Source organism: Rhizobium sp. Rhizsp42 (assembly GCF_047304155.1).
Classification (GTDB): domain Bacteria; phylum Pseudomonadota; class Alphaproteobacteria; order Rhizobiales; family Rhizobiaceae; genus Rhizobium.
Window position 1 is genome coordinate 115,344 of record NZ_JBGLYS010000011.1, and the last position, 51,827, is coordinate 167,170.

The 51,827-nt window shown below is 60.8% G+C and carries 53 protein-coding genes (1 of these 53 only partly in view); 11 read left to right on the forward strand and 42 right to left on the reverse strand.

Annotated features, from left to right (window positions below; genetic code table 11):
* The 15 genes from flbT to ACCD05_RS13260 form a co-directional block, all read right to left on the reverse strand.
* Positions 1-239, reverse strand: partial view of a flagellar biosynthesis repressor FlbT gene (gene flbT / locus ACCD05_RS13190; protein WP_018898450.1) — the 5' portion only. The gene continues 211 nt to the left of window position 1, outside the view; 239 of the gene's 450 nt are visible here — the first part of the coding sequence; its start codon is at positions 237-239; its stop codon lies off the left edge, out of view.
* Positions 236-583 (reverse strand): flagellar biosynthesis regulator FlaF, encoded by a 348-nt coding sequence (gene flaF / locus ACCD05_RS13195; RefSeq protein WP_047507449.1) that lies wholly within the window; start codon positions 581-583, stop codon positions 236-238. The genes flbT and flaF overlap by 4 nt, the downstream gene beginning before the upstream one ends.
* 41 nt (positions 584-624) lie before the next feature.
* Positions 625-1,746, reverse strand: a complete 1,122-nt coding sequence (locus ACCD05_RS13200) for a flagellar hook-associated family protein (protein WP_081992980.1) — start codon at positions 1,744-1,746, stop codon at positions 625-627.
* Positions 1,747-1,750: 4 nt separating this feature from the next.
* Complete coding sequence (gene flgK, locus ACCD05_RS13205; protein WP_047507446.1) at positions 1,751-3,211, reverse strand: flagellar hook-associated protein FlgK; 1,461 nt, start codon at positions 3,209-3,211, stop codon at positions 1,751-1,753.
* A gap of 19 nt (positions 3,212-3,230) precedes the next feature.
* Positions 3,231-4,517: a flagellar hook protein FlgE gene (locus ACCD05_RS13210; RefSeq protein ID WP_047507444.1), complete on the reverse strand. Its 1,287-nt coding sequence runs from the start codon at positions 4,515-4,517 to the stop codon at positions 3,231-3,233.
* Between the two features lie 128 nt (positions 4,518-4,645).
* Positions 4,646-5,317: a transcriptional activator Rem gene (gene rem, locus ACCD05_RS13215; protein ID WP_018898445.1), complete on the reverse strand. Its 672-nt coding sequence runs from the start codon at positions 5,315-5,317 to the stop codon at positions 4,646-4,648.
* A gap of 282 nt (positions 5,318-5,599) precedes the next feature.
* Positions 5,600-6,184: a lytic transglycosylase domain-containing protein gene (locus tag ACCD05_RS13220; protein ID WP_047507442.1), complete on the reverse strand. Its 585-nt coding sequence runs from the start codon at positions 6,182-6,184 to the stop codon at positions 5,600-5,602.
* Complete coding sequence (locus ACCD05_RS13225) at positions 6,105-7,523, reverse strand: flagellar hook-length control protein FliK (protein WP_413393221.1); 1,419 nt, start codon at positions 7,521-7,523, stop codon at positions 6,105-6,107. Before ACCD05_RS13225 ends, ACCD05_RS13220 begins: the two co-directional genes overlap by 80 nt.
* A 1-nt stretch (position 7,524) precedes the next feature.
* Positions 7,525-8,970: a chemotaxis protein MotC gene (gene motC / locus ACCD05_RS13230; RefSeq protein WP_413393223.1), complete on the reverse strand. Its 1,446-nt coding sequence runs from the start codon at positions 8,968-8,970 to the stop codon at positions 7,525-7,527.
* 3 nt (positions 8,971-8,973) lie between these two features.
* A complete protein-coding gene (locus ACCD05_RS13235) occupies positions 8,974-10,233 on the reverse strand; it encodes a MotB family protein (RefSeq protein ID WP_209232714.1) in 1,260 nt (419 codons plus the stop codon).
* A complete protein-coding gene (locus ACCD05_RS13240) occupies positions 10,230-10,871 on the reverse strand; it encodes a hypothetical protein (protein ID WP_413393225.1) in 642 nt (213 codons plus the stop codon). Before ACCD05_RS13240 ends, ACCD05_RS13235 begins: the two co-directional genes overlap by 4 nt.
* 167 nt (positions 10,872-11,038) lie before the next feature.
* Positions 11,039-12,004 (reverse strand): flagellin, encoded by a 966-nt coding sequence (locus tag ACCD05_RS13245; RefSeq protein ID WP_413393227.1) that lies wholly within the window; start codon positions 12,002-12,004, stop codon positions 11,039-11,041.
* 288 nt (positions 12,005-12,292) lie between these two features.
* The gene (locus ACCD05_RS13250) at positions 12,293-13,201 is read right to left on the reverse strand and encodes a flagellin (protein WP_047507430.1); all 909 of its coding nucleotides are present in this window, start codon (positions 13,199-13,201) and stop codon (positions 12,293-12,295) included.
* 257 nt (positions 13,202-13,458) lie between these two features.
* Positions 13,459-14,349, reverse strand: a complete 891-nt coding sequence (locus tag ACCD05_RS13255) for a flagellin (protein ID WP_047507428.1) — start codon at positions 14,347-14,349, stop codon at positions 13,459-13,461.
* Positions 14,350-14,628: 279 nt separating this feature from the next.
* Positions 14,629-15,516, reverse strand: coding sequence for a flagellin (locus ACCD05_RS13260; RefSeq protein WP_047507425.1), 888 nt, complete (start codon positions 15,514-15,516; stop codon positions 14,629-14,631).
* Positions 15,517-15,895: 379 nt separating this feature from the next.
* On the opposite strand from ACCD05_RS13260, the gene ACCD05_RS13265 reads away from it, so the two are divergent.
* Complete coding sequence (locus ACCD05_RS13265) at positions 15,896-17,803, forward strand: glycosyl transferase (protein WP_112979994.1); 1,908 nt, start codon at positions 15,896-15,898, stop codon at positions 17,801-17,803.
* Between the two features lie 112 nt (positions 17,804-17,915).
* Here ACCD05_RS13265 and fliP read toward each other — a convergent pair whose 3' ends face one another.
* The 13 genes from fliP to flgF form a co-directional block, all read right to left on the reverse strand.
* Positions 17,916-18,653 carry a flagellar type III secretion system pore protein FliP gene (fliP, locus tag ACCD05_RS13270; protein ID WP_047507422.1) on the reverse strand — a complete coding sequence of 246 codons (738 nt, stop codon included), beginning with the start codon at positions 18,651-18,653 and terminating at the stop codon, positions 17,916-17,918.
* Complete coding sequence (locus tag ACCD05_RS13275) at positions 18,650-19,159, reverse strand: flagellar basal body-associated FliL family protein (RefSeq protein ID WP_047507419.1); 510 nt, start codon at positions 19,157-19,159, stop codon at positions 18,650-18,652. The genes fliP and ACCD05_RS13275 overlap by 4 nt, the downstream gene beginning before the upstream one ends.
* 11 nt (positions 19,160-19,170) lie before the next feature.
* Positions 19,171-19,887 (reverse strand): flagellar basal body L-ring protein FlgH, encoded by a 717-nt coding sequence (gene flgH, locus ACCD05_RS13280; protein WP_047507417.1) that lies wholly within the window; start codon positions 19,885-19,887, stop codon positions 19,171-19,173.
* Complete coding sequence (locus ACCD05_RS13285; RefSeq protein ID WP_047507413.1) at positions 19,884-20,432, reverse strand: MotE family protein; 549 nt, start codon at positions 20,430-20,432, stop codon at positions 19,884-19,886. The genes flgH and ACCD05_RS13285 overlap by 4 nt, the downstream gene beginning before the upstream one ends.
* Entirely contained in the window at positions 20,429-21,550 is a 1,122-nt protein-coding gene (locus ACCD05_RS13290; RefSeq protein ID WP_112979858.1) for a flagellar basal body P-ring protein FlgI, read from the reverse strand. The genes ACCD05_RS13285 and ACCD05_RS13290 overlap by 4 nt, the downstream gene beginning before the upstream one ends.
* A complete protein-coding gene (flgA, locus tag ACCD05_RS13295; RefSeq protein ID WP_047507408.1) occupies positions 21,547-22,032 on the reverse strand; it encodes a flagellar basal body P-ring formation chaperone FlgA in 486 nt (161 codons plus the stop codon). Before flgA ends, ACCD05_RS13290 begins: the two co-directional genes overlap by 4 nt.
* A 17-nt stretch (positions 22,033-22,049) precedes the next feature.
* A complete protein-coding gene (gene flgG, locus ACCD05_RS13300) occupies positions 22,050-22,838 on the reverse strand; it encodes a flagellar basal-body rod protein FlgG (RefSeq protein ID WP_047507406.1) in 789 nt (262 codons plus the stop codon).
* Positions 22,839-22,858: 20 nt separating this feature from the next.
* Positions 22,859-23,185, reverse strand: coding sequence for a flagellar hook-basal body complex protein FliE (locus ACCD05_RS13305; protein ID WP_047507403.1), 327 nt, complete (start codon positions 23,183-23,185; stop codon positions 22,859-22,861).
* Positions 23,185-23,601, reverse strand: a complete 417-nt coding sequence (gene flgC, locus ACCD05_RS13310; RefSeq protein WP_047507401.1) for a flagellar basal body rod protein FlgC — start codon at positions 23,599-23,601, stop codon at positions 23,185-23,187. The genes ACCD05_RS13305 and flgC overlap by 1 nt, the downstream gene beginning before the upstream one ends.
* Positions 23,602-23,605: 4 nt before the next feature.
* Positions 23,606-23,998 carry a flagellar basal body rod protein FlgB gene (gene flgB / locus ACCD05_RS13315; RefSeq protein WP_047507399.1) on the reverse strand — a complete coding sequence of 131 codons (393 nt, stop codon included), beginning with the start codon at positions 23,996-23,998 and terminating at the stop codon, positions 23,606-23,608.
* 168 nt (positions 23,999-24,166) lie between these two features.
* The gene (locus ACCD05_RS13320; protein WP_413393234.1) at positions 24,167-24,712 is read right to left on the reverse strand and encodes a flagellar protein; all 546 of its coding nucleotides are present in this window, start codon (positions 24,710-24,712) and stop codon (positions 24,167-24,169) included.
* 43 nt (positions 24,713-24,755) lie between these two features.
* Positions 24,756-26,144: a flagellar protein export ATPase FliI gene (gene fliI, locus ACCD05_RS13325; RefSeq protein WP_112979856.1), complete on the reverse strand. Its 1,389-nt coding sequence runs from the start codon at positions 26,142-26,144 to the stop codon at positions 24,756-24,758.
* A 16-nt stretch (positions 26,145-26,160) separates the two neighbouring features.
* Positions 26,161-26,895 carry a flagellar basal-body rod protein FlgF gene (flgF, locus tag ACCD05_RS13330; protein WP_047507394.1) on the reverse strand — a complete coding sequence of 245 codons (735 nt, stop codon included), beginning with the start codon at positions 26,893-26,895 and terminating at the stop codon, positions 26,161-26,163.
* Positions 26,896-27,169: 274 nt separating this feature from the next.
* Between flgF and motA the strand changes: the two genes are divergently transcribed.
* The 6 genes from motA (at position 27,170) to ACCD05_RS13360 (ending at position 32,339) form a co-directional block, all read left to right on the forward strand.
* Positions 27,170-28,042, forward strand: coding sequence for a flagellar motor stator protein MotA (gene motA, locus ACCD05_RS13335; protein ID WP_018898423.1), 873 nt, complete (start codon positions 27,170-27,172; stop codon positions 28,040-28,042).
* Positions 28,043-28,048: 6 nt separating this feature from the next.
* Positions 28,049-28,987, forward strand: coding sequence for a FliM/FliN family flagellar motor switch protein (locus ACCD05_RS13340; protein ID WP_047507392.1), 939 nt, complete (start codon positions 28,049-28,051; stop codon positions 28,985-28,987).
* 62 nt (positions 28,988-29,049) lie between these two features.
* The gene (gene fliN / locus ACCD05_RS13345; protein ID WP_413393237.1) at positions 29,050-29,619 is read left to right on the forward strand and encodes a flagellar motor switch protein FliN; all 570 of its coding nucleotides are present in this window, start codon (positions 29,050-29,052) and stop codon (positions 29,617-29,619) included.
* 29 nt (positions 29,620-29,648) lie between these two features.
* A complete protein-coding gene (fliG, locus tag ACCD05_RS13350) occupies positions 29,649-30,689 on the forward strand; it encodes a flagellar motor switch protein FliG (protein ID WP_018898420.1) in 1,041 nt (346 codons plus the stop codon).
* Between the two features lie 125 nt (positions 30,690-30,814).
* On the forward strand, positions 30,815-31,894 hold the full coding sequence (gene flhB / locus ACCD05_RS13355) for a flagellar biosynthesis protein FlhB (protein ID WP_047507385.1): 1,080 nt from the start codon (positions 30,815-30,817) through the stop codon (positions 31,892-31,894).
* Positions 31,895-31,898: 4 nt separating this feature from the next.
* Positions 31,899-32,339, forward strand: coding sequence for a hypothetical protein (locus ACCD05_RS13360; RefSeq protein WP_047507383.1), 441 nt, complete (start codon positions 31,899-31,901; stop codon positions 32,337-32,339).
* 21 nt (positions 32,340-32,360) lie between these two features.
* Here ACCD05_RS13360 and visR read toward each other — a convergent pair whose 3' ends face one another.
* The 13 genes from visR to ACCD05_RS13425 form a co-directional block, all read right to left on the reverse strand.
* Positions 32,361-33,110 (reverse strand): transcriptional regulator VisR, encoded by a 750-nt coding sequence (gene visR, locus ACCD05_RS13365; protein WP_047507381.1) that lies wholly within the window; start codon positions 33,108-33,110, stop codon positions 32,361-32,363.
* A 13-nt stretch (positions 33,111-33,123) separates the two neighbouring features.
* A complete protein-coding gene (gene visN / locus ACCD05_RS13370) occupies positions 33,124-33,870 on the reverse strand; it encodes a transcriptional regulator VisN (RefSeq protein ID WP_413393240.1) in 747 nt (248 codons plus the stop codon).
* A 313-nt stretch (positions 33,871-34,183) separates the two neighbouring features.
* A complete protein-coding gene (fliF, locus tag ACCD05_RS13375; protein ID WP_047507377.1) occupies positions 34,184-35,872 on the reverse strand; it encodes a flagellar basal-body MS-ring/collar protein FliF in 1,689 nt (562 codons plus the stop codon).
* A 152-nt stretch (positions 35,873-36,024) separates the two neighbouring features.
* The gene (gene cheT / locus ACCD05_RS13380) at positions 36,025-36,417 is read right to left on the reverse strand and encodes a chemotaxis protein CheT (protein ID WP_047507374.1); all 393 of its coding nucleotides are present in this window, start codon (positions 36,415-36,417) and stop codon (positions 36,025-36,027) included.
* A 12-nt stretch (positions 36,418-36,429) separates the two neighbouring features.
* Complete coding sequence (gene cheD / locus ACCD05_RS13385; protein ID WP_047507372.1) at positions 36,430-36,984, reverse strand: chemoreceptor glutamine deamidase CheD; 555 nt, start codon at positions 36,982-36,984, stop codon at positions 36,430-36,432.
* Positions 36,981-37,370, reverse strand: coding sequence for a response regulator (locus ACCD05_RS13390; protein ID WP_018898412.1), 390 nt, complete (start codon positions 37,368-37,370; stop codon positions 36,981-36,983). The genes cheD and ACCD05_RS13390 overlap by 4 nt, the downstream gene beginning before the upstream one ends.
* Entirely contained in the window at positions 37,370-38,410 is a 1,041-nt protein-coding gene (cheB, locus tag ACCD05_RS13395) for a protein-glutamate O-methylesterase CheB (protein ID WP_047507370.1), read from the reverse strand. Before cheB ends, ACCD05_RS13390 begins: the two co-directional genes overlap by 1 nt.
* Entirely contained in the window at positions 38,407-39,318 is a 912-nt protein-coding gene (gene cheR, locus ACCD05_RS13400; protein ID WP_018898410.1) for a protein-glutamate O-methyltransferase CheR, read from the reverse strand. The genes cheB and cheR overlap by 4 nt, the downstream gene beginning before the upstream one ends.
* Positions 39,315-39,782 carry a chemotaxis protein CheW gene (locus ACCD05_RS13405; protein ID WP_018898409.1) on the reverse strand — a complete coding sequence of 156 codons (468 nt, stop codon included), beginning with the start codon at positions 39,780-39,782 and terminating at the stop codon, positions 39,315-39,317. Before ACCD05_RS13405 ends, cheR begins: the two co-directional genes overlap by 4 nt.
* A gap of 3 nt (positions 39,783-39,785) precedes the next feature.
* Positions 39,786-42,032, reverse strand: a complete 2,247-nt coding sequence (locus ACCD05_RS13410; RefSeq protein ID WP_209232708.1) for a chemotaxis protein CheA — start codon at positions 42,030-42,032, stop codon at positions 39,786-39,788.
* A 17-nt stretch (positions 42,033-42,049) separates the two neighbouring features.
* A complete protein-coding gene (gene cheY1 / locus ACCD05_RS13415) occupies positions 42,050-42,415 on the reverse strand; it encodes a chemotaxis response regulator CheY1 (RefSeq protein ID WP_018898407.1) in 366 nt (121 codons plus the stop codon).
* A 2-nt stretch (positions 42,416-42,417) separates the two neighbouring features.
* Positions 42,418-42,708: an STAS domain-containing protein gene (locus ACCD05_RS13420; protein ID WP_047507366.1), complete on the reverse strand. Its 291-nt coding sequence runs from the start codon at positions 42,706-42,708 to the stop codon at positions 42,418-42,420.
* Between the two features lie 63 nt (positions 42,709-42,771).
* Positions 42,772-44,385 carry a globin-coupled sensor protein gene (locus ACCD05_RS13425; RefSeq protein WP_413393245.1) on the reverse strand — a complete coding sequence of 538 codons (1,614 nt, stop codon included), beginning with the start codon at positions 44,383-44,385 and terminating at the stop codon, positions 42,772-42,774.
* A gap of 645 nt (positions 44,386-45,030) precedes the next feature.
* Between ACCD05_RS13425 and ACCD05_RS13430 the strand changes: the two genes are divergently transcribed.
* Positions 45,031-46,455 (forward strand): ArnT family glycosyltransferase, encoded by a 1,425-nt coding sequence (locus ACCD05_RS13430; protein ID WP_413393247.1) that lies wholly within the window; start codon positions 45,031-45,033, stop codon positions 46,453-46,455.
* Between the two features lie 4 nt (positions 46,456-46,459).
* Here the strand turns inward: ACCD05_RS13430 and ACCD05_RS13435 are convergent, their stop codons facing one another.
* Complete coding sequence (locus ACCD05_RS13435) at positions 46,460-46,765, reverse strand: transcriptional regulator (RefSeq protein ID WP_113009902.1); 306 nt, start codon at positions 46,763-46,765, stop codon at positions 46,460-46,462.
* A gap of 35 nt (positions 46,766-46,800) precedes the next feature.
* On the opposite strand from ACCD05_RS13435, the gene ybaL reads away from it, so the two are divergent.
* From ybaL to secD, 3 genes are all read left to right on the forward strand, one after another.
* A complete protein-coding gene (gene ybaL, locus ACCD05_RS13440) occupies positions 46,801-48,612 on the forward strand; it encodes a YbaL family putative K(+) efflux transporter (RefSeq protein ID WP_413393249.1) in 1,812 nt (603 codons plus the stop codon).
* A 54-nt stretch (positions 48,613-48,666) separates the two neighbouring features.
* Complete coding sequence (locus tag ACCD05_RS13445) at positions 48,667-49,053, forward strand: hypothetical protein (protein ID WP_413393251.1); 387 nt, start codon at positions 48,667-48,669, stop codon at positions 49,051-49,053.
* A 92-nt stretch (positions 49,054-49,145) separates the two neighbouring features.
* Entirely contained in the window at positions 49,146-51,686 is a 2,541-nt protein-coding gene (gene secD / locus ACCD05_RS13450) for a protein translocase subunit SecD (protein WP_047507354.1), read from the forward strand.
* Positions 51,687-51,827: the final 141 nt, after the last annotated feature.

Below are 51,827 nucleotides of genomic sequence, written 5' to 3' on the forward strand. Positions count from 1 at the left end.
TTGCGGAACATCGCCGTCGACTGATCCTTGCCCTCCGGGTTGATCAGGATCATCTGCGCGATGAAGTAGAGCTGGCGCAGAGGCGTTGTCGCGTCTTCCGGCTGGAGAACGTGGTTTTCCAGAAGGAACGTTACATCATTCAGGAATTCCAGCGCGACCTTGCGATCGACGCGCAAAACCGCACCGTTGATGAAGATCTTTTCCCCGGCTTTTAGCGAGATACGAAGCGTGCTTTTCATTTAAGTCCATCCCTGATGATGGTGGTAACGTCAATAATGCCTTGAAAGTTGGTCGACTGCCGTTTCCGGATTCGGTCGCTTTCTTTCAAGATCCAAATAGCGATCGAGATCAGATTGGCGCGCAACTGAACTTCGAGCTGATTGTCCGGATGCTTGAGGTCTTCGATAAAGCTCACCCAAACGCGTCGGGTGTAAAACAATGCATCGATAGCCTCACGGCCATACTTCTCTTTGTCGCGTGCAAGCGCGAGTAGCTCGATGGACCGGTCGAGAACTTGACGTTCCCGCTCCTTGGCATCGGCCACCGAGTCTTGCATGACCTCGGCGTAAGAGAACTGATACATTCATGCATCCTTCTTTGTACTTGTACTTCTACCGCTGATCATCAGAGGTAGTTCACGAGGCTCAACTGCTGAATCTTTGAAACGATCGTGTATGCGGTTTCGAGCTGCGTCTGCAGGGTGTTGACCAGTGTGGACGCTTCCGACTGATCGACGCCCTGAAGGTCGACGAGCTTGTTTTGAATGATGCTGGACTGCGCATCGAGTGCGTCGTTGGCCTTCGTGACACGCTCCTGGGACAGACCGAGCTGGCTCGCCTGCGTGACGATGCCGGTGGTGCCCTGCGCGGCGTAGCCGATTGCCTTCGAGGTGGTCATCGCCAATGCGTCGCCACTGAGGCCGGTGCCGGCGAGCGCCGAAACGGTGATGGACGCGAGCGCGAAGTAGCGCATGCCTTCGGAGTTCGAATTGGTCGAGGACGTGACGGTCTCGGAGTTGCTGATCCGGCTCGTCATGTTCTGGTTGGACGCGCTCGACCAGTCGGCCCATGCCGGTGGTGTCACGTAGGCCAATGGCGGGGTCGGCGCGCCAACGCCCGTAGGCGGGAACGGCAGCGGCGTCGAGGTCGCATTCAGCGTATCCTGCGAGAACATCGGCTCGACGAAGTTGGAGATGAACGTGTCCATCTCGTCGCCGGTCAGTTCGGACTTGGTCTTGCCGAGGCTGCTTGCCCAGGCATCGAGATTGGTCTGGATCGCGGTGGTCGCGGCATCCGTCTGGTCGGTCAGCGGCTGGATATCGGTGTTGATGCCGGAGAAGAGATATTCGCCGTTGAGCATCGAGTTGCCGGTGTCCATCAGCGACGACAGCGCATCGCCTGCCGACTGCATGGCAACGGTGATGCTGGTGTTGTCCTGGCTGCCCTGCAGCGCCGTCAGCTTCGAGACGAGCGCATCGCCCGCCGTCTTCATGCTGGTCAAACCAAGCTGGGATGCTTCGAGACGGCCGGATACAACCGAGTTGCTGCCCTTCAGCGCCTGGATGCGGGTGACTTCCGCGCTGAAATTCACGCTCTTGGCGGCACCCGAGCCCAGCGAGGCACCGATATCAGCGTAGACACCGGTCGTGGCTTCAAGCGAGGATTTGACGAGCTGGGTCTGCGACTGGCGAATGGTCAGTCGCATCGCGTTTTGAATAGCCGAACTCGAAATAAATGAACTTTTCATGGGCTTACCTCGCAATGTCCAGCAGCGACTGGTACATCTCGTTGACGGCGTTCAATATCTTCGTCGCCGCCTTGTAAGACTGCTCAATATCAAGCAGCAGTGTCAGTTCCTCGTCAAGGTTGACGCCTGTCTCATTTGAGTACGCTTCGGTTGAGCGCGAGAGGGCAGCAGTTGTATTTTCGGATGCCGTCGTTGCGTCGCTTCGCATCTGTTCGAGCCAGCCGACCGAGTTCTGCGCGTAGCTGATGATGCTGACATTCGAGGAGATGCCGGCGTCCGAAGAGAACGTCTGTGCCGAGCCCAGCGCGGTGTAGAGGTCGTCGAGGTTGTCGGAGAAACCGCTCGCGCCTTCCGTGTTCAGGTTGGTCAATCCGGTGATGGAGCCGTCGCGCAGCTTCATCGGATCGCCACCCTGGCTGGTGATTACCGCTGTGTTTACCGTAATCGTACCTGCGATGCCGTTGATGACATCAGTGGTCGTCGGCGTATCGCCGTCGAGGCCCGTCGACGTCTTCCAGACGAAGAGACCCGGCTCGGTCGTCGCGCCGTCGGTTTCCGAGAACATCGTCACCAGGGACCTTGCGACTTCATCGAGCTGCGACTGGAAGGTCGGCGCGACGTCGTCGCGAATCTGCAGCAGGGACTGAAGGCTGCCCTGAGCCGTGGTCGTGGACCCCTGCCCGCTGGTGAGCGCCACGCCGTCGATGTAGACGCCGTTGCCTTTCGTTCCCGTCGTGTAGGTCTCTTGCGACACGAAGGTGACCGCGCGCGGAATGGTGTCGAAGACGACCGTGCCGTCATTCGTATAGAGCGCCATATCGCCATTGGCGCGATCGGCGGTCTTGACGCCGACGATCGAGGAAATCTGCTTCAGCAGCTTGTCGCGCTCGTCGAGCGCATCGGCCGGATTGCCGCCGCTGGCGGTCGCGCCCTTGACGGCATCGTTGGCCGTCTTGAACTGCGCGAGCAGCGTGTTCAGCGTGTTGACCTGGGTCGAGATCTCCTTGTCCGCGTTCTGGCGGATAAGCTGGACCGACTTGGTCGCGTCGTTCAACGAGTTGGTGACGTCCTGCGCCGCTGTGACGGCACTCTGCGCCGCAATCGCGCTGCTCGGCGACGTGCGGAAAGCCTGGAGTTTCTGCTGGAAAGTCGAGAGATAGGTGGCCGGCGACGTCTCGTAATCATTGCCGCCTAGCACCGACTTCAGGTCGGTGAGGCCGCTCAGCAAGGTCTGCTGAGCGCTATCACCGGCGCTTGCCTTCAGCCACTGCCGCATCAGGGCGTCTTCTTGCGCCCTGCTGATCTTTACAACCTGCGCACCGTTCAGCGAGGTCGTGACCATCGCCTGACGGCGCACGTAATCGCTGTTGCTGGAATTCGAGATATTGTTCGATACGACACTGCTCTGAGTGCCGGTATTGTTGAATATGCTCTGCGCGGTGTTCAGTGCTGATGTAAGCGACATGGCTAACCCGTTACCCTACTTATCTCTTGAGGTTGACGAGGACGTCCATGATGTCGGAACCCGTCTGGAACACCTTGGAGTTGGCAGTGTAGCTGCGCTGCGATTCGATCATTTCGGTCAGTTCGCCGGCGAGGTCGACGTTCGAGCTTTCGATCGCACCCGACTGGATGGAGCCGAAGCCGTTGGTCTGCGGGAAGCCCGTGACGGTGACGCCCGAGGTGCCGTTGGCGCTGTAGACGTTGCCGCTCATGAGCGTCATGTTGTCGGGGCTTGCGACGGTTGCCAGCGGAATGCGGTAGAGCGGCTTGGACGTGCCGTCCGCATACTTCGCCGAGACCGTGCCATCCTTGCCGATCGAGACGCTGTCGACCGGGCTTGCAGCCTGGCCGTTCGGCGTACCCTTGCCGGAGAAGTCGGAAGCGAGCTGCGTGAAGCCGGAGAGATCCATCTGGATCTGGCCTGTCGTCACCGGGTCATCGATCAGAAGCGAGTTGCCGGAGACAAGGTTGCCCGACGCATCGAATTCCATCGTGCCACCGCCGACGGCGTCCGTCGAATAGGGGAAGGATGTCGTGCTACCGACCGTTGCGTCGGAATGGCGGTAAACCGCGACTTCCCAGGTGCTCGCTGCGCCCGTTGCAGGCGGCGGCACCTCGGCGTCCGTCTTGGTGAAGTAGAAATCGTACTGGACGGTATTGCCGAGCTTGTCATAGCCGACCATCGAGATCTGCTTTGTGTCAGCGGTGACGGGAGCGGTGTTGCTGCTCGGCAGGTTGCCGGTCGCAATCTCGGCGCCAGAATCCAGGTTACCGGCGAAGGTACCAGCCGTGGAGGCGATCGCCGTCAGCCCGGACTGGGCGACGTTAACAGGAACCAGGCCGGAGAAGCCGTTGACGACGACGGCGGGCGCACCCGAATCGTAGGAGTAGCCCATCAGCTTGAAGCCGGCGGAGTTGACGAGGTTGCCTTCGTCGTCCTTGGTGAAGTCGCCGGCGCGGGTCAGAACCGGAACGCCATCGGGGCTCTGGACGATGAAGAAGCCGTCGCCGGAAATGGCGAGATCGTAGCCCGAGGTCGTGTAGGAGATATCGCCCTGTGCGGAGACCGACTGGCGAACAGACGTCTGCACGCCGCCCGAATTGTAGTTGCCCGAGCTCGAAGGCAGGACAAGCGACGAGAAGGCGGTCGATACCGCCTTGTAACCCGACGTGTTTACGTTGGCGATGTTGTCGGCCACGGTGCTGAGGCGGTTCGCCTGTGCGTTCATGCCGGACACAGCCGTCTTCATGCTGCCGAAAATGCTCATCTGAAAACCTCGATTCCCTTAGTAGGCTTGAGAGTATCCGGTGGGCCTTGCGTGAAGCTGTCTGGCATTTGCGTGATCAAAGAAAGATCGGAGCCTAGACCGCTGCGCCCATAGCGGACGTTGAAAAACTATTCCCAATCAATGCAGTAGCCGAGGAAGCGCTTGGAATCGACCGGGTCGACGCCGAGCTTCTTTCGCAGCTTTTTGCGAAGCTTGGAAATGTGGCTTTCAACGACGTTCTCTTCGACTTCCTCGTCGAAAATCCCGTAGATGGCATTGAAGATCTGGGTCTTGGTGACGCGGCGACCGCGGTTGGCAATCAAGTATTCGAGGATGCGGCGCTCGCGGCGCGGCAGTGCGAAGACTTCGCCGTGGATCTCCGGATCGCGGCCATCGGAGAAGACGCGGATGGCGCCGATATCCGTGTGCGTGGAAATCGCCTTGAGGCGGCGGCGGATGGCCGCTGCGCGTGCAAGGATTTCGCGGGGGTGAACCGGCTTGCGAACGACGTCGTCAACACCGCAATCAAAAAGTGCAAGCGTGTTTTCGAGCGAGGGCTGGTCGCTGACCGCGATGACGGGTGCCATCGAACGATCGCGAATGGCGCGCGGCAGCTCGAATGTCTGCTGTCCCTGGCCAATCAAAAACGCCTCGACAGCCGCGATATCCGAATCCGCAGCCGTCTGCACCCACTCTCCAAACTCGTTTGGATCAAAACCGGTCGAAGGAATACCTTCTCGACCAAAAAGGGAAGTGTAGCCATCCTTCACGAGCTCACGCTCATCAACCACTACGATCATTCGTCCGCCTCCGAATCACTTGTGGCACATCGATGACCTATGGGTACGAATCGCACGATTCTGGGACAAGCTGTAGGAACTCACTGGCGGAAATTAATAGTTGATTAAGAATTGCCCCCCGATTTGCTCTATATTTAGTGGGTAGGCAAAATTACGCACACAAAAGTTTCGTGGAAAAGTTAACATGTCCTAAATTGTGACTTGCCTTGCCACATTGGCCCGAATTCTTGCCATATTATGACACATTTCCGGTTTGTTCTTTTTTCGCTATCTTTGGGCGAGTTAGCCGCGGCAGAAATTGCTCGCATTGGGAGTCCATTTCCCATAGCCCGTCGCGACCAGATTGGCGATGACGCGGCAGACATATTGCTTCTGCGCGGGGTCATTATTGGGGCCGGCGTGATAGCGGGCGACCGCCATGGTCCAGGTCTCGTGGCGATCGTGCAGGTTCTTGAGGAACCGTGCCGCGTATTCCACGTTGGTTCGGGGGTCGAACATCTCCTCCAATGACCGAAAATTCTCCCCGTGGTAGAACTGGTTGATCTGCATGCAGCCGACATCGATCAGCTTCGCGCCCGACCTGTGAGCCGTATCCACCTGCCTCAGCGCGTCGCGTTCCGAGGGCGGGAAGAAGGGCTTGCCCTCTATGTTCAAGGCATAGGGGTAGAGCGAGCCCTTGCGGCCCGTTTCGGTCAATCCGACGGAATAAAGGATGCCCTCGGGGATACCGTACTTCAGTGCGGCCGACTGGATCTCCTGCTCGCAGGCGCCATCGGACGCCCGCGCGTCAGAGGTATACGTCGCCAGTGCCGCCGCTGCCAGAGGAGCCAGCAGAAGCGCTCGTAGCGTCGCTCTCACCTGTAACATTGAAGCCCCCTGCACTGCGCTGCCCCGCTTGATTCTGACGCTCACGCGCCTCGCCGCCCTGCCCCTGCGCAGAGCCCTGCTGCAAGCCGCTCTGGGCGTTCGTCTGGCTGCTGGTATCGGTGTTGGCGACAGGCGCCATGCTGACGCTCACGCCGTCGATGGCGTAGCCCTGGCTGCGCAGAGACTCCAGCATCTTCGTGTGGTCTTCTCTCAGCTGCCGGTAGGCGGCTGCTGTCTCGACCTTGAGATCGACGTTCAGCGTGTCGCCCTGCAGCCTCAGCGTCGCGGTGACGAGACCGAGATCGATGGGGTTCATCTGGATCTTGAGCGTATTGACGACCTTGCCGGTGCTGCTGAGCTCAGCGGCGTTCGACAGGGACGACGATGCCTGCATGGCATGCGCCCATTCCTTGTCGCCGGCGATCGCTGCCGTGACGGCCGCGGAATTCGTGTTCTGCGCAAGGCCGATATAGCGGCGGGAATCGAGGATCGTGACCGTCTCGACATTCGCCTTTCCGCCAACGTCGGCCGCATCCTTTTCGATGCCGAGATGCATGTCCATGGACGTGCCACGACTGTCTGCACGCGTCAGCCGGAAGGTCTGGCCGACCGTATCACCGGCATCGGTCGCGCCGGGCATGTCCACGTCGGACGCGGCGTCGCTGGCCGAGGTCAAGGCGCTGGCGACATCGGCGACGGCGTCACCCTTGGTTTTCTGCTTGCCGGAAGACTTGTCCTTGGCGTCAGTGGGCGCAGAATCCTGCGCCTTCTGTGCGAACAGTGCGGCAGCGGCGGCCGATGCACCATCGACCGACGTGTTTCCGAGCATGCTCAAGACATCCGAGACAGCACTGTCGTCGGCTGATCCGGGCTTGGCCTCGGTCTTGACCGGCTTGCCTGTCTTGTCGTCCTTGGATGTCGGCGCGGCGATCTTCTCGGCCACGCCTTCGGCAGCGCCGTCGACTACGGCGTCATCGATCTGCTTGCGCAGCGACTTGATATCGATCCGCCCCGTCTTCTGAGCGTCCTTGCCGGCATTGGCCGCCGTCGCATCGGCTTCCGCCTGCGCCAGTGCGGCCGAATTGCCGAGATCGATCACAGCTTTCGGGTTCTGGCGGTGCGGCGCCGAGCCAACCGCGCCGTTGCCGCCATCTGCAGTGCCAGAGGGCTGTTGACCATCGGCATTGGCGCCCTGGTTGCGATCGGAACCGGCATTGGCCTTGTTCAGAACGTCCGAGAAGCCACCGCCTTCGGTATCCGAGCCCTTGCCGGCCGGCCGGCTGGCTTTCGCGCCTGCGGCAGCATCTGCGGCACCGGCCGGAACGCTGATATCCATCATATCAATTGCTTTCCTTGTTCAAAAGACCGTCGATCTCATCCAACTGAGAGCGGCTCGAGGTCACAAATGAGCTGAATGCAGGGTCGGTATTCTGTAGATCCGCTGATTGCGATCCGGCCGACGGCATGGCGTCGGGCACCGCCCCCTCTCCGGCCGATCCTCCCCCGGCCGCCTGTTCAGAACTGGCTTCTTGACCGTCTGGTGTATTAGCAGAGCCTTGCGTCAGGCTTGCAGCGTCCGGTTGCCGAAGCACCTGCTCGGCCACCGAGCGCGCAGCGGCCCGCAAGATCTGGTCGCGCGGCGAAAGCGCCTTGTCTGCGATCGTCGAAATATCGCGGGCGGCCGTATCGATCTTGTCGGTCGGGATCGCGGCCATGCCGCCGTAGAAATCGGCCAATGCGCCAAAGGCGTTGTTGTTATCGCCCGACAGGGCCTGGGCGCGGCCGGCCGCCATGCGCGCGAGTTCGCCCTTGCCCGCGATCGCTGCGGCACGCGCGATGCGCAAATAAATCTCTCGCTGGCGCGCCTCGTCCATGAAGGACAGGATGCCGATAACGTCATCCGGCTTCACATCATGATCGTGATCAACCAGCAGCTTGACGAAGAGATCGGCGAACTGGCTGGCATAGGGCGAATGCAGGAAGCGGCGGATGTAGCGCTGCGAATATTGCAGCCCCTGGTCCACCAGCCCCTTATCGACGCAGATCGCGACCGAGCGGCGCAAGGCCGCCTCCTCGATGATCGTGCCGGGCGCATTGAGACGCGCGAGATCGTAGAGCTTGAGCGCCTCTTCCGGGCTCTTGGCGATCGTGACGTTGCCGCCAACCAGCGCCAGATAGGGACCGATCTTCTTGTCCTTATATTCCTCGGCGGTATCCACCAGCGTCTTGGCGACGAGAAGACCCTTGCCGCTCAGATATTTGCGCAGGATGTCGGTCACGCGGTTGTCGAAGTAGCCGTTGACATCGCGCGCCACCAGATATTCCAGCGTCTGCGGATTGCCGCCGCTCATGGCGTAGATCAATGCGGCATCGACGTTGCGATCGTCATCGAAGACGGCCGGATCGACCGCGCGCAGGCGCTTGTCGATGGTGCCGAGCATGAAGCGCTGCATCTCGCTGGCGGAATGGTCGCCAAGCACGACGGAATCCTGCACGAACTGCAGGGAGCGCAGCATCTTGTAGGGAACGGTGTCGCCGCCATCGTCCTGCGGCACAACAGGCAGCGCCTCGGCCGTCGATGTTGCAGCGCCATGCGCGGCAGCCGGGGCTTCCGCTTCGGCAGGTGCAGGCGTCTCGCCATGCCCTGCCGGCGCCTCGGCATGTCCAGCTGGCGCCTCGGCGTGGGCGGCGGGCGGCGCGGCTTCTTCCGCGCGCACAACGCCGCTCGCCGTCAGCGCAAGGCTGAAAGCGAGGGGCAGGAGATGCCTGTGCTGCCGGCGCTTCATCGATTATCCCTGATCGGCCTGGAGAAGAATTTCGATACGACGGTTGGACGCGTTGAACGGATCTGCGGCATCCTTCAGCTTGCGGTCGGCGAAGCCGGAGACCTGAGAGACGCGCTTCTCATCGAGCCCGCCGCGCACCATCATGTAATAGGCGGCCTGGGCGCGATCCATCGAAAGACGCCAGTTCTCGTTCTCGCCCTTGTACTGACGGCCATCGGTATGGCCGCGGATGGCCACGACGCCGTTCTTCGCCTTCAGCACCTCGCCGATCTTCTGCATCGCAAGGACCATCTCCCTGCGCGGCACGGCGGAGCCGACGTTGAACATGGAATCGTCGCTCTGGTCGGAGATGCTGACCAGGAGGCCACCTTCAGCTGGCGTCACCGTCAGGCCTTCCGCGAGCTTGCCGGCGATGCCGCCGATCTGCTGGGCGATCTGCTGCTGAAGATCCTTGGCTTCCTGCTGCTGCTCGACCGCCTTTTGCTCAGCAGTCTGCGTGTCAGGCGCGATACCATCCTTGTCGGCGGTCTTGTCATTCGTCTGATCACTGGTCTTGTCCGACGTTTCAGGGTTCGCGGCCTCAGCGGCCTTGGCTGCGGCCTGCTCAGCCTTCGCGTCTTCGGCCTTGGCGAGTTCGATCGCCTCCTTGGCCGGATCGTCCGGCTGCGTCTTGTCGGCGCGAGTCACCTCGATCTGCTTCGTCCAGAAGTCGGGATCGAAAGGATCGCGATAGGCTTCACCGCCATCGGCGCCGGTCGCGGGGCCGGAATCGGCCGCACCGCCCTCGCCCTTGGCGCTGACATTGGCCTGCTGGCCGACTTCCTGGGCGATTTCGGCGAGAACCGAATAGGGGTTTTCGAAGAAGTCCGCTTCGGAATAGTTCTTCTGGTCGCCCGATGTCGAGGTCTGGTCCTCGCCGCTGGCGGCGGCGGCACCCTGGTTCGGCTGGTCCTCTTTTTCCTTCGATTTGTCGGCCTTTTCCTGCCCGTCGGCCTGATCCACCGGCTTCTTCAAGCCCTTCTCGGTCGGCTTTTCGTCCGAGAGCTTGATCGGGTTGAAATAGGTGGCGACGGAGGCCTTGGTCTCTTCGTTGGCGGCATTGACCAGCCACATGACGAGGAAGAACGCCATCAGCGCGGTCATGAAGTCGGCATAGGCGATTTTCCAGGCGCCACCATGGGCGCCATCGTGATCGCCACCACCATGTCGCTTGATGATGATGACCTCGTTCTTGCCGTGGTGATGATTTTCGCTGTCGCTCATTCCAGAACTTTCTTGACGCTCGCCGCCCAGGCAGACATGCGGGTTACGAGTACCGAGTCATCAAACTCGGCGATCAGGTCGATGTCGTCGTTTTCATGATGGCGCAGCAGGTCCGCCTTCTCGCCGAGTTCGTTCTTCAATATATTGAAGAGCGTTTCCGGGCCCTTGACTGTGATCGTGCCGGTCTCGCCTTCCAGAACGGCATCGCGAAGCTGCGCCGCCAGTTCGACGGCGGCCTTTTCAGCCAAAGCCTCGGTCAGGACGGGAGCCAACGTGCGGGCGACCGTGGCGCTCACAAGATCGGCGACCTCGGTGGAGATCGCCTTGATCCGCGAGGCAACAAGATCGGCGATCTCGGTCTCGTACTTGTTGCGAAGCTCTTCGATCTCGCGCTGGTGAACGAGGGCAACCGTCTGCGCTTCAGCCTCGAATTTCTCGGTCAGCTCGGCGGTTGCCTTGGCCTCGCCCATGGCGTTTGCGTCACGGCGCTCCGCCTCGATATCGACCACCGGCTCGGGGGCGATGTCGTCGAAACCACCGAAACCGCCCAAATCGTCGGAAAACGGTGTTTCGACCACGGATGGGGCGACGACGGCGGGTTCGCCAAAGTCTTTCAGACGAGACAGCAGCGCGCTCACTCAACCCACCTCGTATCAGCAGAAGCCTGCGACATGCCGCGCCTCACATTGCACCAAACAAATATTTCGCGCGGTTTTTCACCACGCCTGTTGTTCCTGACCCTAGGAGGCCAAACTTGTGCGAAGATGAAGGGCGCCGCCTGGCGGCGCGCAACCGTGGCCCGCAATCACTGCAGCAGTACGAGAACCTTGCTGGCGGCGGTATTGAGGATGGAAACCGCCTGCACGCCCATCTTCTGCTGGGTCTCCAGAGCCTTCTGGCGCACGGACGCCTCATCCATGTCCGTATCGACAAGCGCACCGACATTCTTCTCGATGATATCGGCCATGTTGGCGGTGTAGTCGATGCGGTCGTTGATGCGGGCGCTCATCGTGCCGAGGCCGGCCGCGGTCGTGGTCAGTGTCGAGAGAAGATTGTCGACGACAGCCATCATGTCATCGACCTGCTCGGTCGTGGTGGTGTTGTCGAGCTTGATCTCGTCGCCATCGGCGCCGGTGACCGATCCGGCACTGAGCAGATAGTAGTTGCGTGGGGCGGTCGAACCCGTGTCGTTCAAGGTGCTTGCGTCAACAGTCTTGGTCAGCAGGCCGCGATTGGCGTTGCTGGTGTCGATCATGACGGTCTGGTCAGCCGGGAAGGTGATGTTCTGTGGCTGATATTCGCCGGTCGGCGCCCGGGTGAAGCCGCCGATGACCGAGCGCGAGGTGGTCAGCGTCGCATCCTGGTTGAACAGCCAGTTTTCGCCGGCGATGCTCGTCGACTGAACCGTCGTCTGCATCTGCTGCTTGAGCTGCTCGATCGTCGTGTTGAGCTTTTCCTTGTCGACGCCGTCTTCCTTGGCGCTGACAAGCGTTGCGCGAATGCTGGTCAGCTGATCGATCAGGCTATCCATCGCGGTGTAGGCGGTATCGACCTTCGAGGCACCAACGCCGAGCGCATCGTGGATGTTGGTCATGGAGCTGCCATCGGAGCGCAGAACGCTCGCAAAGGACCAGTAGGTCGCGTCATCCGCCGCCGTTTCCACGCGCATGCCCGATGATACCTGCTGCTGGGTGGTCGCTGCTTCCTTGTTGATGATCCGCAATGCGGCGAGAGCGTTTACCTGGGCGGAGCTGGTGATTCGATAGGTCATTTTTTGGAGCTCTATGGTAGAGGAGAGGATAGACCGGACCGCCGGCAGCGACAGGCGTGGCTTCATGCCGCCAACCGGTTTTTCCGATCGGCTCGTCGCTAAACAAATCAATTCTTAAGAGAAGTTAACCAAGGCCTACAGCCAGCGCAAGTAGCCGACAAACGGTCTCGCAAGCCTCGCGCAACCTTGATTCTCTTTTCAAAAACAAAGAGAAAGCCGCGTCTTGCGAGACGGCTTTCAAGGTGTTCACGATTGTCTTCAGGGCGTTTGCAACGCCGGCTGACCAGCTTAGTTCTGGAACAGCGTAAGGACGTTCTGGGCGCTCGAATTGGCGATCGACAGCGACTGGATCGCCAGCTGCTGCTGGGTCTGGAGCGCCGTCAGCCTGCTCGATTCCTCTTCCATGTCGGCATCGACGAGACGGCCGACGCCTGAGTCGATCGAGTCGCTGAGGTTGGAAACGAAGCTGTCCTGGAGGTCGATGCGGGTCGAGATCGAGCCCAGCTGCGATGCCGCCTTGGTAAGCGCGCTGAGGCCGGTCTCGACGTTGCCAAGCGTGGTGTTCAAATCTTCAACGCTGAGCTGCGAGATGTCCATGTTGTAGATGGAGCCGTAGGTACCGAACTCAGAGCCGATGACGCCGGTGGTGGTGTCGATCTCGCCGGTTGCCTGCATGCCGAAGAGGACGTTGCCATCGGGGTTGTCATCGAGATTGTAGTCGGTTGTCTGAACCGAAACCTCGCCATTGGCGCCGCGAACGAAAGACGACACGACACTCTTCGTGCCGCTGCCGGCGACCCAATTCTCGCCCGAGAAGGAGGCGGACTGCGCGACGCTCAACAGCTGCTGCTGGAGCTGGCCGATTTCATCCTGGATCTTCGTCTTGTCGACGCCGTTTTCGGTGGCGGCGACAACCTTGGCCTTGATCTCGCTGACGATGTTGATGGCGTTGTCCATAGCCGCGTAGGCGGTGTCGACCTTTGCCGCACCCAGACCGAGCGCGTCGGAGACGGCCGAGAGAGCCTTGTTGTCCGAGCGCATCGTTGTCGCGATCGACCAGTATGCGGCGTTGTCCTTGGCTTCGGCAACACGGTATCCGGAAGACACATTGCCCTGTGTCGTCTCGAGATTGGTGTTGATGCCGCGGAGTGTCTGAAGCGCGGCCATGGCCGCAACGTTGGTCAAAATGCTCGTCATGAAAAGAGCGCCCCTTGTTGGCAAACTTTTAAAAAGGGACATCCCGGTCTACCGCCGGGAACGGTTCATCAGCCTCATGCCTGCTAACCGCTTCTTAAGCTTGGTTAACATACCGTTTAATGATGGCCACAAGACATGAGTTTGGTTAACAAAAAGTTAACGGCAATAAAAAAGCCGCGCTCCGGAGAGCGCGGCTTTCGAAAACCACCCGCCGAAGCGGCGGCGTATTCCTTTGCTGGCGCCTGGCGCCGGCGATCTTAGCGGAACAGCGAGAGGATGTTCTGCGAAGAGGAGTTGGCGATCGACAGCGACTGAACAGCGAGCTGCTGCTGGGTCTGGAGTGCCGAAAGCTTGCTGGACTCTTCTTCCATGTCCGCATCGACCAGACGGCCAACCCCGGAGTCGATCGAGTCGGAGAGCTTCGAAACGAAGTCCGTCTGCAGGTCGATACCCTTCTGCAGCGAGCCGAGCTTGGAGCCGAGCGAGGTCATGCTCTTCAGAGCGCTTTCCGCGTCGGTGATCAGTTCATCGATCGCACCCTTGGTGTCGGTCGAGGTGATCGAGAACTCGGAGATCGAGTCGGTGATGAGCGTGCCGGAGCCCGGGCGATCCAGGATGCCGGTCTGGTCGTCGCTGAAGAGCAGATCGTCGGCCAGAGCGGAGTAGCCCGAGGTGCTGACGCTGACGCCGCCTGCAGTGCGGATGAAGGAGGAGACGACCGACATGGTCTGGCCAACGGAGCTGGAAACCCAGTTTTCACCGTTGAACGAAGCCGAAGCCGAGATGCTCTTCAGCTGCTGCTGAAGCTGCTTGATTTCGTCGTTGATCTTGCCCTTGTCGACGCCGTCTTCAGTCGCGGCAACGAGCTTGGCCTTGATTTCGGATACAACGTCGATCGAGCTCTGAACGGCGGTGTAGGCCGTGTCGACCTTGGCGGCGCCCATGCCCAGTGCGTCGGAAACGGCCGAAAGGGCGCCGTTGTCGGACTTCATGGTCGTTGCGATAGACCAGTAAGCAGCGTTGTCAGCTGCCTTGCCGACGCGGAGACCAGACGACACAGCGCTCTGGGTGTCCGAGAGGTTGTTGTTCACGCTACGCAGCGTCTGAAGAGCTGCCATTGCGGAATTGTTCGTGAGAATGCTGGTCATTTTAAAAAGCCCCTTTTTCGGCAATTTTTCATACGAAGGGACATTCCGGACTATTACCGGAAACGGCGGTCAGCGTCATGCCTGTTGACCGTGCATTTGCTGATCAACTCACCGTTTCGATGAGCCCATATGACGGCAACATGGTTAAGAAACACTAAACCCGGCGGGAAGAAATTTAAGAAATACCCGAGACTTAGCCGAAGCTAACGTACCGCAATAAAAAATGCGGCCGGGAAAGCCCGGCCGCACTGAATTTCAGATGTCTTGCGCTTTCCGCTATTAGCGGAAGAGCGACAGGATGTTCTGCGAAGAGGAGTTCGCGATCGACAGCGACTGGATCGCCAGCTGCTGCTGGGTCTGCAGTGCCGAAAGCTTGCTGGACTCTTCTTCCATGTCCGCATCGACCAGACGGCCAACGCCGGAGTCGATCGAGTCGGAGAGCTTCGAAACGAAGTCGCTCTGCAGGTCGATACCCTTCTGCAGCGAACCGAGCTTGGAGCCGAGCGAGGTCATGCCCTTGAGAGCGGTTTCCGCGTCGGTGATCAGGCTGTCGATGTCGCCCTTGGTGTTGGACGAGCTGATCGAGAATTCAGAGATCGACGCGCTGACCGTGCCGCTGCCGTCACGATCGAGAATGCCGGTGCCGCCAGCGAACAGCAGATCGTCAGCCGACGAGGTGTAGCCGGCCGTCGAAACGCTGACGCCGCCTGCGGTGCGGATGAAGGACGAAACGACCGACATGGTCTTGCCAGCGGCCGAGCTGGAAACCCAGTTTTCGCCGTTGAACGAAGCCGAAGCCGAGATGCTCGTCAGCTGCTGCTGGAGCTGCTTGATTTCGTCGTTGATCTTGCCCTTGTCGACGCCGTCTTCAGTCGCGGCAACGAGCTTGGCCTTGATTTCGGTTACGACGTCGATCGAGCTCTGAACGGCGGTGTAAGCCGTGTCGATCTTTGCCGCACCCATGCCCAGTGCGTCGGAAACGGCCGAAAGAGCGCCGTTGTCGGACTTCATGGTCGTTGCGATCGACCAGTAAGCAGCGTTGTCAGAAGCCTTGCCAACGCGCAGACCCGACGACACAGCGCTCTGGGTGTCAGAAAGGTTGTTGTTGACGTTACGCAGCGTCTGAAGAGCCGCCATTGCGGAGTTGTTGGTGTTAATGCTTGTCATGGATCCGTCCCCGAAATTCGATACCAATGGAGGACATTACCGGACTTATGTACCGGCAATGACGGTTCGGCTTCATGCCACTTGGTCATTCTGCATTGGGACCAAACCCGTCATGTCGAGGATGACTTTCGCAGCAAAACCTTGCGGACTAATTAATGGCACTCCGCCATTTTCCGAACGAATACAAATGGTTAACTAGTCGTTAAAGCAGGACTTAAACAGTTTAACGGCATTTTCGGGATTACTCATCCCCCTGTCGCTTCCTGCCTCAGGCAAGGTTCACGTGTCATTCTGCGCCATAATGGCCTCATTGGGTCCGCGGCAAACCGGCCGGCGGCACCTGGTGTTTGCCGCGTAAAGAACTGAACGAGGTTTGAACGTGAATCGTGTGGTTTCGTTTTCCGCAGCATCAAAAGACTATCAGAGCGGGCGCTATACCAAGTCGCTGGAAACGCTGAACGCGTTGCTCGAAACACAGCAGGATGCGAAGACCTACGCCCTTTTGGCCCGCACGCTGTTGCAGCTGGGAATGAAAGCCGATGCGGCAATGGCCTTCGCGGTGGCCGGCGAGAAGGCGGGACAAAGCGGATCGGAATTTTCCCGCAAGGCAGCACTGCTCTATTTCGAGGTCGGCAATCACGACGAGGCAATCAGGCTTGGCCTGCGGCATATGCTGAACCAGAGCCTCGATGCGGAGCTCGCCTATGCGCTGGCCTCGATCTACAAGAAGCGCGGCCAGGAAGAGTTGCTCAGCCCCTTCGTCAAAGTGCTCGCGGAAAGCAGCAACAGTGACCACACGCTGCTTGCCATCCGGTTGCTCAAGAACGACCCGAGCGACGAAACCCAGGCGCTGCTGATCCGCAACCTGTTCAAGCGCTTCCCGAAGCTGGTACCGCTGCGTTTCCTCTATCTGATGTTCGCCAGACATGTCAGCGATCTGACGAGTATCAAGCTGCACAAGCAGATCATCGACGAGTTGATCGCCAACGGCCAGACCGCGTTCCTGCACCATGAGAGCGAATTCTATAATCTCCAGTGGTGTGGCGACGAAGCGCTCAATCGCATGACGTCGAGCATGAACAACGCCGTGACGGCCGAGCAGACCACCGCACGACGCACACGACCGCATCAGTGGGCGGACAAGATCCGCGTCGGCTACCTCTCCAACGACCTCTTCGAGCAGCATGCGACCATGAAGCTGATGGGTCGTGTTCTGGAGCTCCACGACAGGGACCGTTTCGAGATCACGCTCTATTGCCATTCGCGCGCATCGAACCTGGAGCACAATACATTCGACCGAAGCCTCTGGGGCCGGGTTGTCGAAGTGGGTGATCTATCCGACGCGGCGATGGCCGAGCGGATGCGGGCCGACGGGATCGATATTCTGGTCGATCTCAAGGGGCCGACATTTGAAACGCGCTATCACGTTTTGAACAAGGGGCCCGCCCCGATCCAGATTTCCTGGCTCGGCTTTCCGGGCAGCGCCACGAACACGGATGTCGATTATATCATCGGCGACCGGTTCGTTCTGCCGGAATCCTCGCGCCCGCATTATCATGAAAAATTCATCCGGCTGCCGGACACCTACCAGCCGAACGACCCCTTCCACCGGCCGACACCCGGCTTCGTGGACCGCGGCGAATTCGGCCTGCCCGACGACAAGTTCGTCTTCGCCTCGTTCAATGCCAGCCGCAAGATCACGCCGGAGACGGTTGACGTCTGGTGCAACGTGCTTCGCCGGGCGCCGAACAGCGTGCTTTGGATGATGGCGGTCTCGAAGCAGACGGAAGCCAATCTTCGCGAATATTTCAAAAGCCGCGGAATTCCAGCCAAGCGTCTCGTCTTCTGCGGGCACGCGGATTATCGCAGCCATATCGACAGGCAGCAGGCGGCCGATCTCGCGCTCGACACCTGGCCGTACAACGGCCACACCACGACGTCGGAGCAGCTCTGGGGCGGCTTGCCCGTTCTGACGTTGAAGGGCACCAACTTCGCCTCGCGCGTGACCGAAAGCCTGCTGAACGCGATCGGGTTGCCCGAACTGGTGACCAATGATGCGCAGGGCTATGAGGACATGGCTGTCGCGCTTTACGAGAACCCCGAGCGCATCGCCGAATTCAAGCAGACGATCGACGACAACAGGATGATCAAACCGCTGTTCGACGCGGAACGTTTCTGCCGGCACCTTGAGACAGCCTACGAGATGGCAGTCGAGCGCGCCAAGCAGGGGCTGGAGCCCGACCATCTGGACGTACCCGCCCTGCCCGCCAGAACCACGCCGTTCTGACCCAGCTTGCGACGGGTTCGCGATCTCTTGAAACATCAAAACAAAAGGCCGGCGATCTGATCGCCGGCCTTTTGTTTTGAAAGCTTGGACGGTGTCGTCGTCGTGTAGTGCGTCAGTTGAAGGATCGAACCAGGCTGCCGACGAGCAGATTCCAGCCGTCGATCAACACGAAGAAGAGGATCTTGAACGGCAGGGAGATCGATGTGGGCGGCAGCATCATCATGCCCATGGCCATGGTGATGGTGGCGACGATCAGGTCGATGACCAGAAACGGGAGCACGACGAGGAAGCCGATTTCGAAGCCGCGCCGAATTTCCGAGATCATGAAGGCGGGAACGAGCACGCGGTAGTCGATCGTGGCGCCGGTATCGACCGTCTGGCCGCGCTCACGGGCGAGATCGACGAAGAGCGCCAGATCCTTGTCGCGGGTGTTGCGGGTCATGAAGGTGCGGAAGGGCTCGGCGATCCGCTCCACCGCCTGCTGCTCGTTGATCTGGTTCGACAGGAGCGGCTGAACGCCATCCCGCCATGCCTGATCGAAGGTCGGCTGCATGACATAGAAGGTCATGAACAGCGACAGCGACAAGAGGATCATGTTCGAGGGGGTAGAGGCGAGGCCGAGGCCGGTGCGCAGGATGGAGAAAGCAATGACGAAGCGAGGGAAGCTCGTCACCATGATCAGGATGCCGGGCGCGACCGACAGAACCGTCAAAAGACCGAAAGTGCGGATGATCCATGCCGCAACCGAACCGTCCACCGGCAGGTTGAGCAGGTTCGACGGGAGCTGCTGCGCATGCGCCAGCTCCGGGACCGCCATCATGGCAGCCAAGATCACTAGGAATCGAATCATTCGATGACGAAGGTCCTGAACATGACTTTCGATACGCGTCCCTGCGCCCGAAGGTCAACACGCTCCTGGATGTCATCCCTAAGATATTCGAAGCCGCGCGGGCCCTCGATCTGCTGCAGTGAAACCGTCCGGATATAGGCCATGATATCCTGGTGGATATCCTCGGCGAGCTTCACGTCCGGCGGGCCGGAGAACAGCAGCGCCACTTCGAGGCGCACCCAGTTCTCGGAGGGATAGGCGAGGTTCGAGGTGATCGGCTCGAGCTGCACAACGTTGTTGGCTTCCGTCGAGATCTTCTGGAGCCCGGTCTCGCCAGCCTTGGCCTGTTCGGCCGCGGCAGCGGGCTGTTCGGCCTCCTGCGCGGATTTCACGCTGGGTGCGATCATGCCGCCGACGACCCAGCCACCGCCGCCGCCAAGGAGTGTCAGGACGGCGAGGCCGATGATCGTCATCATCATCGCCGACTTCTTCTTCGGCTGGCCCTCGGTGCCTTCTGCGTCTGCCATTGTGCCGAACCTTAGAGTGGCGAGAGGATATCGACGGCCTGCTGGCCGCGCGGGGGCTGCTGCACTTCCATCAGGCGGCCGCGGCCACCGTAGGAGATGCGCGCTTCGGCGATCCTGTCGTAGGAGATTTCGTTGTCGGCGGTCACGTCCTGCGGACGCACGATACCGGCGACGTTCAAGATGCGCAGTTCCTGGTTCAGGCGCACTTCCTGCGAGCCGCTGACAACAAGGTTGCCGTTTTCGAGGATGCCGGTGACGACGGCCGCGACCATCAGGTTCAGCTTGTCGGTGCGCTCGATCTTGCCCTTGCCATCCGTGCTCGTGTCGGAACCATAGGTGACGTCGGTTTTCGACGACGGGTTCCAGCCGAGGATGTTGGCCTGCGCGTCCCAGTTCAGACCGCTGCTGTTCTCGCGACTACGCTTGCTGTTGTTTTCGAACGAGCCCTTGTCGTTGATCGAGATGTTGACCGTCAGGATATCGCCGACGTTGAGCGCGCGAGCATCCTTGAACAAAGCGGCCTTGGAATCACTCCAGAGCGAGTAGCCCTGGGCGACCTGGCGCGGCTGCTTCGGATACATCGACATCTGCTGCGTCTGGCCATAGGCAAGACCGCTGCCGATCGGGCTCATGGCGGGCGCACGGCCGATCTCGTTGATCGCCTGCGGGGATTGGCAGCCGGCCAGAATGGCTACAGCGGCAATCGCGACCGGGAAACGCTTGTTCATGAGGGGTCCTTCGACGTATTGGGATCGGACGCGCTGGCGATGATGTTGGCGATAACCGCAGCTCTCTGCGGATCCATCTCGTTCAGGATCAGGCTCGACTGCGTGGCGTTCAGCCGCATGATCACGGCGGCCGCCACTTCGACCTTCACTTCCTGAAGCTGCAGCGCGGCTGCGTCCGGCTTCATCTTCTTGTAGATATCGGTCAGCCCGGCCTCGGCCTGCTTCAGGAAGTCGTTGCGACGCTTCAGCCAGTCCTGATACTCGTCGCGGCGCTTCGTCATTTCGGCCATGCGGCTATCGACGTCTGCCCGGAGCTTGTCGAGTTCCTGCTTCTGTAAAAGATAGCGCTGATCGCGGGCGGGTTCGGCGATGTTGCTGCAGAACTGCTTGATTTCTTCCTCGGACGTCAGCTCGCCGCCTGCCGAAGTGCGTGCTTCCTGCGCGAAGGCGCCGGGAATGGTCAGCATGACGACGGCGGCCGTAGGCAGGACCAGGCGTTTCGCCAGTTCCGAAACCGTCATGTTCGCGAAAGAGATCTTCGTCATTGCAGGACAAGCTCCGCTTGCAGCGCACCGGCCGATTTGATGCCCTGCAGAATGGCGATGATGCCATCCGGCTTGACGCCGATGTTGTTAAGGCCGGCCACGAGGGTCTTCAGGTCAGGCCCGTCGATGAGAGCGACATTGCCGCCCGTCTGCTGAGCCGTGATATCCGTCTGCGGCTGGACGGCGGTGACGCCGCGCGAGAAGGGCTCGGGCTGAATGACCTGAGGCGTTTCGCTGACCTGGACGGTGAGCGTACCATAGCTGACGGCGACCGGTGAGACGCGGACATCCGCGCCGATGACGATCGTGCCCGTCCGTTCGTTGATGACGACCTTGGCCGGCGTATCGGTCTCGACGGCCAGATTTTCGATATCCGCCATCAGACGCGTAAGATCCGCTTCCCTTGGCTTCTGGACGATCACTTCCTGCGCGTCCTTCGCCTCGGCGACGGGGCCGCCAAAGCGGCCGCGCGCGTAGCCGTTGACCACGTCGGCGATGCGAACGGCGGTGGAGAAATCCGGATTGCGCAGCTGCAGGACGAGGTTGATCGAATCCTTGAAGCGCGACGGGAGCTCTCGCTCGATGATGGCGCCGCTCGGCACGCGACCGGAGGTCGTGACACCTTCGGTCACGGTCGCGGCCTGACCCTGCGCGGTGAAGCCGGAGACGACAACCGAGCCTTGGGCGACGGCGTAGATCTGGCCATCGGCGCCCGACAGAGAGGTCATGATCAGCGTTCCGCCGCGCAGCGATGTGGCATCACCCAGCGAGCTGACGTTGACGTCGAGCCGGCTGCCGGGGCTTGCAAAGGGCGGCAGGTTGGCGGTGACCATGACGGCCGCGGTGTTCTTGGCGTTCGACTGGCCACCCTGCGTGGAGATGCCGAGGTTCTGCAGCATCGCGCGCATCGACTGCTCGGTAAATGGCGACGAACGGAAGCCATCGCCGGTCCCCTGGAGACCGACGATAAGGCCGTAGCCGATCAGCTGGTTGTCACGGCCTGATTGCAGCGACGCAATATCCTTGATGCGCGAGCTCATCGCCGACGCTGGCGTGACAGCCAGGACGTTCGGCGCAAGCATTGCAAGTGCGATGAAAAGACGAAATAGGATCTTCATTTTGCAGCCACGTGTATGGTGCCGTTCGCGAGCACGGTGCCGCTAACGATCACGCCGGAGTCCATGTTGCGCACACGGATCATCTGGCCGGTCATGCCATCTTCAAGCGGAGAGCCGGCGGCCGAGATTGCCATGGCGCCGACCGTGAAGATCAGCCGGGTCGAGGAGCCGCGCGTGACCGTATAGGGCTCGCGCAGGGCAGAGATCGAAATCGACTGGCCGGGAAGCAAAGTTCGCTTGGAAATCATGCCGTCCACCTGGCCGATGGACTTGGCGTAATCGCCCTGCAGATTGGGGTTGGTGACTTCGACTTCCTGCAGCTGGGCGCTGGAGATCGTTTCGCCGGGATAGATGATGGTGGTCGGAATGACCGCGTAACCCATGTCGGCGGCGGCAAAAGCCGTCGGCGCCGCAAGGGTCATGGCCGCAACCAGTGCGGCTTTCGCCCATCCACGAAGATGTTCTACCCGGCAAAACGTCATGTTTCGGCCCTTCCCTGTTACTTCAGGTTCTTGCTGACGATGGAGGCCATTTCGTCGGCGGTGGTGATGACTTTGGAGTTCATTTCGTAAGCGCGCTGTGCCGAGATCAGCTCGGTGATTTCCTTCACCGGGTCGACGTTGGACGATTCCAGGTAGCTCTGCTTGAGATAGCCGTAGCCCGGATCGTCGGGTGTGCCGACGACGGGCTGGCCGGAAGCCGGCGTTTCCTGGAAGAGGTTGTCGCCGAGCGGCTTCAGACCGGCTTCGTTGACAAAGTCGGCGATCTGCAGCTGTCCGAGAGTCGTGGGCACTGTCTGGCCCGGCAGCATTGCCGTCACTTCGCCGGAGCGGCTGATGGTAAGCTGCGTCGAACCGACGGGGATGGTGATGTTCGGCGCGACCGTGTAGCCGTCGACGGTGACGATCTGGCCGGTCTCGTTCTTGTTGAACGCGCCGGCGCGGGTGTAGAGCGTCGTGCCGTCCGGCGCCTGGATCTGGAAGAAGCCACGGCCGATCAGGGCCACGTCGAGGTCGTTGCCGGTCTGGGCAAGTTCGCCCTGGATGTGCAGGTTGCGGACAGCGGACGTCTGGACACCGAGGCCGATGTTCGCGCCCTCGGGCACGATCGCCTGGTTGGCGCGGTTGGAGACGCCCTGCGCGCGTTCGGTCTGGTAGAGCAGATCCGTAAACTCGGCGCGGGCGCGCTTGAAGCCTGTGGTGTTGATGTTCGCGATGTTGTTCGCGATGACCTCAAGATTGGTCTGCTGGGCATCCATGCCCGTTGCTGCAATGGCAAGCGCTCTCATGGCTCAATCCTTAAAATCAACTACATCTGCATCTTGGTTACTTCGAGGAAGGCCGAAACGACCTTGTCTCGAATGGCAATCGCGGTCTGAAGGGTCTGCTGCGCCTGCATCACGGCATCGACGACTTCACGCGTCGTCGCGGTGCCCTTGATGCCTTCGAAGGACATGTTTTCAGCGCCCTTGATCGAATTGACAGCGTTGGTGGCCGCATTGCCGAGGACAGATGCGAAGCTGGCGTCGTTGGTGGCGCTTTGGGCTGACGACGAGGCCTGGGATTTGCCGAGATCGACGCCGCTCAGATCACGCGTTACCGACAGGGAGCTGAGGCTGTTTATGCTGTTAATCATTATTGGCTCTTCAGAAGGTCGATTGTCGATGAAACGAGATCGCGGGTTTGCTTGATGACCTGCAGGTTGGCGTCGTAGGAGCGGTTGGCCTCGCGCATGTCGGCCATCTCGACCAGCATGTTGACGTTCGGAAGCTTGACCACGCCCTTGGCGTCCGCAGCAGGATTGTTGGGATCGAATTCGGTGCTGAACTTCGATTCATCGACGCCCAGTTTCTTGACGTTGACCGTCGTTACGCCCGTTGCGCGATCCATGGCTTCGCCGAAGGTTATGGTCTTGCGGCGGTAAGGATCAGCGCCAGGGGTATCCCCCGTGGAGCGAGAGTTTGCGATGTTTTCGGAGACGATGCGAAGACGCGTCGACTGCGCCTCAAGGCCAGAGGCTGCGATTTTGGAAGCGGCGGACAAAGGATCCATGTTTTTAGCTCTTCACCGTCATAAGCATCAATCGGTTGAATGACCCCACGAGCGAGGTGTTCAGCTCATATTGGCGCTTGATTTCGCCAGCCTTGGAGAGCTCTTCGGCGAGACCAACCGTGTTTCCCGATTCCTGCACGCCCATCTCTTCATCAAGCGCCGCATCCTTGACGTCGATGTCGTTCTTGGTGCTGAGATCGTTGCCGCTCAGATGTGCGGCGTTGGTCCGCGCCATCGCCACGTCCGAATTGTCGAGAACAGCCTGAAAAGGCGTGATGTCCTTGGCGCGATACTTTGGCGTGTTGGCGTTCGCGATGTTGCCGGCAACGACTTCCTGACGAATCGACAGCCATTCCGCCTGCCGCGAGGCCAAGTCGAACAGTTGAATCGGTTGCATGGAACTCTCCTTTTTACTGCCCCGAACCTAGGTCGGTAATCTTGCGTCAGACTTACGGAGAATGCGTTCTTGCTTCATAAAGGCGAGCTGGGATCGGGAGAGACGAAAAAGGCTCCCCCGCTGTGCGGAGGAGCCTTGAAAGCCGATGCTGGCCCGACGTCCACGACGTCAGTAAACTTCACCCCGGGACGTGACGATCACCCATTTTCCGTCGCGCTGCTCGAGCGTCGCAAGGCGGCTCTCATCCGGCAGGATCGAGCCGACGCGAACGACATACATGCCCGATGTATCCTCGATCAGCGCACGGCCGTTGGCGACATGCAGCAGGCGGAAGGCCGACTTGCCGGGGAACGGCTGATCTTCGGCGGGGGCGCCCTTGTTGTCTTCCTTGCCGATGGAGGAGACCGTTGCCGTCGTCAGCGGATCGACCGGGACCTCGGGCTTTACTTCCGGCGGGTTCCTGTTGGCCATCGCCAGCGGTGAAACGCTGAAGACATTGCGCGCCGGCCAGTTCGGCAGGTCGCGCGTGCGGTCGCCTTCGGCGACATTGAGGCCGAACTTGTTTTCGTTGAAGAACACGTACCACGGAAAGATCGCGGATGCGCCGGCGAGCAGCAGACCCGCGACCGTGAGAACGCGATCGTTGAACGTCGACCTGCGACGGCCCTGCGGCTTCAGCGGCGGAATCTTTTCGTCATCGTCGAAATCGGTCACATCTAGTCTTTCTATCTTCAAGCGTCGGCTATCTTCTAATTCGCTATCTGCGCACCGGCTGGTTGCCGATGCCGGCGGCCGCCTTCAGGGCTCCGGCCAGATCGGCGAAGGAATCCGGGGATGGCTGATCGCCGGGGGATTGCTTCAATACGTCGTAAATGACGGGCACCTGCTTGACCGCCATGTCCAGATCCGGATCGGCGCCCTGCCGGTAGCCGCCGATCAGGCGAAGATCGCGGGTTTCCTCGTAGCGATGCACAAGAGCCTTGAGGCGCGAGACGAGCTTCTCCTGATCCGGCGTCCAGGCCTTGCGGGCCAGACGCGAGATCGATGCGAGCGGATCGATCGGCGGATAGCGGCCTTCGTCAGCGAGGCTGCGCTGGAGCACGAGGTGGCCGTCGAGAATGCCGCGGGTGGAGTCGGCGATCGGATCGTTGTGATTGTCGCCATCGACGAGGATCGAAATGATTGCGGTGATTGTGCCGGTGCCCTCGGGGCCGGGGCCGGCGCGCTCAAGCAAGCGCGGCAGTTCGGTGAAGACGGAGGCCGGATAGCCGCGCGCGATCGGCGGCTCGCCGGAAGCGGTCGCGACTTCGCGGATCGCGTGGGCGAAGCGCGTGACGCTATCGACGATCAGAAGGACGTTGTCACCCTGGTCGCGGAAATGCTCGGCGATGGTGATCGCCGTCAGCGGCGCCATCTTGCGCAGCATCGGGCTTTCGTCGCTGGTCGCAACCACGACGACCGATTTCTGCATGTCGGCGCCGAGCGTATCCTCGATGAATTCGCGCACTTCGCGGCCACGTTCGCCAACGAGCGCGATCACGACCTTGTCGAAGGCGTCCGCGCGGGCAAGCATGGAGAGCAGCGTCGACTTGCCGACGCCCGAGCCGGCGAAAATGCCGAGACGCTGGCCGAGGCACAGCGGCGAGAAGATGTCGATCGCGCGCACGCCGGTCTTGAAGCCCTTCTCGACACGCTGGCGTGTCATCGAGGGCGGCGCGGTGTTGGAGATAGAGCGGCGTTTCAGTCCCTCGACAACGGGGCCCTTGCCATCGATCGGCTCACAGAGCGAGCTGATGGTCCGGCCGCACCAGCTGTCAGACGGCGCGATGCGGAAGGCGCCCTTGCGGATGACGGTATCGTGAACGCCGATCGGCTCGCCCGGCTCAATGGGGCAGATATAGGCAAGATCCGGCTCGACGCGAACGACTTCACCGAGATGCACGCCGGTCGCCGACTTGTGGGCGACGAACTCTCCCAGACGCAGATGGCGCGACAGGCCCGTGACCGTGTAGTGACCGGTCGCAATGGTCTGCACATGGCCGCCGGGGGCGATCATGAAATCGGGATTGGCGTAGCGTGCCGAAAGCGCTTCGAGATGGGTGAGCTTCTTGGAAAGCGCCGCCTCGGTCAGCTGTTCATTGCCCATGGATCAAACCTTCCGCTTAGCGGCTACCGCCCAGCGTCTTGATGGCTTCGCCGAAGGAGGATTCGCTGTCCTTGGTGAGCGAGGTCATGCTTTCGAAAGCACGGTTGACCTCGATCAGCTGGGTGATTTCGCGCATCGCATTGACGTTCGAATTTTCGAGATAGCCCTGCTGGACGCCGACATTGAAGCGGTCGACAACGGCGGTCGGCGTCTGGGTGGTCATGATGCCGCTGTTCTCATAGCGGAGATAACCCTTGGAGATATCCGCCTCGAAGAGGCCCAGCGCGGCGACCTGCCGGTTGTTCTGGTAGATCATACCGTCGGCGCCGACCTTCGGCTCGCCAGCGGTTCTGTCGAGCATGATCGGCCCGCCGCCGGTGTCGAGCACCGGATATCCGCGCACCGAGACCAGCTCACCGTTATCGGTCAGCGTGAAGCGGCCATCCTTGGTCAGAACCCGGCCGGCTGGCGTGTCGAGCGAGAACCAGGCATCGCCCTTGATCGCGAAATCGAGCATGTTGCCGGTGTGGTTCATTTCACCATTGTCGGCGGACAGGTAGTCGTTGCCCTGCGAGACGTATGCGATCTTCGCGTTGAGCTTGTTATCGGTATCGCCAATCAGCTGGTTGAACTTGACCTCGGTGCCGCGGAAGCCGGTCGTGTTCACGTTCGCCAGGTTGTCCGCGATCGTGTCGAGGCGACGCATAAGTGCCATCTGCGACGACAGCGAAACATAAAGACCGGATTGCATCGGGGTAGGCTCCTGGCATTGGCGATGAACGTTACGAAACCAGGGCGTTTGCAGTGTGTTCGACCCCGATCCCGCTGAGGCGGCATCTCAGACATGGGCATGGTGGCCCATTCGTCACCAATAGATTGTCAGCAAATCCTTGCGCGAAGCTGGCATCTGGAATGCTTGGCAAAAAGCTTGCCGGAAAGCTTAATCGTCAAGGCAAGGATCAGCCTCACGCAAGCCAGCCCTCCTATCCCTTCGGTTGAAAATAACGATCAGGTTTGGACTGGCGATGAATATCATTATCGGATTTGTGATTGTCTGCGGCTGTATCGTCGGCAGCTTCATGGCCATGGGCGGTCACATCGACGCGCTGTGGCAGCCCTTCGAGCTCGTCATCATCGGCGGCGCCGGCATCGGCAGCTTCATCATGGCCAACCCGATGAAGGTCGTGAAAGACTCGGGCAAGGCGCTTGGGGAAGCCTTCAAGCATTCGGTTCCGAAGGAGCGCAACTACCTCGATACGCTCGGCGTTCTCTATTCGCTGATGCGCGACCTGCGCACGAAGTCGCGCAACGAGATCGAAGCTCACATCGACAATCCGGCTGAATCCTCGATCTTCCAATCCGCGCCGACCATCCTGAAGAACAAGGAAATCACCGCGTTCATCTGTGACTACGTTCGCCTGATCATCATCGGCAACGCACGCAGCCACGAGATCGAAGCGCTGATGGACGAAGAGATCAACACGATCCTTCACGACAAGATGAAGCCCTACCACGCCATCCAGACGATGGGCGACGCCTTCCCGGCAATCGGTATCGTCGCGGCCGTTCTCGGCGTCATCAAGGCCATGGCGCACATCAACGATTCGCCTGAAGTTCTCGGTCACCTGATCGGCTCGGCGCTCGTCGGTACCTTCCTCGGCATTCTGCTTTCCTACTGCGTATGCTCGCCGATCACCTCGCAGATCAAGATCGTGCGCTCCAAGCAGCACCGCCTCTACGTCATCGTCAAGCAGACGCTGCTTGCCTACATGAACGGCTCGGTTCCGCAGGTTGCTCTCGAATACGGCCGCAAGACGATCTCGGCCTACGAGCGTCCTTCTATCGACGCCGTCGAGCAGGAAATGATGAACCCCGGCGGTGAGAACAAGGCGGCCTAAACGGACATGAACGCTCAACTCCAGAAACCATTGATGGACGACGCGCTGCTCGCGAAGCTGACAGGCCGGCTGGGCGACAAGGCGACGGTGGAAAAGCTCTGCGCCGCCTTCGGCGACGTCTACCGGGTGTTTCTCCCCGATGTCATCAAGAGCGAGACCGACCTCGACGTGCAGGTCAACTATCTCGGCTGCCACGCCGGCTACAAGCACGACCTGGTCGCAGATCTCGGAGAGAGCGTCACGCTGGTCGACGGATCGCTTCGCAACTGGTCGCCCGACTTCACGCTGTCCTGCGGCAACGGTTTCGTCATCACGCTGATGGAGCATCTGCTCGGCGCATCACCCGAGACTGTCGAGCAGCCGGCGGACCGCCTGCTCTCGATCATCGAGCTGGAACTGGCCGTCACGGTGTTCGAAAAGATCGCCAACGTCCTGCGCTCGGCTGTCAACGCGCCTGGTGGCTTCGAGCCCAGCCTTGAGCTGCCGCACGCCGCCGAGACGCGGCCAAAGGCGCCGGACGACAAGCCGGATGAATTCGCAGCCGCGATCAACATGTCGATCACGCTGTCGGGTATCACATCGGAATTCTCGCTGATCGTTCCGCAGGCAGCGCTCTTGAAGACGACCGTTGTCGTGCCGCGCGCGAAGAACGCATCGGCCAATTCGTCGGAATGGACGGAGCAGATGAGCGAGCAGGTCCGCCGCTCGCAGGTGACGCTGGAAGCAAAAGTCCGCCTTCAGGAGCTGACGCTGCGCACGATCTCCAAGCTTGCGGCCGGCGACGTCATTCCCTTCCTCGACAGCGGTGACGTCCGCGTCGATGTCAGTGCCAACAGCAAAGAGCTCTATGTGTGCGAGTTGGGGCGCTCGGGCGAGAATTATACCGTCCGGGTGAAGGATACGATCAACTCGGATGACGACCTCATCCGCTACTTAATGAATTAACCGATTTCGGCCCCTGCCCCTCAAGGCAGGTTGAGGCAAGTTTCAACTGGAATAGTGATTTCATGGCGACGAAAAAAACAAAGAGCACCGATCTCGAGCAACCAGGCAACGAAGCCGAGCTTGATCAGGCTATCGATGACCTGCGTGGCGTTCTGAAGACCGACGCGGACGGCGGCATGCCCGATTTCGGCGGCGACGACCTCGACGCGTTTGGCGGCGGTACCGATCTGTCGGCCTTTGGTGGCGATCTGGAGACCGGCACCGACACCGACTTTGGTGGCGGCGATTTCGGCGGCTCCACGGACTTCGGCGGCATGTCCGATTTTGGCGACAGCTCGGCGACCCCTGGCGTCGCAGCCCCGCTCGGCAGCGCGATGCAGTCGAACATGGACCTGATCATGGACATCCCGATCGATGTTCAGATCATGCTCGGCAGCAGCCGCATGCAGGTCTCGGGCCTGATGAACCTGAACGAAGGCGCCACGATCGCGCTGGACAAGAAGATCGGCGAGCCGGTCGAAATCATGGTGAATGGCCGCAAGATCGCGCGCGGCGAGATCACCGTTCTCGAAAATGACGACACACGTTTTGGCGTAAAACTGATTGAAGTTTTAGGTACTAAGAAAGCCTGATCCCGCTGTAGGGACGGAGAGGTTAGACCATGATGGACTTTGACGATTTCGGCGGCGCTCTTGCCGAGAAACCGTTGACCCAGGCTGAGAAAGCAGCGGCCGTTCTCCTCGCGATGGGGAAAGGGGTTGCTGGCAGACTGTTGAAGTATTTCACGCAGGCCGAACTGCAGACGATTATCGGATCCGCGCAGGCTCTGCGCGCGATCCCGCCTGACGAGCTGCTCGGCCTCGTGGCCGAGTTCGAGGATCTGTTCACCGAAGGTGCAGGTCTGATGGACAACGCCAAGGCGATCGAAAGCATCCTCGAAGAAGGGCTGACGCCCGACGAAGTCGACAGCCTGCTTGGCCGCCGCACGGCGTTCCAGGCCTATGAAACCTCCATCTGGGACCGGCTGGGCGAAGGCGATCCCGCCTTCATCGGCAAGTTCCTGCTGCGCGAACACCCGCAGACGGTCGCCTACATCCTGTCCATGATGCCCTCTTCCTTCGGCGCCAAGGTGCTGATGCAGATCCCCGACGGCCGCCGCGCCGACATCATGAACCGTACCGTCAACCTGAAGTCCGTGAGCCCGAAGGCCGCGCAGATCATCGAAAAGCAGGTCATGACGCTGCTCGCCGAGATCGACGCCGAGAAGAATTCGATCGGCTCGACGAAGGTTGCCGAACTGATGAACGAGATGGACAAGCCGCAGGTCGACACCTTGCTGACGTCGCTCGAATCGATCAGCCGCGAATCGGTCAACAAGGTTCGTCCGAAGATCTTCCTGTTCGAAGACCTGATGATCATGCCGCAGCGCAGCCGCGTCATGCTGCTGAACGACATTTCCGCGGACATCCTGACCATGGCGCTGCGCGGCTCCTCTTCGGAGATGAAGGAAGCCGTTCTCGCCTCGATCAGCCCGCGTCAGCGCCGCATGATCGAATCCGACCTGCAGAGCGGCACGACGGGCATCAACCCGCGCGAGATCGCGATCGCACGCCGCGCCATTGCGCAGGAAGCGATTCGTTTGGCCAATTCCGGCCAGATCCAGCTCAAGGAAGGCGAAGCCGAAGGTGCGGCCGCCGCCTAAGCCGCTGTTACTGTGTACAGATAGGCCCGAGACGAACGCCGCGATTGATCGCGGCATTCCCGGGGACTACAAAAGCAAGGGTCGCGCGCTGGCGCGGCCTTTTCTTTTGAGTAGGAGTCGCGACCGTGGCGGACGACGACAAGGACAGTAAAACAGAAGCGCCTACCGCGAAAAAGCAAAGCGACGCGGCTGAGAAAGGCAATACCCCCTTCTCGCGCGAACTGCCCCTCTTCGCCACGGTTCTCGCCACCTACATCTATCTGATCTTCTTCCTGCCGAACGGGCTCAGCGCCGTCGGGGCATCTCTGAAGGATATTTTCGAGCAGCCGGACCAGTGGAAGATCGACACCGGGCCTGATGTCCTGTCGCTCTTCGTCCACCTCGGCTGGGTCTGCGCGCAGTTGCTCGCGCCGGCGATGATTCTCTTCATGGTGTTCGGCGTTGCCGCTTCGATCGGCCAGAACCTGCCGGTGCCAATTCTCGAGCGGATCAGGCCGCAATGGTCGCGCATATCGCCGGCCAAGGGCTGGTCGCGGCTCTTCAGTCTGCAGGGCCTCATCGAGTTCGGCAAATCGCTGACGAAGATTGTCATCGTCGGCGTCGTCATGGTGCTCATGCTGCGCAGCGACTACTTCGCGTCGATCGATGCGATATTTTCCGACCCGACGACGATCTTCACCCGCATGATGTCTGCCATGCAGAAGATCACGCTGGTGGTTTTGATCGCGACCGCGCTGGTGGCGATCGTCGACTTCTTCTGGACGCGCTATCACTGGTTCACCGAGCTGAAGATGTCGCGTCACGAAATCAAGGAAGAAAACAAGCAATCGCAGGGCGACCCATTCGTGAAGGGCCGCCAGCGCGCGCTGATGCGCGACCGCGCAAGGCGCCGCATGATCGCCAACGTGCCGCGCGCCACCATGGTCATCGCCAACCCGACCCACTTTGCCGTTGCGCTGCGCTATGTGCGCGAGGAAAACGACGCGCCGATCGTCGTTGCCAAGGGCCAGGACCTAATTGCGTTAAAAATCAGAGAGATCGCCGAGACGAACGGAATACCGGTTTTCGAAGATCCGCCGCTTGCGCGCTCCATGTTTGCGCAAGTCTCGGTGGATAGTGTCATCCCGTCAGTATTCTACAAGGCCGTCGCGGAACTCATTCATCGGGTGTACGCGGCGCAGGCCAAGAACAACCGGGTAAGATAAACGAATGAAAAAATGCCCCTACTCTGCCCAGCGCGAGAAGATTCTTGCCGAAGCAATCAGCCCGGTCGCCACCGAATTGCGGCTGCTGGACGCTTCGGACCTGATTTCGATCCTGCGATTTGAGTATTACGGCAATCTTTCAGACCTCGTTTCCTCGGCAGCCGAGATGTTCTTTCATCCCGGCACGGTCAATTTCGGCCATGGCGGCAGCTATACGCTGGAATGGGGCGGCAAGCCCGAGGTTGTCATCGACCTGGAGATCAAGCCGCGCGGCGTGACCGTCTACGCGCAGCTGACGCTCGCCGCCGAGCATGCCGGCATCGAGATCAACCACATCGCTTTCGAGAACCCTTCGGCGAATCCGCACGAAAACACGGCGTTTCTCGAGCACAGCCTCAACCAGGCGCGCTACAATGTGCCGCCGCTTCAGGCGCTCGCGAGCTAACTATTCCGCAGAAAGCATGCCTCAGCTGATGTAGCCGAGCCGGATTGCCTTGGCGATCGCCTGGATGCGGTTGACCGAATCCAGCTTGATCGTCGCCGAGCCGAGATAGGCGTTGACGGTGTGCACCGACAGGCCGAGCTTGTCGGCGATTTCTTCGCTGATGCGACCGTCGCCGGCGAGCTGCAAGCAGGCGATCTCGCGTTCGCTGAGCGCTTCGGCGGCGGCGACGCGACGCTCGTCGAGCGACAGTAGGTCGATCATCACCTGGCAGGCGCGGCCGTGCAGCTCGACGACCATCTCGTTCGGCGGATCGAGATCATCGCCGGTGAAGACGACGAAGCCATTGCCGATCGCGCCGAGGCGAACAGGGAAAGCAAGACCGGAGAACGGCACGAGGCCATCTGGAAGACGCACGACGAATGGCGCCATGCCGATGGCGCCGGGGAAGCTGCGATCATGGCTGCCGGCCCATGCGAGCGGCAGAAGCGACTTCTCGACGTGCTCGATCAGCGCGTCGCCATAGGCATCGACAAAGTTCTTGTGCAGCGAGGCATTGGCCGAACCCCAGTTCTCCAGCTCGCAGATCAGGCGCTGCTTGGCCGGGAGGCCGGAGCCGGACATGCGGTAGACCGCGAAGTTCTGCGCGTCGGCGAGCTTCTGCATGGCGACCAGACGCGGGAAGAGATCGGATCGGCTGCTGACCCTGTTGGCGCGCGTGGAGCGCGAGATGGTGTCGGAGCTGCTGATCGACCGGCCCGATGCATATGCCATGAGCGCGCCCTCCTTACACCAGGTTGTTTCTGACCGCGAAAGCGATGGCTTCGGAACGGGTCTTCGTCGCCGTCTTGCGCATGACGCTGGTAATGTAGTTGTTGATCGTGTTTCGCGAGATGCCGAGGATCATCGCGATTTCGTCGCTGGTCTTGCCTTCGGCGATCCAGAATAGACACTCGAGTTCGCGATCGGTCAGTTCGAAGTCGCGATCGGACTTGGTACCGCTGTACTGCAGCAGGCTGGTGTAATAGGCCGTGAGAAGGCCGACATCCCTGAGGCGCTCCTGCGAGAGGATGAAGCCATCGTCGAACAGGAACATCAGCGCCAGGCGCGAGCGCCCGATATTGAACATCAGCGAGCAATATTGGCGGCTTGCACCATCGGGAACGTCAGCTGTGTCAGGCAAGACGGCGAAATGCGGCTGGAAGAGCTGCATGCACTTCTCAAGCTCGGTGGCGCGACCGAAACCGCCCACGAACGCCTCTGCGAGATTGGTGACGAGATCGAATGGCCAATCGGACGAGACCACGAAATCGAGGCCGGCTTCCTGCAGCAAATCAGCGCGAGCCAGGAGATAGTGCGAAGCCCCCACGTAATCGGTCAGGATGCGCAGCCCCGGCTGCAACCTTCCCGTGCTCGCTATATCACACAGCTGGGCAATGAGTTCCGAGCGCGATGACAGGTTGGTCGCAGCAATCCCGACGAAGTTCCCTGTCCTCGTTTCGCTCTTGAGAGCTTGCAATATCTGCATGTCCATTGGCAATTCCTGAGGCTGAGAACCTATCACGAAAAAAGCTTGATCACGTCTGTCAGCAAAGAAATGCACCTTCCCCGCGAATCATCCAAGGTTACGTCAATGAAAGCAAATCACCATCTCCGAGTTCTGGGGATTTACTTTTGTCGCGAACTGTGCGGCGATTCGCACAAGGAATTCATCTCTTAGAAGTTATAGTAAGCTAAGATGATTCGAGGCCATATGGCAATACGATTCGCGTCAAACGCGAGTCATGCACCGTTTTCGTGCTTGCGATGTGCCAAAAAAGATAAGGGCCGGTTTCCCGGCCCTTTTGTTATGCGGCGTTGTCGACCGCCCATTTCCTGAGGATTTTCGCTGCGCGTTCCTCGTTGATCTCGACCATGCGGGCGAGCTTGCGCTCCGGCCCTTCCTTGACCCGGCGATTGAAGCTGCCGTCGTCGTCGCCGAGGCTGAGGAGATCTTCCGTGCTGTCGAAGCCGAAGTCCGAGCCGAAGCCGTCCATGAGGGCCCCGCCGCTGGCGTCGCCTGCCGGAGCGAAGTCCGGAAGTTCGAGGCCAGCGCTTTCGATCGAGGTGTCGCCAGCGATTGCGGCACCGCCACCGTTCATGCTGCGGACCATCGGACGGACACCCATCCAGATGACCAGGAAGGCGACGACCACGAAGGCGAGCGAGTTGATGATGCCGGCGAGGTTGCGGCTCAGCATGTCCATGACACGGACGCCGGAACCGGTTTCCTCAAGAAGCTGGTTTTCGAGGAAGTCCATGGCCGTGACGGTGACCACGTCGCCGCGATCGGTGCGGATGCCGGAAGCGGACGAAACAATCTTCTGCATCTCGGCGAGATAGGCATCGATCTTGGCCTGGTCGACAGGCTCGCCGACCATCTTGGCGATACGGCCCTTGTTGACCACGACAGCGATCGACAGCTTCTCGACCTTGTAGCTGTTACGCGTGGTCGCCGTGGTCTTGCTGTTGATCTCGTAGTTGGTCTGCTCTTCCTTCTTGTCGGACTTGTCCTGCGAGGCCGGTCCGCTCGAGCCACCAGACGGAGGAGCGGCCTGCGGCACGTTCTGCTGGACGGTGGTGGCGTTGTCGTTCGCCGTCTGCTGCGACTGGGCCGCTTCCTTCGTGGAACGCACGGAGCGCTCGACCTTGGATTCCGGATCGTAGACGGTTTCCTGGATCTGCTGGGCGTCCGTGTTCAGGTCGGCGGTGACGCTGGAACGGAAGTTGTCCATCCCCAGGAACGGGGCAAGCGCCTTGTCGATGTTGGATTCGATCTCGGACTGAACGTTCTGGACGATGCCGAGCGAGCGGTTGAGGTTGCTGTTGCTGGCCTCGTCGCCGGAGGCGAGCAGCTGGCCGGCGGAATCGAGAATGGTCACGTCACCGACATCGAGCCCCGGCACGGCCGAGGCGACGAGGTGACGGATGGAGCTTGCCGCGGCGCGGCCGGTCGAGGCACTCGCTCGAAGCATGACGGATGCCGTCGGCTTCTGCTCGGCGCGGCGGAAATTGCCGACCTCGGGCATGACGATGTGAACGCGTGCCGCCGATACGCCGGAGATCGATTGGATCGTGCGGCCAATCTCACCTTCCAGCGCGCGAACGCGGGTGACTTCCTGCATGAAGGAGGTCAGGCCGAGCGAGCCGACCTTGTCGAAGAGTTCGTAACCGGCATTGTTGCTGTTGGGCAGGCCCTTTTCGGCGAGCAGCAGACGCGACTTGCCGGTCATGCCGGCAGGCACGGTGATGCTCGAACCGTCGGAGCCGACCTGGAACGCAATGTTCGATTCTGCGAGCGCAATGCTGATCTGGTTCAAATCGGACGAATCAAGCCCGACATAGAGCGTTTCCTGAGCGGGTTTATTCACCAATAGAGCGGCGCCGAGAATAAGCGCCACGGAAACCACCCCGATGCCGGCCAACGCCAGCAGGCGATTCCGCCCAAGGGAACTGAAGTTCCTAATAACCGGAAGTAATTGATTTAACAGATTCATTCTGTTCTCGCACGATCTTTACAGACAAAGCAGGCCTATCGCCTAATTTGACCTATAGAAGCCGAAACTTGTGCGAGCGTTTCGTATTGACGTTTAAGTAAGAGGGCCGGCCAGAGCTTTCCCGATTGGCCTGAAGCCAACCAGGAAAGGCTCTAGAAGAAATCGAAGTCGCCGGCTGCCTTGTTGATCGGCTGGGAATGACCATGGCGCATGCCGCCGCCACCCAGCGCGCGCTGCATCTCGCTGAGCTTGACGAGGCTGAGCGCGGTTGCGACGTCGACCATCCATTCATTGGAGATCTCGCCTGTTATCGTGTCGATGAACTCGGCGATCCCTCGCGCCTTCTGCACGGCAAGGTCGATCCCCTGCAGGACCTTCATGCTCTCAGGGGCGTTCAGCAGATTCTCGCCGCCGATTTCCAGAAGCTGAGGCTCGATCCGTTCAATCAGATAGGCGACATCGTGCAGTTCCGACACGACCCGCATCAGGATATCGGGCAGTGCTTCGACCGGCGACGGCTGATCCGCCTGCGCATTCACATTCATTAGGACCTCGGCTCAGAAGAATTCGATACTGGTTTCAACTGGCTTCTGCGGAGCAACCGGACGCTGTTCGAGAGCGACGGTCTTCTGGGTTTCGGCACCTGTGAGCGGGTACTGTCGAGCGCGACCGGAGACCGGCCAGAACTCGAGTTTGCGCCCGTGGTCGCCGCCGGTGCTTGAACCGACGATGGGGATGCCTTCATCCTTCAGAAACTGCGTGGCAAAAGCGGCATTCTGTTCCCCGACATTCGAGAATGTCGAGATCGTCTTCGCTCCTCCGAAGATCTTGGCTTCCAGGCGGTCGCGACGCGCGCCCTGCTTCAAGAGACCGTTGATCAGCAGTTCCATGAGATGCACGCCATAGCGCGTGGCATCTCCCCCCGTCATAGGCGTCGTGGCGTTGCCCGGCAGAAGGAAGTGGTTCATCCCTCCCACGCCGGCCACAGGATCCCGTAGGCATGCAGCCACACACGAGCCAAGAATGGTCGTTAAGACCGCGTTCGGATCATTCAGGACCTTCCATTCGCCCTGAATGATATGAACACGGCGGGCCGCAACCTCGATCGTCATTTCAATGCTCCAAATACGGCCTCGATGGCCGCCTTCATCTTTTCGATGGTGAAGGGCTTGGCCAGAACGTTGTTGGCGCCGAGTGCTGCCGCCTTGGTGACCAGCGCGCGATCGCCCTGCGCGGTGAGGATGATGAACGCCGCCTTCTTGGTCGTCGGATTGCTGCGAACGGCCTGCAAGAAGCCGAGACCGTCCATGTTGGGCATGTTGAAGTCGGAGATGACCAGGTGATGCGGCTGCTGGGCCATGATCTTCATGCCCTGCACGCCATCGCCGGCGGCGGTGATCTGCTTGAAGCCGAGCTGGGTCAGCGCGTCGCTGAGCAGCAGGCGGCTGGTGACCTGATCGTCAACGATCAGAACTTTGATTTTCTCTGCGAGTGACATTAGTCAGTTCCTTCCTTACGGGCGGTCATCTTCAAGATTTCTTCGCCAATGGCGTTGAGTGGCAGCTGTTGTTCGACAGCCCCGAGTTCGAAAGCTACCCTCGGCATCCCGTAGACCACCGAGGTCTTTTCGTTCTGTCCGAGGGTACGGGCGCCTGCATGGCGCATTTTCAGGAGACCGGCGGCGCCGTCGCGGCCCATTCCGGTCAGGATCACGCCGACAGCATTGCGACCCGCAAGCTCGGCGACCGAATCAAAGAGAACATCGACCGAGGGGCGATGGCCGTTTACCGGCTCGCGCTCGACAAGGCGGCAGCAGGGCGCCGATGGATTGACCACCTGCAAGTGCCGCTCGCCGCCGGGTGCCAGATAGATCTTGCCGATCTCGAGCCGCGCGCCATCCGTCGCTTCCTGCACGACAGGAGCGCAGAGGCGGTTCAGCCGCTCCGCGAAGCTCTTGGTGAAGGTCGACGGCATGTGCTGCGTAATCACGGTCGGCGGGCAGTTGGCCGGGAATTTCTGCAGCACGGTGATCAGCGCTTCCACGCCACCGGTCGAGGAGCCGATCGCGACCACCTTGCGGCCGACGCGATAATCGGCAACCGCGGGCGGCGGTGTTACGGGCTGCGGGGCCATGATCGGGCGGCGCTGCGAGCGGGCGGCGGCCTTTACCTTTTCGGCGAGGTCGGCGAAGGGGCGCATGTCGCCCGGCTGCGGCTTGCTCACGCAATCGAACGCGCCGATCTCCAATGCCGCCAATGTGGCGTTGGTGCCGCGATGCGTCAGCGTCGACACCATTATGACGGGCATCGGGCGAAGACGCATGATCTTCTCGAGAAAATCGAGGCCGTTCATGTTCGGCATCTCGATATCGAGCGTCACGACATCCGGATTGAGCTTCTTGATCGCCTCGCGCGCTTCCATGGCGTCGCCGGCCTGGCCGATGACATCGACGTCAGGATCGGACTGCAGCACGGCGGTGATGAGACCGCGCATGGTGGGAGAATCGTCAACAACGAGAACACGTGCCGCCATGCTCATCCCTTCCTCCCAAAGCCTTTGGTCGTATAGCGGTATGTGGTGATACCGATATTGTCGAAGACATGCTTGGAATCACCGGACACCCGCTCGGAATGGCCGATATAGAGATGACCGCCCTCGGGCATGAGCTCGGCGAAGCGCGACCAGATCTTCATCTGGGTCGGCTCGTCGAAATAGATCACGACGTTGCGGCAGAAGATGATGTCGAACTTGCCCTTGAACGGCCACTGGGCCATCAGGTTGAGCTCGTTATAGGTGATCAGCCGCTTGACGCGATCATCGACCTGGAACTTGCGGCGCCCGTCGATATTGACCTCGCTGAACCACTGCTTGCGCATGGCGGGCGAAACGGTTTCGAGCGCGTTTTCGTCGTAGGCGCCGGCGCGGGCGATGGCGAGGATCTTCGGATCGATATCGGTAGCGAGGATCTTGAAATCGTAATCGGCAATATTCGGCATCATCGACAGCACTGTCAGCGCGATCGAATAGGGCTCCTGGCCATCCGACGAGGCCGCGGACCAGATGCGGACGCGACCGCCCGACTTGGCACGCTGCAACAGTTCCGGCAGCACGTGATCGCGCATATGCTCGAAATGATGGTTTTCACGGAAGAAGCGCGTGAAATTGGTCGTCAGATGCGACAGCATTTCGCGGCGCGGCCCAGCGCCCGCCTGCGAAGACACCAGCGAACAGTATTCTCGGAAGCCGGAGAGACCGAGATTGCGAATGTGCTTCGAAAGACGCGAATAGACCAGCGATGCCTTGGTCTCGTTGAGGAAGATGCCCGCATCCGAGTAGATCATCGCGGCGATTTCCGTGAGGTCGCGGCGCGTCAGCGGGTATTCGCCGCTCGCCAGAACCTCGTCGGGGCTCCCCGGTCTTACATCTTTTGCACTCAAGACACTCATGCAGCTTCGCTTTCCGCGTCAGGGAATATGGCTTCCAGTTCCAACAGGCAGATCAGACGTTTTTCGATCGCCATGATCCCGCGCGCGAACTGACGCTGCAGTTCGGACGCGATCTCGGGCGTTGGCTGTACGTTGTCTTCACTAACAGTCAGTATATCCGACACCGCATCTACAAGCAGACCAACTACTTTTCGGTGAACTTGGGCGACAATAATGACATGGCGCTGCGTCGGCTCGGTCGGCTTCATGCCGAGACGGGCCGATAGATCGATGATCGGCAACACGGCGCCACGCAGGTTGATGACCCCTTTCATGTAGGAAGGCGAGTGCGGCATGGCCGTTGCCGGCGTCCAGCCGCGGATCTCGCGAACCGACATGACATTGACGCAAAACTCCTGATCGCCGACGCGGAACGCGATCAGCTCGCGGTGCCCTTCGCTCAGATTTTTCACGATATAGGACATAACTTAACCCGCCGCCGCCAGGGATACTTCCTGTCTCAGCGCCTGGCCGCGCGAAGCGCCCACGACTGCGTCGACATCGAGAATGAGCGCGACACGACCGTCGCCCAGGATGGTTGCCGCGGCAATGCCCGGAACGTGGGTGTAGTTCGCCTCAAGGCTCTTGATGACGACCTGACGCTGACCCTGGATCGCATCGACCATGAGCGCGCGCTGACCGCCGCCTTCAGATTCGACGAGCAGGGCAACACCTTCGACCGGATTGGCCTGGGTTGCGCGGAAGTTCAGGATGCGACCGACATCGACCAGCGGGCAGAAGGAGTTGCGGATCGAGATCAGGCGATGGCTGGCACCGAAGGAGTGGATGGCCGAAGCCTCCGGCTGCAGCGTTTCGACGATTGCCGTCAGCGGAACCACCAGCGTCTGGCCAGCGACCGTGACGACCATGCCGTCGAGAACGGCGAGCGTCAGCGGCAGGCTCATGGTGAAGACGGAGCCCTGGCCCGGCTTCGATGTGATGCTGATGCGACCACCGAGCGCCTGGATCGAACGCTTGACGACGTCCATGCCGACGCCGCGACCGGAGATGTCCGAGATCTGGTCTGCGGTCGAGAAGCCCGGCGCGAAGATCAGGTTGTCGATCTCCTCGTCGGACAGGTTGGCGTCCGGCGAGATCAGGTCATTGTCGATTGCCTTCTGCTTGACGCGTTCGCGGTTGATGCCGCCGCCGTCGTCCTGCAGTTCGATCAGGATGCGACCCGAACGATGCTTCGCGGTGAGCTTGATCGTACCCTCAGGATCCTTGCCGGCGGCAGTGCGCTTTTCAGGGCTTTCAATGCCATGGTCGACGGCATTGCGGATCATGTGCGTCAGCGGCTCGGCAATCTTGTCGATAACCGTCTTGTCGACTTCGGTGTTTTCACCTTCGGTGACGAGGCGGATCGACTTGCCGACCATGTCGGCGACTTCGCGGACGATACGCGACATGCGCTGGAAGACCGGCTTCACCGGCTGCGCGCGGATCGCCATCACCGAATCCTGGATCTCGCGGGTGAGCTGCTGCAGCTCCTCGAGGCCCATGTTGATCGAGGACGTGCCGGTCGTGTCGTTTTCGATAACGCTCTGGGAGAGCATCGCCTGGTTGATGACGAGCTCGCCGACGAGGTTGATCAGACGGTCGACGCGATCGAGATCGACGCGGATGGTCTGGCCGGCGCTGTTGGCGGCGGCATTGTTCTGGGCGGCGGCGGCAGCAGCAGCGTTGGCTGCAGCGGCCGATTCCTTCTTTTCGACGCGGGCAGCGGCGGACGCGATCTGCGTCACGTTCGAAGCCGTTTCGGCAGCAGCTACAGCAGCAACTGCATCGTTCTTTTCAGCAGCCGGAGCTTCCGGGCCGTCATCCAGCGCCGAAAGGTCGAAGGGCACGGGCACCATCGGCAGTTCCTCGGCCGGAGCGGCTTCGGTTTCGGCGGCGACGGTCGTGATGGTCAGCTCGCAATCCCACTCGGCGAATTCGAAGACCGCGCGGATCGCTTCTTCGCCCTTGTCGGTCTTGAGCGTGATGTTCCAGTAGAAATAGGCGGCTTCGGGATCGAGCTCGTCGACACCCGGCAGCGCATCCATGTTGCAATAGATGCTCATCTCGCCGAGGCGGCTCAGGTCGCGCAACAGCAGTGTCGCGTCGTTGCCCTTGGAATAGAGCTCGAAGCGCGGCTTGAAGGTGATCTCGAAGGTCTCGTCGTCGCTGAAGTCGTCGAACGAGAACGGGATCGGCTCGAAGCCGCTCTCGTCGGTCGGCTTGACGGGTGCTGCGGCAACCGGCGCCGGGGCGGCTGCAGGCGCTTCGGAAGCGGCTGACGGCGATGGGAGTTCGCCGTTGGCAAGCGCTTCCAGCTCCTTGACGAGGCCACGGCTGCGGCTTTCGTCGACGCTGCCGCCGTCACGGGCGGCATTGGTCAGGTCCGCGAGCACGTCGGCCGACTTGAGCATGACCTTCAGGACGTCCTGGGTCGGCTCTAGCTTGTTGGAACGAACGCAATCAAGTGTGGTCTCGAACACATGGGCGAAGGCGACGAGATCGTCCAGACCGAAGGCGCCAGCGCCGCCCTTGATCGAGTGAACGGCGCGAAATACCGCGTTGACGGTTTCCGGATCACGATCGCCATCATTCATTTTCAGAAGACCGGATTCCAGTTCCGCGAGCTGTTCCTCGCATTCCTGGAAAAAGATCTCTTTGATTTCGTTCATATCCATAAAAGAAATTCCTGAGTTTAAGCGGTTACGCGCTCAATGGCATCGATCAGCTTGGCAGGGTCGAATGGCTTGACGATCCAGCCGGTGGCGCCGGCCTGGCGTGCACGATTCTTCTTCTCGGCATCGCTTTCGGTCGTCAGGACCAGGATCGGAATGGCGCGGTACTTGTCGTTGCGGCGAACGCCTTCGATGAAGCCGAAGCCATCGAGACGCGGCATGTTGATGTCGGTGACGATGACGTCGGGGTGGGATGTCTCCAGAACCTCGAGACCTTCGACGCCGTCTTCAGCCTGGATCGTCTCGAAGCCCGCATTGTTGAGCGTCACGAGAAGCATGTTACGGATCGTCCGTGAATCATCCACGGTCAGCACTCTTTTCTTCATTACTAAATCTCCTTGGCGAGCAGCGGGTGAACATCCACACCGATCAGCTGCATGGTTTTCTGAAACGCGTCCGAAACCTTGGTGAAGGTGAACGCATGCTTGTCTTGATCCCAGGTCTTGGCGGCGGACATCAGCACCTGCGCGCCGAGGGCGCCGATGCGCTCGACGGCCGATGCATCGATCGACACGGCGCTGCCGCGCATCGACAGGAACTTGTCGCGCAGAGCCGACGCTTCATTGAGGTCAATGGTCGCCGCCAGATTCAGCGTCTTCCCACTCTTTTTTGCTGCCATCAGACTTTTCCTATCTGCTGATTGGCGCCCAACGAATGTGAGCCGCCGTCATAATTCAGTGCTTCAGTAAGCATTTCGTCCGCCTCCGAGACTTGCGAGCGGAGGGTTGAAATCAAATGCTGCGTCGCTTTCCTCGACAGCCCGGCGGGCGGGCTGGACATCGACAGCGCGAACGGGGCGACGCTCGGCCGCCTCGGCGCGATTGCGGGCGATGCGGAATTCGCGGACCGTGCGGCCAAGCTCGACGATGACGGTATGGAGATCGTCGGCGCCATCGGCTGCATGCGATGCGGCGCCGGCGCTTTCAGCCACGCGCGCGCCAAGGCCCTTGACGTCGGTGGTTACCGCGTCGAGCACGGAGGCGTTGTCGCTGGTCTGGCTGGCGACCGAGGCGATGGCGGCGTTGATATCGGTGACCTGGCGCACGATGCTGCCGATCGAATCCTGCGTACGGCCGACCATCTGCACGCCGGCATCCACCTGCGACTTGGTGGTGGTGACCAGCGTCTTGATTTCGCGAGCGGCATCGGCCGAGCGTTGCGCCAGCGCGCGGACTTCCTGCGCGACGACGGCAAAGCCGCGGCCGGAATCGCCGGCGCGGGCGGCTTCGATGCCGGCATTGAGCGCCAAAAGGTTGGTCTGGAAGGCGATTTCGTCGATGGCGCCGATGATCTGGCCGATGCGTTCAGCTGACTGCTCGATATCGGCCATGGCGGAGATGGCGCGGCCAACGACCTCACCGCTTGCTTCGGCCGCCGCGCGCGTCGATGCGGCTGCGTCCTCGGCAGCGCGGCTGCCAGCGACGCTGCGCCGGACGTTTTCGGAGAGATCAGCGAGTGTGGCGGCCGACGCCAGCAGCTGCTCGGCGTGACCAGAGGCGTGGCCGGAGAGATTGCGAGCGGACTGGCCAAGCACCTGCACCGATGCCTCGGCCTTCAAGGTGCGTTCGCTGATCGCGCCGAACTCGGTCTGCAGCGCTTCCAGCGCGCCGTTCAGCGCCAGGGCGACATCATTGTGCGGACCGTCCTCGGTAACCACGGCGCGGGCCGTCAGGTCGCGGGCGGCCAGACCTTCGATGACGTCAGAGAATACGCGGGCTACTTCGGCCTTGTCGCTGTTTCGCTGGTCGGCGATCTGGCGCTGCTGCGAGGCGCGCAGGGAATTGAAGCGCAGCGACACGGCGATCTCGACATCGACCATAACGAGGCGGATGAGCGCGGTCATGAGATCGGCGATCTCGCGCTTGCGGCGCTTGACGCTTGGCAGGAAGGAGGAGCCGGCGAGCTCATCGGCGAGGCCGGCAATGACATGTTCGAGGACGACGCCGTGGCCGGCGACATGCCAGCGAGGGTCCAGTCCCATCTTGCCTTCGGAATCCGACAGGACCTTGACGCGCTCGGCGTAGAGGCTGTCGAAGCGCGCATCGGTCAGCACATCCCAGTGCGACGTCTGCAGATCATGAAGCCGATCGACCTGACGCTCGCTCTCGAAATTGCGGGCGGCATCGGGGAAAGACTGGAAACGCTGAAAAAGATCACGAAGGCCTGAGGTCAGGTGCTGCTGAAGCGCCGGGCGGTAGCGGCGCACCATCTCGCACTGCTCGGCATCGAGGCCGGCAAAGCGCAGGCGGTCACGCAGGCTGCCCGCCTGTGCTCCACGATCCTGATCCGATGGCATATTCTGCCCCACGCCTGTCCCCAACCAATGCCCGGGCCTATTGCCCGAAGAGAAATCAAGCCTCCTGACATCGACACGGATAACGATCGGACCTGACGCGGGCTAACGCCGGCGCTCAGACCTGTCGCGATCAGTGCGGACTATCTTAGAGCTACTTGAGAAATCGATACCGGATTAAGCCGGTACGGCGGTTCGGCGTCATGCCTGCTAGGAACGCTACAATTTTCCCATTCCGACGTGTATTGCAATGTTTATGGTTAATTCCTTGCCTGAAGGTTAATACCCATTTTATGAATGTCGGCTTTCGGAGCAACGCGAATAACCATCCATGAAATACTGGTGTGACGTTGCGCCGCTGCTACAAGTTCGAAGCAAGCTTCGTGTTATATCCCCGGCAAATCACGACATGACGTCATAGGGATTGAGCAATGATTGTTCTGGGTTTGGGTGCATGTTTTCTTGCTGTGTCTGTTCTCACAGCCGTCGCACTTCTTGACCGTATTGAAGCGGGCCGCGTTGCCCTGCCTCTGCGGGTGCTTTGAATTCCCGTCATAAAACAACAGTAATGGGCGTGTTTAACCACTGAGCCGGCGAAGCGTTGCGCATCGGCCGGAGGTGGTTTGTCCAGCTTACGGAATCAGACGCATGTCCCCACGCCTCGGTATCCTCATCATTATCGGCGTGACGCTTTGGCGCATCGTCACCTTGCACTTCGACACGACGGATCTGTTCGTCGATGAGGCGCAATATTGGTTCTGGTCGCAGAATCTCGACTTCGGCTATTATTCGAAGCCGCCGATGATCGCCTGGGTGATCCGCGCGATGACCGAGCTTTCGGGATCGACCGCGATCTTCTGGATCCGGCTTTGCGGTCCCCTTATTCACATGGCGACCGCTTTCGTGCTGATGAGGATCGCCAAGCGCTTCGTCAGCCCGGAGATCGAGGGCTGGACGGGTGTGACCTACATCACGCCGCCCGGCGTCGCACTGTCTTCCGTCTTCTTCTCGACCGACGTCATTCTGCTCTTCTTCCTGGCTGTCGCGCTGTTTGCCTATTTCGGCCTGACCCGCCAGCGCTCGATCGCCCTGGCGTTGCTGATGGGCGTGGCCTTCGGCTGCGCCTTCCTGTCGAAATACGCCATCCTGTTCGTCGTCCCCGGCGGCCTGATCGCCTTGCTGCTTCTTCCGATGGCGCGGATCGGCTGGCGCGACTTCTTCATTTCGGCGGTGACGGCCGTCGTGGTGGCAGCGCCGAACCTCTGGTGGAATGCGACCCACGACGCCACGACGATCAAGCACACGACCAGCATCGCCCACTGGAGCGGGCTGAGCCTCAATATCGGGCACGGGATCGAGTTCTTCGCCGCGCAGTTCGGCGTTGTCGGCCCGATCGTGTTCTTCGCGATCCTCTGGGCGGTCTACCGGGCTTTGAGAGGGCAAGGCAGCCCGATCGAGAAATTGCTGATCTGGCTCTCCGTGCCTGTCGTGCTGCTGATCACCTTCCAGGCGCTGATCGCCAAGGCCTACGCCAACTGGGCGGTGACGGCTTATGTCGCCGGCACGATCCTCGCCGTCTGGCTGCTTCATCGGGTCTGGCCCAAGGGGCTTCGCGTGTCGTTCGCGATCAACGGCACGGCCAGCCTGCTCTTCCCGCTCGCCGCCATCTTCGCGCACCAGCTGGTGCTGCCGAATGGAAACGAGGTGATGAAGCGCTATCTCGGCCGCAGCGCTGTCAGCCGCGAAGCCGGCGATCTGGCGAGACAGGCGGGTACCGCGATCATCGTCAGCGACAGCCGCGATATCCTGGCGGACATGTACCATACGCTCAGAAACGAACCCTTGAAGATCTATGCGCGGCCGCCGGCGGAAGCACCCGACAACTATTATGAGCAGACCTTTGCGCTGCCCAACACTGTCCGCGACGACGTTTTGTTCGTGACCACGCAGCCCTTCGAGTGCGCGGAGACGCCGCAGACCATCAAGTCATGGCAGCCGAGCGAAGGTTATTATCGCGGAAATATGATCTACGCCTACAAGGTGAAGGCCAGCTGCCTGGCAGCGGGCAAATAGCGTATCATTCGCTTGCGGACCGCAGGCAGATGCAGGTGCCCTTGCCTTCGACCTCGATGAAGGCAACGCCGCCGTTTTCGAAGGCTAACCGCAGTTGCGCTTCGGTGGCGCGGTGCAGCTCGTGATGCTTGCCTTCATAGTCGCGGATCGTGCTGCGGGAGACGGCGGCATGGTCGGCAAGGTCGACCTGCGTCCAATCCAGCAGACCCCTGGCCGCGCGGCACAAAGCGGGGGTGAGAATTGTTTCCTTCGCGCCTTGACCCATAGTGTCAAACCACCCATATTGGTTGATATTAGCCATATATGTCATAATTTAATCAGGATTTCCAGTCGGGGAGACCGCGTATGCCGCACGATACACCTTTGATTTCGACAATCGTCGGGGGTCTCGTGCTTGCGTTCATCCTCGGGGCTTTCGCCAACCGGCTGAAACTGCCGCCCCTGGTCGGCTACCTCATCGCCGGTATTCTGGTGGGACCGCACACACCGGGCTATGTGGCGGATCAGAACCTCGCGCCCGAGCTTGCCGAGATCGGCGTCATCCTGCTGATGTTCGGCGTCGGCCTGCACTTCTCCCTGAAAGACCTTCTCTCCGTGCGCGGGATCGCGGTGCCGGGCGCCATCGTGCAGATCGGCTTCGCCACCCTGCTCGGCTGGGGCCTGGGCGCGCTGATGGGATGGCCGACGGGCGGGAGCCTCGTCTTCGGGCTCGCTCTTTCCGTCGCGTCGACCGTCGTGCTCCTGAAGGCTTTGCAGGAGCGGCGGCTCGTCGAGACGGAGCGCGGCAAGATCGCGGTCGGCTGGCTGATCGTTGAAGACCTTGCCATGGTGCTGGCGCTCGTCCTCATTCCGGCAGCCGCCAGCATCGGCAGCGGCCACGGAACCGTCGAGCCGCTGTCGGCCGCAGTGAACCGCATATTCGGGCTCGACATGGGCATCGGCGGCATCATCGGCATGACGCTGGTCAAGGTGGCACTCTTTGTCGGCGTGATGCTGATCTTCGGCCGGCGCATCATTCCCTGGACGATGCACCGCATCGCCCACACAGGGTCTCGCGAATTGTTCCGGCTCGGCGTTCTGGCGATCGCGCTCGGCGTCGCCTTCGGCGCCTCGAAGCTCTTCGGCGTGTCGCTGGCGCTCGGCGCCTTCTTCGCCGGCATGGTTCTCGCCGAGAGCGAGCTCAGCCATCGGGCGGCGCAGGAAAGCCTGCCACTTCGCGACGCCTTCGCGGTGCTGTTCTTCGTTTCCGTCGGCATGCTGTTTGATCCGAACATCCTGATCGAAAAGCCGATCCCGCTGATCGCCACCATCTTCATCATCGTCATCGGCAAGTCGGTCGCCGCCTTCCTCATCGTACAATTGTTCCGCAAGCCCGTGGGAACGGCGCTGACGATTTCGGCAAGCCTTGGTCAGATCGGTGAATTCTCCTTCATTCTCGCAGCCCTTGGCGTCGATCTCGGACTACTGCCGGAAGAAGGCCGCGACCTGATCCTTGCCGGCGCCATCATATCGATTATCCTCAACCCGCTTCTCTTCTATGCCTGCGAAAAGCTGCGGCCGCTGCTGGAGCCGAAGCGCGAGGCCCCCCAGCCTGAGCCGGCCACGGAGACAACGACCGAAGTTGTGGAAGAGCAGCCGGTCGTGGTGGACGAAGTGCATGCGACCAAGCTTTCGGGCCACGCCATTCTCGTCGGCTACGGCCGGGTCGGCAGCATTGTCGGGCAGAACCTGAAATCCTCGGGCACGCCCTTCCTCGTCATCGAGGATTCCGACCACCGGATCGCGGCACTTCGCGACCAGGGCATCGAAGTGATCGGCGGTAACGCGGTCACGCGCGAGGTGCTGGATCTCGCCAATCTCAAGGGTGCGCGAAGCCTGGTCATCGCCATTCCCAACGCATTCGAGGCTTGCCGCGTGGCCGAACAGGGGCGCGAGGTCAATCCCGGCGTGCTGATCGTGGCGCGTGCGCATTCCGACGCCGAGGTCGAGGAACTTAAGCAATATGGTGCTGATACTGTCATCATGGGCGAGCGCGAAATCGCCATGGGCATGCTTGACCGTCTTTCTCAAGTGCATCATGACAGTTCACCCTATGAAGTCGAGACCGAGGCTGGTATAAGCGCGGCCGAGGAAACGCCTTCTCCCGAGAAGCAATGAGAGAACTTTGCGCCGTTGAGCCGGTTCGAGATTGAAAATCCGCAGGACGACCAGATGAGGTTCGATACGCGCCGCATGACCGGTCGCGTTGCCGTCTCGCTGGCTGTCGCGATCTTCGCCTATCTCGGCCTGTTGTTCGGCGGCAATCTCGTGCTAGGCCCCACGCGCGGGCCCAACAACGCATTCTCTTCGTCGAGCAAGGATAGCCAGCCACTGCAGCTGAGTGCACGCGACGTCGTGCGCGGCGTGCTGGCGGCTGATCGCAAGGTCGCGCAGAAATACGCGAGCTATGCTTCCGGCGACGCGGCTACCGCCGACCTGCAAGTTTTCGAGCGCCTGTCGCTCGGCTTCATCAAGCTTTCGCAATCGACTTCGCCCGCGTTTTACGCGGCTGACGCGAAGCCCTACGATTCGCATGGCCCGCCCGCTTTCGCGGCCTGACGACACGCGCCTCGGCGCCTCCCATTGCATTTACGACACGCCTGCCTGCGCCTGAAGCGCAGGTTCCAGCGTTATCAAGGATAGACAACACAATGCGCACCTCACCATGGCTGGTGGCCACCTATACGGTGATCATTCTCCTCGGCATTCTGATCGCACTGCCGAATGCCCTGCCGCAATCCACATTGCAGCGCCTTCCCTCGTGGCTCCCGCACCAGCAGGTCTCGCTCGGCCTCGACCTTCGCGGCGGCTCGCACCTCGTTCTAGAAGTCGATGAAGCCGACCTGACGCGCGAGCGCCTGCAGTCGCTTCTGCAGGACGCGCGCCGCGTGCTGCGTGAAAAGAACATCCAGCCGAAGTCGGTCGTTCGCAACCAGAACCAGATCGTCGTGACGCTGAACGACCAGGCGCAGACCGATGAAGCGGTCACGCAGCTGCGCACGCTGGGCAACACGATCGCAACAGGCATTTCCGCCGGCCAGTCGGACCTTTCGGTCACGACCAGCGGCGGCAACATCATCGTTGCCTTCTCGGCCGCCGGTATCTCCAGCAACGTCGACAGCGCCGTCCAGCAGAGCCTTGAAGTCATTCGCCAGCGCGTCGACCAGGTCGGCGTCGCCGAACCGACGATCCAGCGTATCGGCGGCAACCGCGTTCTCGTGCAGCTTCCGGGCGCACAGGATCCGACCCGCCTTCGCCAGCTCCTCGGCTCGACCGCCAAGATGTCCTTCCACATGCTCGCGCCGAACAATGCTCCCGGCCCCGGCGTGACGATGCTGAAGGACGATGAAGGCAACACCTATCCGGTTCTCGACCGCGTCGAGATCTCCGGTGACCGTCTTTCCGACGCTCGCGTCAGCTTCGACCAGAGCCAGCAGCCCGTCGTCAGCTTCCGCTTCGACAGCGCCGGCGCGACCCGCTTCGCCGACATCACCCGCCAGAACGTCGGCAATCCCTTCGCGATCGTTCTCGACGACAAGGTGCTGAGCGCGCCTGTCATCCGTGAGCCAATCACCGGCGGTTCCGGCCAGATCTCCGGCAACTTCTCGACCGATACGGCCAACACGCTTGCCGCCATGCTGCGCGCCGGCGCCCTGCCCGCCAAGCTCACCGTCATCGAAGAACGCACTGTTGGTGCCGACCTCGGCGCTGATGCGATCCAGATGGGCATCTATTCCGGTCTCGTCGGTTTCGTCCTCGTCGCGGCCTTCATCTTCCTGCTCTATGGAACCTGGGGCATTCTCGCCAACGTCGCGCTTCTGATCCACACGATCCTGACCTTCTCGGCACTGACGCTTGTCGGCGCCACGCTGACGCTGCCCGGCATCGCCGGCGTCGTGCTCGGCATTGGTCTTGCGGTTGACGCCAACGTTCTGATCAACGAGCGCATCCGTGAAGAAACCCGCAAGGGCAAGGGCTCGTTCGCGGCCATCGACACCGGCTTCCGCCGCGCTTACTCGACCATTATCGATGGCAACATGACGGCGCTGATCGCCGCCGCCATCCTGTTCTGGTTCGGCACCGGCCCGGTTCGCGGCTTCGCCGTCACCATGGCGCTCGGCCTGATCATCTCGATGTTCACCTCGGTCGCGTTCGTTCGCGTTTCGATGATCGAGATCACCCGCCGCTTCAAGCTGAAGACCATCAACATCAAGCCGCTGCTGCCGGTCTTCTACCCCTACGACAAGCACATCCAGTTCATGAAGGCACGCTTCTTCGGCGTGACCGTCTCCGCGCTGCTGTCGGCCGCATCGGTCGTGCTCTTCTTCCATCCTGGCCTCAACTACGGCGTCGACTTCCGTGGTGGTATCCAGATGTCGGTGAAGACGCAGGAAGCAGCCGATCTCGCCAAGTTCCGCGAAGGCCTGAACAGCCTCGGCCTCGGCGAAGTCTCGCTGCAGTCCTATGGCGACAACAACACCATGGCCGTTCGCGCTCAGCGCCAGGACGGCGGTGAAGAGGCGCAGACGGCTGCCGTCACCAAGCTGAAGGACGAGATCGTCAAGATCGATCCGTCGGCAACCGTGACCGGCACCGACGTCATCGGTCCGAAGGTCAGCGGCGAGCTTGCATGGGCGGGTATCCTGTCCGTCGTGATCGCCAGCCTCGCGATGCTGCTCTACATCTGGTATCGCTTCGAATGGCCGTTCGCGGTCGGCGCCATCGTCACGCTCATTCTCGACGTGACGAAGTGCATCGGCTTCTTTGCTCTCACCGGGCTCGACTTCAACCTGACCGCCATCGCGGCTATCCTGACGCTGGTCGGCTACTCGGTGAACGACAAGGTCGTCGTCTACGACCGCATGCGTGAAAACATGCGCCTCTACAAGTCGATGCCGCTGCGCGAACTGATCGACAAGTCGATCAACGAAACGCTCGCCCGAAGCATCTACACCAACGTCACCGCCTTCCTTGCCCTGCTGCCGATGGCAATCTGGGGCGGCAGCGCAGTCGAAAGCTTCGCGATCCCGATGGTGTTCGGCATTCTTGTCGCCGCCGCATCGTCCGTGTTCATCGCGGCGCCGATCCTGCTGTTTCTCGGCGACTGGCGTACGCGCCACCGCGCCGCGGTTTCGAGCAATGACGACAAGGTCGACATCATTCCGCCGAGCTCGCGCAAGTCGGCAGGCTGATCCGGGTCGACCTTTTCAGGTTGTTTCGTGAAATTGATGCGGGGGCCCGGTGCAGAACCCGCGCCCCCGTTGTATTATACCCCAGGGGTTTAATAAGGCGGACGAGACAAGTAACCAAACACCACAGAGACCCACGAAAAC

Coding starts and splice junctions, on each gene's coding strand:
- flaF (WP_047507449.1), bottom strand. CDS start 583: ATGTATCAGTTCTCTTACGCCGAGGTCATGCAAGACTCGGTGGCCGAT.
- ACCD05_RS13200 (WP_081992980.1), bottom strand. CDS start 1,746: ATGAAAAGTTCATTTATTTCGAGTTCGGCTATTCAAAACGCGATGCGA.
- flgK (WP_047507446.1), bottom strand. CDS start 3,211: ATGTCGCTTACATCAGCACTGAACACCGCGCAGAGCATATTCAACAAT.
- ACCD05_RS13210 (WP_047507444.1), bottom strand. CDS start 4,517: ATGAGCATTTTCGGCAGCATGAAGACGGCTGTGTCCGGCATGAACGCA.
- rem (WP_018898445.1), bottom strand. CDS start 5,317: ATGATCGTAGTGGTTGATGAGCGTGAGCTCGTGAAGGATGGCTACACT.
- ACCD05_RS13220 (WP_047507442.1), bottom strand. CDS start 6,184: ATGTTACAGGTGAGAGCGACGCTACGAGCGCTTCTGCTGGCTCCTCTG.
- ACCD05_RS13225 (WP_413393221.1), bottom strand. CDS start 7,523: ATGATGGATATCAGCGTTCCGGCCGGTGCCGCAGATGCTGCCGCAGGC.
- motC (WP_413393223.1), bottom strand. CDS start 8,970: ATGAAGCGCCGGCAGCACAGGCATCTCCTGCCCCTCGCTTTCAGCCTT.
- ACCD05_RS13235 (WP_209232714.1), bottom strand. CDS start 10,233: ATGAGCGACAGCGAAAATCATCACCACGGCAAGAACGAGGTCATCATC.
- ACCD05_RS13245 (WP_413393227.1), bottom strand. CDS start 12,004: ATGACCTATCGAATCACCAGCTCCGCCCAGGTAAACGCTCTCGCCGCA.
- ACCD05_RS13250 (WP_047507430.1), bottom strand. CDS start 13,201: ATGACGAGCATTTTGACCAACGTTGCGGCCATGGCCGCGCTTCAGACA.
- ACCD05_RS13255 (WP_047507428.1), bottom strand. CDS start 14,349: ATGACCAGCATTCTCACGAACAATTCCGCAATGGCAGCTCTTCAGACG.
- ACCD05_RS13260 (WP_047507425.1), bottom strand. CDS start 15,516: ATGACAAGCATTAACACCAACAACTCCGCAATGGCGGCTCTTCAGACG.
- fliP (WP_047507422.1), bottom strand. CDS start 18,653: ATGATTCGATTCCTAGTGATCTTGGCTGCCATGATGGCGGTCCCGGAG.
- ACCD05_RS13275 (WP_047507419.1), bottom strand. CDS start 19,159: ATGGCAGACGCAGAAGGCACCGAGGGCCAGCCGAAGAAGAAGTCGGCG.
- flgH (WP_047507417.1), bottom strand. CDS start 19,887: ATGAACAAGCGTTTCCCGGTCGCGATTGCCGCTGTAGCCATTCTGGCC.
- ACCD05_RS13285 (WP_047507413.1), bottom strand. CDS start 20,432: ATGACGAAGATCTCTTTCGCGAACATGACGGTTTCGGAACTGGCGAAA.
- ACCD05_RS13290 (WP_112979858.1), bottom strand. CDS start 21,550: ATGAAGATCCTATTTCGTCTTTTCATCGCACTTGCAATGCTTGCGCCG.
- flgA (WP_047507408.1), bottom strand. CDS start 22,032: ATGACGTTTTGCCGGGTAGAACATCTTCGTGGATGGGCGAAAGCCGCA.
- flgG (WP_047507406.1), bottom strand. CDS start 22,838: ATGAGAGCGCTTGCCATTGCAGCAACGGGCATGGATGCCCAGCAGACC.
- ACCD05_RS13305 (WP_047507403.1), bottom strand. CDS start 23,185: ATGATTAACAGCATAAACAGCCTCAGCTCCCTGTCGGTAACGCGTGAT.
- flgC (WP_047507401.1), bottom strand. CDS start 23,601: ATGGATCCTTTGTCCGCCGCTTCCAAAATCGCAGCCTCTGGCCTTGAG.
- flgB (WP_047507399.1), bottom strand. CDS start 23,998: ATGCAACCGATTCAACTGTTCGACTTGGCCTCGCGGCAGGCGGAATGG.
- fliI (WP_112979856.1), bottom strand. CDS start 26,144: ATGGGCAATGAACAGCTGACCGAGGCGGCGCTTTCCAAGAAGCTCACC.
- flgF (WP_047507394.1), bottom strand. CDS start 26,895: ATGCAATCCGGTCTTTATGTTTCGCTGTCGTCGCAGATGGCACTTATG.
- motA (WP_018898423.1), top strand. CDS start 27,170: ATGAATATCATTATCGGATTTGTGATTGTCTGCGGCTGTATCGTCGGC.
- ACCD05_RS13340 (WP_047507392.1), top strand. CDS start 28,049: ATGAACGCTCAACTCCAGAAACCATTGATGGACGACGCGCTGCTCGCG.
- fliN (WP_413393237.1), top strand. CDS start 29,050: ATGGCGACGAAAAAAACAAAGAGCACCGATCTCGAGCAACCAGGCAAC.
- fliG (WP_018898420.1), top strand. CDS start 29,649: ATGATGGACTTTGACGATTTCGGCGGCGCTCTTGCCGAGAAACCGTTG.
- ACCD05_RS13360 (WP_047507383.1), top strand. CDS start 31,899: ATGAAAAAATGCCCCTACTCTGCCCAGCGCGAGAAGATTCTTGCCGAA.
- visR (WP_047507381.1), bottom strand. CDS start 33,110: ATGGCATATGCATCGGGCCGGTCGATCAGCAGCTCCGACACCATCTCG.
- visN (WP_413393240.1), bottom strand. CDS start 33,870: ATGGACATGCAGATATTGCAAGCTCTCAAGAGCGAAACGAGGACAGGG.
- fliF (WP_047507377.1), bottom strand. CDS start 35,872: ATGAATCTGTTAAATCAATTACTTCCGGTTATTAGGAACTTCAGTTCC.
- cheT (WP_047507374.1), bottom strand. CDS start 36,417: ATGAATGTGAATGCGCAGGCGGATCAGCCGTCGCCGGTCGAAGCACTG.
- cheD (WP_047507372.1), bottom strand. CDS start 36,984: ATGACGATCGAGGTTGCGGCCCGCCGTGTTCATATCATTCAGGGCGAA.
- ACCD05_RS13390 (WP_018898412.1), bottom strand. CDS start 37,370: ATGTCACTCGCAGAGAAAATCAAAGTTCTGATCGTTGACGATCAGGTC.
- cheB (WP_047507370.1), bottom strand. CDS start 38,410: ATGAGCATGGCGGCACGTGTTCTCGTTGTTGACGATTCTCCCACCATG.
- cheR (WP_018898410.1), bottom strand. CDS start 39,318: ATGAGTGTCTTGAGTGCAAAAGATGTAAGACCGGGGAGCCCCGACGAG.
- ACCD05_RS13405 (WP_018898409.1), bottom strand. CDS start 39,782: ATGTCCTATATCGTGAAAAATCTGAGCGAAGGGCACCGCGAGCTGATC.
- ACCD05_RS13410 (WP_209232708.1), bottom strand. CDS start 42,032: ATGGATATGAACGAAATCAAAGAGATCTTTTTCCAGGAATGCGAGGAA.
- cheY1 (WP_018898407.1), bottom strand. CDS start 42,415: ATGAAGAAAAGAGTGCTGACCGTGGATGATTCACGGACGATCCGTAAC.
- ACCD05_RS13420 (WP_047507366.1), bottom strand. CDS start 42,708: ATGGCAGCAAAAAAGAGTGGGAAGACGCTGAATCTGGCGGCGACCATT.
- ACCD05_RS13425 (WP_413393245.1), bottom strand. CDS start 44,385: ATGCCATCGGATCAGGATCGTGGAGCACAGGCGGGCAGCCTGCGTGAC.
- ACCD05_RS13430 (WP_413393247.1), top strand. CDS start 45,031: ATGTCCCCACGCCTCGGTATCCTCATCATTATCGGCGTGACGCTTTGG.
- ACCD05_RS13435 (WP_113009902.1), bottom strand. CDS start 46,765: ATGACATATATGGCTAATATCAACCAATATGGGTGGTTTGACACTATG.
- ybaL (WP_413393249.1), top strand. CDS start 46,801: ATGCCGCACGATACACCTTTGATTTCGACAATCGTCGGGGGTCTCGTG.
- ACCD05_RS13445 (WP_413393251.1), top strand. CDS start 48,667: ATGAGGTTCGATACGCGCCGCATGACCGGTCGCGTTGCCGTCTCGCTG.
- secD (WP_047507354.1), top strand. CDS start 49,146: ATGCGCACCTCACCATGGCTGGTGGCCACCTATACGGTGATCATTCTC.